Source organism: Erythrobacter sp. WG (assembly GCF_026586795.1).
Classification (GTDB): domain Bacteria; phylum Pseudomonadota; class Alphaproteobacteria; order Sphingomonadales; family Sphingomonadaceae; genus Erythrobacter.
Genome location: NZ_JAPFGY010000006.1, coordinates 51,110 through 105,256, shown reverse-complemented (window position 1 = coordinate 105,256; position 54,147 = coordinate 51,110). Strand labels below are relative to the sequence as shown.

Genomic DNA, 54,147 nt, shown 5'->3' with positions numbered 1-54,147 from the left:
GGGGAACGCGGCGCGCATCTTATGGAGCTGATCTTCTGGCGCCAGCTGCTGACCGTGGTGCTGCTCGGCGCCGGTCTCGCTTTGACCGGACGGCTCGCCCTGCTAAGGACCCGGCGCCTCCCCGCCCACGCGCGGCGCGCGGCGAGCGGCTTGTTCGGCATGGTCTTCACCTACGGCGCGGTCCTGCTGCTGCCGCTCGCCGAGGCGACCACGCTGGGCTTCACCGCGCCGGTCTTCGCGGTGCTGATCGCGCTCGTGCTGTTCGGCGAGAGGATCGGCCCCTACCGCTGGAGCGCGGTGGCGATGGGCTTTGCCGGGGTGCTGGTGGTGATGCAGCCCTTCGCAGGGCTCCACCCGGGCGTGACGCTTGCCGGGATCGCCGTCGGCCTCGTCGCGCCCTTCATGGTGGCGGTGATCAGCTACCAGCTCCAGGACCTCAACACGACCGAGAACCCGTGGAGCATCGTCTTCTGGTTCGCCGCACTCACCACCCCCGTCGCCGCGCTCGCCCTGCCTTTCGTCGGCGCCGCGCACGATCCGCTGACCTGGGGGCTGGTCCTCGGCATGGGCCTCGTCGGCGCGGCGGCGCAGATGCTGCTCACCACCTCGCTGCGCTTCGGGTCGGCGGCGGTGATCCTGCTGATGGACTACACCAGCCTGCTGTGGGCGAGCTTCTATGGCTATGCGATCTTCGACCGTGCCGCGCCTGCCAGCTTGTGGCTCGGCGCCCCGCTGATCATCGGGGCCGGCGTGCTGATCGCCTGGCGCGAGCGGCAACTCGCCCGGTCCCGGGTGCATTCCGCCGAATAGCATGGACCTTGTGCGCATAAGGCCCGGTTGGCCTGTCAGGTTTGCAAAAAGGAGCACCTCACATGACCAAGCCCACCAAGCTCATCGCTGCCATCGCTCTCGGCACCCTCGCGGTGGCGAGCGCTGCCTGCAACACCGTCAGCGGGGCGGGCGAGGACCTCCAGTCGGCCTCGCGCGAGGTGAAGAAAGAGATCTGATGCACCCCGCTACGCTCCGCACCGCCCCGGCGTGGCGGAGCGGCGGTTCACCGCATCGTCAGGAAAGGGCGGGCATCCTTTCGCGTTGATCGCTTCGATCTGACGTGAAAGGACGCCCTTCGATGTTTCGCGACTTGCTTGCCGCCGCCGCTCTCGCCACGCTGGCGCTCGCCGCTGCCGGATGCAACACGGTGAAAGGCGTGGGCGAGGACATCAAGTCCGTCGGCCGCGCCGGAGAGCGCGCGATCAACTGATCCCGCCCGCCCCTGTCGGGCGGAACACCAGTATGATGTTGTTCGCCGGCATCGCATGACGCGCGGTGCGGGCCATGCCGTGCGCGGCGGCGAGCGCATCGAGCGCCTCGGCCTCGCGCAGGCCCCAACGCGGATCGCGCGCCTTGAGGTTTTCGTCGAAGGCGAGGTTCGAAGGCGCGGTCTCCACCCCCTGCTCGATGAACGGCCCGTAGAGGATGAGCGGCCCGCCGCTCGTGCCCAACAATCGGGCAGCACCCCGCAGCAGCCCGAGGGTCGCTTCCCACGGGCTGATGTGAACCATGTTGATGCACAAGATTGCGGCAGCCCCGCCTACCGGCCACGTGTCAGGATCGGCGGCATCGAGCCGCAACGGAGCGGCAAGGTTGGTGCCCATATAGTCCTCCCGGTGGGCCGCGATCGAGGCGAGCGCCTCCTCGGAGGGGTCGCTCGGCTGCCATTGGAGCGCGGGAAAGGCTTCGGCGAAGAACACCGCGTGCTCCCCCGTCCCGCTGGCGATCTCCAGCACCGTTCCCGATGCCGGGAGCTCGCGCGCGAGCACCTCGGCGATCGGCGCGCGGTTCCTGAGGGCGGCGGGGGCGTGCTGCTTCACGTCAGGAGACCTGCCGCTCCTGCCCTTGCCAATAGGGCGCGCGCAGCTCGCGGCGCAGGATCTTGCCGCTGGGGTTCCTCGGCATGACCGAAATCACGTCGACGCTCTTGGGCGCCTTGAAGGCGGCGATCCGCTCGCGCGTCCAGGCGATGACGTCGGCCTCGTCGACTGCGGCGCCGGGCCGCGGGACCACCACCGCCTTGACTTCCTCGCCCCACCTGGCGCTCGGCACGCCGATCACCGCGACCTCGGCGATGGCGGGGTGGCCGTAGATCGCGCTCTCGACCTCGGCCGGATAGACGTTCTCGCCGCCGGTGATGATCATGTCCTTGATGCGGTCCTGGATGTAGACGTAGCCGTCCGCGTCCATCACGCCCGCATCCCCGGTGTGGAGCCAGCCATCAGGGTCGATGGTCTTCGCCGTCGCCTCGGCATTCTTCCAGTAGCCTGCGGTGTTGGAGGGCGAGCGGATGCACACCTCGCCGATTTCTCCGCGCGGCACCTCGCGATTGTCGGGCCCGCGCACCTCGATGGCGACCCCGGGCAGCGCCTTGCCGGCCGAGCGCATCCGGTTGTTGCCCTCGGTCACGTGATCCTCGGGCGGCAGGATCGAGACCGTGCCGGTGGTCTCGGTCATGCCATAGGCCTGAAGGAACTGGGTGTTCGGCATGGTAACGACCGCCTGCTTGAGCAGTTCGAGCGGCATCGGCGCGGCGCCGTAGATGAGATAGCGCAGATTGGAGAAATCCGTCTCCGCCGCCTGCGGGTGCTGGATCACCATCTGCAAGGCGGCCGGCACGAGGAACATATGCGTGGTCCCCGCCTCGATCGCCGCGAGCACGCCGCCGGGGATGAACTCGGCCTCGAAGCGGCACCGGATGCCCGCCTGAAGCGCGAGGTTGAAGGTGCCCGTCCCCCCGATATGCGCGATCGGCATCGCCACCATCATGCAGTCGCCCGCGCGGTAATCGGTGTAGTAGGTGAGCCCCGCCGCGATTCCCGCGATGCGCAGCCGGGTGAGATTGGCGTTGGAGAGGACCACGCCCTTGGGGTGGCCGGTCGTGCCGCTGGTGTAGAGCTGGAGGATCGGATCGTCCTCGCCGCTGGGGGTGAACGGTGCGGGCTCGCAGGTCGCCGCCTCGGCCAGCATCGCCGTATCGTCGAGCAGCGCGGGCGGGCTGGCGAGTTCGGCCATGGCGGCGGCCGCCAGATCCATGAAGTCCGGCGCCGCCACCAGCAGCTTGGCCTCGGTGTCGGCGAGGATGTAGGCGATCTCGCGCGCGGCGAGCCGCCAGCCCACCGGGGCGATCACCACGCCGGCGCGCGCGCAGGCGCAATAGAGGACGCCGTAGGTGGCGGCGTTCTTGCCGAGGAACGCCACCCGGTCGCCAGCGCCGATCCCGCGCGCCGCGAGCAGGGCGACGATCTGCCGCGAAAGCCGGTCGAGCTCGCCGTAGCTGAAGCGAAAGCCCGCGCCCTCGATTGCCGGGGCATCGGGCTGGAGCGCCGCCCAGTGGGTCAGGATGGCATCGACGGTCAGCAAGCTGTGCTGCGCAATCTGGGTCATGACGGTCTCTCCCCAAGGCCTTTTTGCCCCGGAAGATACCCGAGCGGCGAGCGCCGTCCAGCCCCCCGTCGCGCTAGCGGAAGCGCCCCTGCCGGCGCGCGGCGGGCTCGCGGATCAGCAGCCACAGGCCGAGGCCCAGCGGCCCGGCCATGAAGGTCGCCAGCAGGATCGGCGCCTGGATGAGGCGGGAGATGTGCTTCGCGTCCCCGTCGCGCGCGATCCACAGGCCGACGAACAGGTCGAAGGCGAGGTAATGCGTCCAGCCGATCGTCACCCCCGCATCGCTGGCGAAGATCGCGCGCACGCCTTCGATGGTCGTGAAATCCGCCCCGCCCGCGCCGGTCGTCGGGATCAGCCCGCTCAGCACCCCGATCAGTCCGCCGGCATAGACGCAAGCCAGCAGGCCGACGCCGAGGTAGAGCACCGCCGACAGCAGTGCCGGCCAGCGCGGCAGCACAATGAGCGCCGCCCAGCACGCAAGCGCCAAGAGATTGACCGCGCCGAACACCGCCGCCCAGCCCATCAGCCGCCCTCCCCCGTCTCGCGCACCCGCCGCCATTCGCGCGCGGCGCGGCGCATCGCCTCGTTGTCGTGGGTGAAGCGTCCCCCTGCGCGCCGCAGCGCGAGGCCCAGCGCCGCCTCGGCGACCAGCGACGCCTCGATCGACCGATAGCGCTCCCACGAACCCGACAGCAGTGGATCGATCAGCGGCGCGGCGAGGATGCCGAGCCTTTCGGCGAGCCTGAGGTCGCCCGTCCGCTCGCCGCGCAGCAGGCCGGGGCGCAGGATGTCGAGCCGCTTGAACCCGATCCGGGTCAGCGCCTGCTCGGTCTCGCCCTTGACCCGCATGTAGAAGCTCTTCGCCCGGGGATCGGCACCGGCAGCGCTCACCAGCACCATGTTCGGCACGCCCGCGCGCTTGGCCGCCTCGGCGGTGGCGAGGACGAGATCGTGATCGACCGCGCGGAACGCCACCTCGTCGCGGCCGGCCTTCTTCCAGGTCGTGCCCAAGGCGCAGATCAGCGCGCGCGGGCGCACCGCGTCGAGCACCTCGCCCCAGCGTTCGGGCGCGGCGACGAACATCTCCATCCGCGCGCCCGGCGGCAAGGGCGCCTCGCGCCGGGCGATGCCGAGGATGCGCACCTCGTCGCCTGCGCTGGCGATCGCGATCACCCGCTGCCCGACGAGGCCGGTCGCGCCCACCAGTGCGACGCGCACCGGGCCGGTCGTGCGCGGTTCATACATTGACGAGCCCCTGCGGCGCCTCGCCGCAGACGTCGCGCAAGGCCTGCATGGCGAAGCGATCGCTCATCCCGGCGATGAAATCGGCGATCACCCGCGCGCGCTGCGGCTGCCCGGCGGGCAGGCGCGCCTGCCAGTCGGCGGGCATCAGCGACGCATCCTCGGCATAGGCGGCATAGAGCCTGGCGACGACATCGCGCGCCTTTTCGGCGGCGGCGACCTGTTCGGGGTGGTAGTAGAGCCGTTCGTACATGAAGGTCTTGAGGCGCCGCTCCTGCGCGGCCATTGCCGGGGAGAAGCCCGCCAGCTGCCGCCCCGCCGCGCGCACTTCGGCGACCGAGCCGAGATGCGTCACCTGGCGCGCGGTCTCGGCCAGCACGTCGTTCACCATCAATCCGATCTGGTCGCGAACCATCTCGCGCAGCAGACGCTCCCGGGGCGCGCGGGGAAAGCGCTTTTCGACCGTCCGCCACTGGTCTGCGAGGAAATCCAGCGTGAGCAGGTCATCGAGCGCGAGGAACCCGGCGCGCAGGCCATCGTCGATGTCGTGGTTGTCGTAGGCGATGTCGTCCGCCACCGCCGCGACCTGCGCCTCGAGCGAGGGCCAGGTGGCCAGATCGAGCGGGAAGGCGGCGTCGAGTTCGGCGAGCGCCCAGTTCGGCGCGGCGACCGGCCCGTTGTGCTTGGCAAGGCCCTCGAGCAGGTCCCAGGTGAGGTTCAGCCCCTCGTGATCCGGGTAGGGGCTCTCGATCCGCATGACGGTGCGCAGTGCCTGCGCGTTGTGATCGAAGCCGCCATGCGGCGCCATCGCCTCGGCCAGCGCCGCCTCGCCGGCATGGCCGAAGGGCGGATGGCCGAGATCGTGGGCAAGGCACAGCGCCTCGGTCAGGTCCTCGTCGAGCCCCAGCGCGCGGGCGATCACGCGGCCGATCTGCGCGACCTCGAGGCTGTGGGTGAGGCGGGTGCGGTAATGATCGCCGTCGGGGGCGATGAACACCTGCGTCTTCGATTTCAGCCGCCGGAAGCTCATCGAATGGACGATCCGGTCGCGGTCGCGCTGAAAGGCGCTGCGCGGGCCGCGCCGCTCGCCCCCCGCCGGCCCGCCAAACTCGCGCGGGCCGTGGGCGTAGGGATCGGCGGCATAGGGGGCGCGGAACATCACGGGGCAGCGATTACGGGAGGCGTCCGTGCGGCTCAACCGGAACAGGTCGGGAACCTTGCACAAGAGCGCGGATAAACCGCAGCTTGGGGACCAGGGATGTATGGGGCCACCCTCCGGTGATTGGGGGGGAGGAGAGCGGCCCCAAGGGCCCGTCGGTTGCGACCCGAAAGACCCGGATCAGGTCATCGCAATGACGCGATCCGGGTGCGCCCTTAGGCCGCGGTTGCAAAGCCTGCAATCCATTCGCCCGCAGAACCGCGCAGGTGTGCGACGAACCGAGCGCTAGTCCGCAGCCTCCTCGCCAAGGATCCAGTCCGCCGCCGCCTCGCAATGGATGCGGGTGGAATCGAAGATCGGCAGGACATTGGCATCGACATCGACCACCAGCGCAAGTTCGGTGCAGGCCAGCACCACCGCCTGCGCGCCTTCCTGTTCGGTGTTGGTGATGATCGTCTTCATCGTCCGCTCCGCCTCGCGGGTGACCTTCCCGACCATCAGCTCGTCATAGATGATCCGGTCGAGCGCCTCGACATAGTGCATATGCGGCGGCAGCAGGTCGATGCCGTGGGCAACGAGGCGCTTCCTGTAGAAGCTTTCGGTCATCACGTTGCGGGTGCCCAGCAGGGCGGCGCTGGTCTTGCCGGCACGCGTCATCGCCCGGCCGACGAATTCGGCGATGTGGAGGATCGGGATGCCGACCGCGCCCGCCACCTCGTCATAGAGGCGGTGCATCGAATTGGCGCCGATGATCAGCGCACCCGCCCCCGCGCCTTCGAGCCGCCTGGCGCTCTCGATCAGCACGCCCGCCGCACGGTTCCAGTCCTTGTCCTCGACCAGCGCGTAGAGCTGGCAGAAATCGAGGCTCTCGATCAGGAGCGGCGCGCTCGCCATCGGGGCGGCGCGGCGCTGGACGATCCGGTTGATGCGATCGTAATAGGTCGCGGTCGACACCCAGCTCATGCCGCCGATGATCCCGAGTTTGCGCAAGCCGTGGTTGCCCCTTCGATTGTTGTGCAGGTGCGAGAGGCTTTAGGACGACACCGCGCCGCGCGTCCAGTGGGCAGGCGAAGTCAGGGTGCGGCGGCCGGGGACGCGCGCTCCGTCAGCCACGGCGTCAGCACGCCGAGCGTCTGGTCGACCGCCTCCTCCTGCGGCAGATGGCCGATGCCGGGGAAGGTGACGATCCGGTTGACCGGCAGGGTCTTCGCCAGCCACCGCCCCGCCTCGAGCGGGATCAGCCGATCCTCCTCCCCCCACAGGATCAGCGTCGGCACGGTGACGCGCGCGATGTCCGCCTCGGCGAGCGCGTCATAGGGCTGGCTGAAGCGTTGCAGCGTCGCGCGGCGGTTGCCGGGATAGCGCAGCAGTTCCCAGTAGCGATCGACCGCCGCAGGGGTGACGATCGCCTTGTTGGAGACCGATTGCGCGAGGCTCCGCTCGATCAGCGAGCGCGGGGTGATCTGTTCGACCAGCAGGTTGACCCCGGGCATCCGCGCGATCTTGAAGCCGATATTGCCGCTCGATCTGTTCTCCTCGCCGGGCTTCCTGGCGAGCTTCAGCATCGGCCCGCCGCTGCCGTCGACCAGCACGAGGCCGGTGAGCCGCTCGGGGTGGGCGATGGCGAAGGCAAGCGCGTGCTTGCCGCCCATCGAATTGCCGCCGAGGACAAATCGCTCCACCCCCAGCCTGTCCGCCACCGCACGGATATGGGCGACGTAGTTGGCGGTGCTGTAATCGGCCCTGGGATCGGGCCCGGTGAGGCCGTGGCCGACCTGATCGAAGCGGATCACCCGGTAATTGGCCTTCAACGCCTCGGCCCAGGGGTCCCAGGTGTGCAGATCGGCGTTGGAGCCGTGCAGGAGCATGATCGCTGGCGCACCGCGCGGCCCCTCGTCGCGAAGGTGGACCGTGAGGCCGCCGCCCAGGTCGACGAATTGCGATGGGCTCGCGCCATACTTCGCGCGCATCGCCGCCGGGTCCGTATCGGGGGTGCGCAAGATCAGGAAGGCCCCCACCAGCAGCGCGAGGATCACCAGGAACCCGCGAAACACCCACTTGCCGAAGCGCCGCATCCTCACTTCATCTCCGCAATCCAGCGCCGCACCACCGCGACGCCTTCTGTATCCACGCTGCTCTTGCCCAGTTCGGGCATGGCGACGCCGGGCTCCGTGCTGTCCATCCGGTAGAGGAGGATCGACTTATCCGGGTGCCCCGCGACGATCGAGAAATCCCGGTCCCCCGCCCCGCGCCCGGCCGCGACCGGCCGCTTCATGAGGCCATAGGCGTGGGGGTCCGCCTGTTCCCAGCGCAGGTCGAGCCCCGAGTTCGAGGCGCCCCCGCCCGGCTGATGGCAGTGGGCGCAATTGACGTCGAGGTAGGCGCGGGCGAGCGGCGCAGCCGGATCGCCCGCCTTGCGCGCCGACCATACCGGGAGCGTCCCTGCCCCCTGCGGCACCCGGTCGAGCGCGCCCTCGCGGACCATCTCGCCCAGCCACGATGCCGCGAGGTTCCGGGCCTTGGGGCCGATCGGGATGACCTCGCCGTCCTTGGAATGACAGGTCTTGCACTGGTTCTTGTTGGGGATCGCATAGGAGATCGCCTCGCCCGCCGGGGTCGTGAGATCCACCCGGCCGCCCCCCAGCGCGAGCGTCGCGTCGGTCTGCTCGGCATTCCAGCGGTAGGGGAGCGCCACCCAGCCATCGACGCGGTGGAGGAGCACGCGGGTCTCGATCAGCTTGCGGTCCGCCCCCTCGCCGAAAGCGAAGGTCTTGACGATCGCGGCGCCGACCGGGAACTTCAGCAGCCCCTCGCCATCCGCGGCAAGCTGCGTGCCTTGCGGAAGGTAGATGAAGCGCAGCTTGTCCGCCCCGTCCGACCATAGCGGCGTGTTGAGCGTGTAAGGATGCACGCCCCGGTTCGGCATCTGCGGCCGGTATTGGGTGAAGAAGGCGAACTCGGAGAGCTTGGCCGGAAAACCCTCGCCCCGGATCGCTGCATCGCTGACAGGCGGCGGACCGATGACGTCGGCCTGCGCGATACCAGCGCCGAGCGCGACGCAAGCGGTCAGCAGCAGGAGGGCGCCCGTGCGCTTCACTTCACCCGCGCCGCCAGCGCCTTGGGTGCGCCGACCTCGGGGAAGGTCCAGCTCTCGGTCGGCGCGAGCGTCAGCGGCCCGGGGCGCGCCTCCTCGAGGCTCTGGCCGGGCCGCGTCAGCCCCAGCGTCCAGCCGGTCACGCCCCTGGCGACGCGCAGCCCCGTGTCCCCTTGCGCGACGCCGTCCCACAGCACCGGCGGCAGCGCGCCCCCGAAGGCGGCGAGCAGCAGCTCCTTGCCCTCGATCTGCGGATCGTCCCCGCCGCGCCCGAAGGCATTGGCGCCGACGATCACGTTGCGCGCATAGGGGTTGTAGCGCGGGTCCTCGAAAGGCTGGACATAGGCGACGACCATGACGTGCGCGGTCGGGTTGTTGTCGAAGGCGTTGCCCTCGACCAGCACGCCGTCGTTCGCCATCACCAGCACCCCCGTCCCGCGCCTGACGCTCGCGACGATATTGCCCTTGGGCGCGAAGTTGGGGGTGTCGTTGTCCTTCACCGCATTGCCGCGCAGGATCACGCTGCCGCCGTTCATCACCGGCAGGCCGGGGAGGTCGAAGACCAGCAGCCCGCCGGTGTTGCGCCGCGCGACGTTGCCCTCGACCAGCGCGCCCCGGCTGTTCTCGATCTCGATCCCGGCGACGTTGAATTCGACCACGTTGCCCTGCACCGTGATGTCGCGGCTCTGCCCGACATAGATTCCGGCGTCCGACGCGCCCGAGACCTTCGAGTTCTGCACCAGCACCCCGGTGCTTTCGACCGGGTAAATGCCGTAGGCCCCGTTGGTCTCCTTCGGGCCGCCGGTCCATTCCACGCGGATGGCGTGATAGACGATGTTGTCCGCGCCCTTGGACTTGATCCCGTCGCCCTTGGGGTTCTCCACCGCGAAATCGCGCAAGGTCACTTCGTCGGAGGTGACGAGCAGCCCCTCGCCCGCGCCCTGCTGGCCGGTGAAATCGAGCACGGTCTTGTCCATCCCCGCCCCGCGCACCGTGACCCGGTCGACATCGAGGCTGAGCCCGTCGGTGAGGGTGAAGCGGCCTTCGCCCAGTTCGATCACGTCGCCGGGCTTGGCAAGGATCAGCGCCTCCTGAAGCCGCTCCGCCCCGCCCTCGCCGGGCGCGACGCGGTGGGTCTCGGCGGCGAGCGGCGATGCGGCGGCCGAAGCGAGCAGCGCGGCAGCGAATGCCAGTCGGTTCATGATGTTCTCCCTCTCGGGGGACGTTGTGGCGTATCGGGGGGAGGAATTGCAAGCACGGAGCGCACCGGCGCCTCTTGTGCCGACCAACGTGCCGTCCCCGCCACCCGGTTGTCCGTTCGTGTCGAGCGATGTCGAGACACCTTGCGCCCGAGAGAAGCCTCTCGACTTCGCTCGAGGCGAACGGAAGGCGCTCCGGGTCTGCCTATCCCAGCCCGATCGCGCAGAGGCCGGCCGAGGTGGTCAGCACCGCCACCGTCTCGCCGTCCTCGACCCGGCGCAGGCGCTTGATGAGCTCGCCGAGGCCATAGCCCCCCTTGGGCTCGCCGTCGCGCGCGGCCATGCCTTCGCGCAGTTTCCACAGCTGCATGACCGTCAGCCGGTCGACCATCCGCCCGGCCATGCATTCGGCGCGCTTTTCCCCGATGCCGGAATCGACCAGCGCGGCCTTGACCTGCCAGCGCACCAGCGGATCGGCATAGCCGGTGACGAGCGCCAGCCCGCCTATGAGGACGACCAGCAGCAGGCCGAGGATCAGCTTCCGCATCGCGCCCGCGGCCTCAGTCGAGCGACTTGACGATTTCCTCGACCATCTTCTTCGCGTCGGCGAGGAGCATGACGGTCTGGTTCATGTAGAACACGTCGTTGTCGACCCCGGCGTAGCCCACCCCGCCCATCGAGCGCTTGATGAAGAACACCTGCTTGGCCTTGTCGACATCGAACACCGGCATCCCGTAGATGGGCGAGGACTTGTCGGTCTTGGCCGCGGGGTTCACCACGTCGTTCGCGCCGATGATGAAGGCGACGTCGCACTGGGCGAATTCGGAGTTGATGTCCTCGAGCTCGAAGACCTCGTCATAGGGCACGCTGGCTTCGGCCAGCAGCACGTTCATGTGCCCCGGCATACGCCCTGCGACGGGGTGGATGGCGTACTTCACCTCCACGCCCTTCTCCTTCAATTTGTCGCCCATTTCGCGCAGCGCGTGCTGGGCTTGGGCGACCGCCATCCCGTAGCCGGGGATAATGATGACCTTCTCGGCCTGCTCGAGCATGTAGGCGGCGTCCTCCGCGCTGCCCTGCTTGTAGGGGCGTTGTTCCCGCGCGCCCCCGGCCCCGCCCGCCCCCGCATCGGCGCCGAAGCCGCCCGCGATCACGCTGATGAAGCTGCGGTTCATCGCGCGGCACATGATGTAGCTGAGGATCGCCCCCGAGGAGCCGACCAGCGCGCCGGTGATGATCATCGCGGTGTTGCCGAGCGTGAAGCCCATCGCCGCTGCCGCCCAGCCCGAATAGCTGTTCAGCATCGAGACGACCACCGGCATATCCGCCCCCCCGATCGGGATGATCAGCAGGAAGCCGATGATGAAGGCGAGGACCGCGACCGCGATGACCATCCAGCCCTCGCCCGCCGCGCCTTGCGGCGACACGGTGTAGAGCGCGATCAGGCCGAGGATCGCGGCGAGCGTGCCGAGGTTGATGACGTGCCGCGCGGGCAGCAGGATCGGCGACCCGCTCATCCGCCCCGACAGCTTGAGAAAGGCGATGACCGAGCCGGAGAAGGTGATCGCCCCGATGGCGATGCCGAGGCCCAGTTCGACGCGGCTGACGGCGAGGATCTGCCCCGCTGCATCGACGATCCCGAAGGACTGCGGATCGAGCCACGCGCCGAAGCCCACGACGACCGCGGCAAGGCCGACCAGCGAGTGGAACCCCGCGACGAGCTCGGGCATCTGCGTCATGGCGATGCGCCGCGCGACAACCACGCCGATCGCACCGCCGATGGCAAGCGCGATGGCGATCTCGACGATGTTGGCAATGTCGTGGGTGACGAGCGTCGTCACCAGCGCGATTGCCATCCCGATCATGCCGTTGCGGTTGCCGGTCCGCGAGGTCGCGGGGCTCGAGAGCCCGCGCAGCGCAAGGATGAAGAACACGCCCGCAACGAGATAGGCGAGCATCGCCCAGGCGGGCTGCCCGCCGCCGTGGGCCGCAGCGGAAAGGAGAGAGAATTCCATCTCTTACTTCTCCTTCTTCTTGTACATCGCGAGCATCCGCTCGGTCACCGCGAAGCCGCCGAAGATGTTGATGGCGGCGAGCACCACCCCGAACAGGCCGAGATACTTGGCAATGGGGCTGTTCGCCTCGGCCGAAGCGATCAGCGCGCCGACGATGATCACCGAGGAGATCGCATTGGTCACCGCCATCAGCGGGGTGTGCAGCGCCGGGGTCACCGACCAGACCACGTAATAGCCCACGAAGCAGGCCAGCACGAAGATCGAGAGAATCGAGATAAAGTCCATGTCAGCCCCTTGTTGCGGTCCATGGCAGAACGAATTTGCGCCCTTCGGCCCAGGTCTGGCCGACCATTCGGCCGTCCACCAGACAGGCCGAGGTGTGGTAGAGGCCCTGCCCGTCGGTGGTGCGGAAGGCGACGCAGGTGCGGCCCTGCGCGGTCCCGGCCCGCCCGGCGAGGATATCGCTGTTGTAGAAGCTTCCCGTGATGACGCCGTCGGCAGCCACGGTCAGGATCATCGGCTGGGAATAGGGCTCGTCGGCCAGATCGACCCTCAGATCGACCGTCCATGTGCCCGAAAGCGCGGCGGCGCGTTCCTCGGCCGGCGTGGCGGCGACGAGCAGCAGCGCCAGCGGGGCAAGGGACCGGCGCGGCGCGCGAAATGCGGACAGTCTCGCCATGCGCCCCCCTATTTCCCCGGTGCCAGATATTCGGTGAGCAGCGTCACCAGCCCCGGCACGTCGGCGCCGCGGCTGAGGTTGAAGGCGATCGGCGCGCTTCCCGAGACGGTCAGCGTCACCTCGGTATCGAGATCGAAATGCCCCGCGCTCTCCAGCGTGAAGGTGGTGATCGCACGGTAGGGGATGGTGAGGAAGCGCTTCTTCGATCCCGTCAGCCCCTGCACGTCGATCATCAGGATGCGGCGATCGGTGAAGACGATCGAATCCCGCACCAGCTTGAAGGCCATGCGCACCGCCTCGCCGCGCCCCAGCGCATAGGCGAGGTTTTCGGCGGCGTCGGCGACGTCCCAGACGGTGGCGTTGATCAGGCCCATCGCCTCAGCCGAGCAGCCGCTCGTTGACGACCTTGCCGCCCTGCGTCAGGCGGATCGCATTGCCGATCTCCTCGTCGAGCACGGGGCGGCCCTGCTCCTTGTCCCAGAAGGCGCTGAGGAAGTTGTAGTGGTTCCTCGCGAACAGCGCCGAGGCGTCGGCGGGCAGGCGCGCGGGCGTGTTGGCGTAGCCGATGATGGTGACGCCGTGCCTGACCACGACCTCGTCGGCGACCGAACCCTCCACGTTGCCGCCCTGCGCCACCGCGAGATCGAAGATCACGCTGCCGGGCTTCATCGTGGCGATCTGCGCGTCGCTGACGAGCCTGGGGGCAGCGCGCCCCGGGATCAGGGCCGTCGTGATGACGATGTCCTGCTTGGCGATATGGCTGGAGACCAGTTCGGCCTGCGCCTTCTGGTATTCCTCACTCATCTCGGTGGCGTAGCCGCCCGAGCCCTCGCCCTCGATCCCCGCGACGTTCTCGACAAAGATCGCCTTGGCGCCCAGCGACTGGATCTGCTCCTTGGTGGCCGAGCGCACGTCGGTCGCCGAAACCTGCGCACCCAGCCGCCGCGCGGTGGCGATCGCCTGAAGGCCCGCGACGCCCACGCCCATGATGAACACCCGCGCGGCCTGCACCGTGCCGGCCGCGGTCATCATCATCGGGAAGGCGCGGCCATAGGCCTCCGCCGCCGCCAGCACCGCCTTGTAGCCGGCAAGGTTCGACTGCGAGGAGAGCACGTCCATCGACTGCGCGCGGGTGATGCGCGGCATGAACTCCATCGACAGCGCCTCGTAACCGGCGGCGGCATAGGCCTCGACGACGTCGCGCTTGCCGAAGGGATCGAACAGGGCCGCCACCCAGGCACCGGGCTTGGCGCCCTGAAGCAGCGCGAGCTCCGGGGCCTGGATGCCGAGGACGATGTCGGCATCCTTCACGCAAGCCGCGGCATCGCCGACGCTCGCCCCGGCCTCGGCATAGGCGGCATCGGTGATCGAGGAGACCACCCCCGCCCCCGCCTCGACCGCGACCGTGCAGCCCAGCGCGGCGAACTTCTTGACGGTTTCGGGCGTGGCGGCGACGCGCGTCTCGCCAGAGGCGCGCTCCTTCAGGATGGCGATCTTCACGCGCGCGACGTCAGCTGGCGATCATGGCGACGACGCCGAAGGCGATCACAGCGATCACCGGAACGGCCCATTTCAGCGTGGCCATGAAGCCGCTGTAGGTGGCCTCGGCCTTTTCCATGTCGTGAACAGTCATCTTTTGCTCTTCCCCTTGGGCACCCGAACGCACGTCGTCGCGAATGGTTGCCGCGTGGCTTACGAAATATCGGGACTGCGCGCCCCTTGGCCGATCACGTATCGAAGCGGCGCACCTATCTCAAGTCACCTTTGCCACACCGCCCCCGCCGCCGCCCGCGCGCCGGACGATGAGGGGCAGTGTCCCGCCACGGCACAGGCTTAATCTGGTTTTTACCTCCCTCGCCTATTGCCTGGCGGTGACGAACTGTCCGCGGCGGGGGGCTGCGGGCGCGAGAGACAAGCGAGCACCAAAACCGATGGCCGATCCCGTGAGCCTTCCCGACGAGCAGGACAATGCGCGAATCGTCATGCTGATCGACGACGAGCCCGCACAGGGCCGCCTCATCACCGCGATCGCCGCGCGCGACGGGTGGCGCACGATCGTCGCCCCCGATGCCGAAACCGCGATCGCCATGCTCGGCACGCGCGAGGGGATGCAACTGTCCGCAATCCTGCTCGACCAGTGGGTGCCGGGCGACGATGCCTGCGCGCTGATCGCGGAACTGAAGTCGCGCCGCCCCGCCCTGCCGATCCTGATGCTCACCACCAGCGCCTCGCCGCTGCTCGCCGTCGAGGCGATGCGCGCGGGCGCTTCGGACTATCTGGTCAAGCCGATCTCGCCCGGCCGGCTGATGGAAGCGCTGCGCAGCGTCACCACCCGCGAGGCCCCGCGCGACGAGCTTGCCCCGCTCACCGAAAAGATCGCCGCCAACCTCGATTTCGACGCGATGATCGGCACCGCGCCCAGCTTCCGCGCCGCGCTCGCCCAGGCCGCCAAGGCCGCACGCGGGCACGGCCACGTCCTGATCGAGGGCGAGAGCGGAACGGGCAAGGAAATGCTGATGCGCGCGATGCACGCCGCATCCCCGCGCGCCAAGGAACCCTTGCGGATCGTCAACCTCGCCACAATCCCGCCCGGCTCGGTCGATTCCGTCCTGTTCGGCCACGAGCCCGGCAGCTTTCCCGGCGCCTTCGACCGCCAGATCGGTGCCTTCCAGCACGGCGACGGCGGCACGCTGATCCTCGACGAGATCGACCGCCTGACGCCGCCGCTCCAGCAGCGCCTGCGCGATGCGCTGGAGAGCGGCATCATCCGCCCGGTCGGCGCAAGCTACGGCTTCCGCGTCGATGTGCGCCTGCTGGTGACGAGCAATGTCGGCCTCGACCGCCTGCTCGCCGCCGGGCAGTTCGACGCCGAGCTCGCCGGCCGGCTTGCCGGAACCCGCATCGTCCTGCCGCCGCTGCGCGAGCGCACCGGCGACATCCCGGCGCTGACGCGCCACTTCCTCGCCCGGATCGGCGAGCAGCCGGGGCTCAATCACCTGTCGATCTCGGAAAGCGCACTGGCGCTGCTCGCCGCCTATGACTGGCCGGGCAATGTCCGCCAGCTGCAATCGGTGCTGTTCCGCGCGGCGGTCTATTGCGAGGGCAACTCGCTCACCGCCGACAGCTTCCCGCAACTCTCCGAAATGCTCGGCGAACAGGACTTCGGCCCGGCCCCGGGCGGCCACGAGGGCGTGGGCATCACGCTCTACACCCCCGACGGCAACCTGCGCCCGCTGGAAGAGATCGAAGCCGACGTGATCCGCCTCGCCATCGGCCACTACCGCGGCCGCATGACCGAAGTGGCACGGCGGCTGGGGATCGGCCGTTCGACCCTCTACCGCAAGCTCTCCGACCTCGGGATTGACAACGCGGCGTGACGGGCCTTAACCGCGCGGCCCTCGGCAGGAGTGAGGTCAAGTGAACAAGCGTCACCGCTAAGGCGGATACAGCGATAGCGGGTCTGGCCTGAGGCCGGCGCCCCCGTTCCCTTCGACATCCTGCGAGGTTTCTTCATGCCTGAACTTCAAGGCGCGTTCTGCGTCGTCACCGGCGCTGCGCGCGGCATCGGCCGTGCCATCGCCGCCGCCTTTATCGCCGAGGGCGCGCGCGTCCTCCTTACCGACATCGCCGACGCGGAAGGCCGCGCTTCGGCCGCCGCGCTCGGCGGCGAATATCTCCACCTCGACGTCCGGTCCGAAGCCGACTGGGACGCGCTCTTCGCGCTTCACCCCCGGGCCGATGTGGTGGTCAACAACGCCGGGATCACCGGGTTCGAGGACGGCATGGCGCCCCACGATCCGGAACACGCCAGCCTTGCCGACTGGCGCCGCGTCCACGCGGTCAACACCGACGGCACCTTTCTCGGGTGCCGCTATGCGCTGCGGGCCATGCGGGAGGCGCGGCGCGGCTCCATCATCAACATCTCCTCGCGTTCGGGGCTGGTCGGGATACCGGGGGCGGCCGCCTATGCGGCATCGAAGGCGGCGATCCGCAACCACACCAAGTCGGTGGCGCTCTATGCGGCGCAGCAAGGCTGGCAGGTGCGCTGCAATTCGGTCCGCCCCGCGGCGGTGCTGACGCAGATGTGGGAGCCAATGCTGGGCGACGGGCCCGAGCGGGAGGCCAACATGGCCGCGCTGGTCGCCGACACGCCGCTGAAGCGCTTCGGCACGCCGGAGGAGGTGGCGGCGCTGTGCGTCTATCTCACCGGGCCGCGTAGCGGCTACATGACCGGCGCGGAGCTGACGCTCGATGGCGGGCTGCTGGCAGGCAGCGCGGCCTCGCCGGGGTGAGAGGGGGCGGCCGGGGCGGCCGAACCTGTAGGCAGCCGCAGACCCCCTCCAGACCCCCCCTTGCCCGGCCCTAGACCCCGCGCAAACCCCGCCAGACCCAGGTTCGCCGGGGATTAAGGTGGGGCTTGCGGCGATGTTTCACGTGGAACATCGCCATTGTAGGCGTCACTCGGGCGGCAGGGTCGAAAAGTCGGTCAGCGCGGCGTCCCTCAGCCCGCGCCACACATTGCGCGCCTGCACCGTTTCGGCCACGTCATGCACCCGCAGCAGGTGGACGCCCGCCTCCATGCCCCTGAGCGCCAGCGCGAGCGAGCCCGCGAGCCGCCGGTCGGCCGGCTCCTCGCCCGACAGCGCCCCGATCATCCGCTTGCGGCTCGCCCCCAGCATGAGCGGGCTGCCGAGCGCGTGGAACAGGGGCAAGGCATTGATGAGCTGGAGATTTTCGCCAAGCGACTTGCCGAAGCCGATGCCCGGGTCGAGCACGATCCGCGCCTCGGCGATGCCGTTGACGATCGCCCTGGCCTTGGCCGCCTTGAGGAAGTCGAACACCTCGCTGACGACATCCTTGTAGTCGCCGCCCTTGTGCAGGTCCTCGCCGCTGCCGGGGGCGTGCATCAGCACCACCGGGCAGGCCGCCTCGGCGACCACCTCGACCATGCGCGGATCGTAGCGCAGCGCCGACACATCGTTGGCCATGTGCCCGCCCGCCGCGAGCCCCGCCGCCAGCACTCCGGCGCGGCGGGTGTCGAGGCTGATCGCCGCGCCCATTGCCGCGCAATATTCGATGGCCGGGACAATGCGCTGAGTTTCCTCGTCTTCGAAGGTCGCGGCAGCACCCGGCCGGGTGCTTTCGGCGCCGATGTCGATGATCGCCGCGCCTGCCTCGAGCATCGCCGCTGCGTGCGCGCGCCCCGCCTCGGGGGCGGCGTGCTGCCCGCCGTCGGAGAAGCTGTCGGGCGTGACGTTGAGGATGCCGACCACCTGCGGCTGGTCGAGCCGGACCGTCCGCCCCCCCAGCGCGAGCGGTGGGTGGACCCTGGCGAGGTTCTGCCACTGCGCGGCCGCATCCTCGCCAAGCGCCCCCGGCAGCCGCGCCAGCGCCGCCTCGATCTCGCGCGGGGTGCCGACTAGCCGCTCGGTGACGGCGCCGCTCGCGCGGATCACCAGCGCGAACTCGCGCGCATAAACCATTGATCCGCCGAGCCGCACCGCTTCCCCCGCGACCGCCTGCGGACCGCTGACGAGGGTGAGCGGGTGGAGGTAGACCGCGGTACTCATCGCTGGATCAGTCCTCGGCGGCGAGGAGGTAGAGCTGGCGCGCGGCGTCGATCGGCTTCACCTCGCCGCCCTGCTCGAAGTGCCAGAAGGTCCAGCCGTTGCACGAAGGCGCGCCCTGGAGATCCTTGCCGAGCCCGTGGATCGAACCCGCCTGCCCGCCGCACGCCAGCGAGCCATCGGCGCGGACCGTCGCCACCCAGCGGCGCTTGCGGTCGAACACCGTTGAACCCGGCGGGATCAGCCCGGCCTCGACCACCGCACCGAACGCCACCTTGGGCGCGGCGCGCGGGCTCTGCATCGTGGTGATCGCGCTCTCGTCGAGCGGCAATTCGCGCGCGATGCGCTTCTCGGCGACCGCCCGGTAGGCGTCCTCGCGCTCGCAGCCGATCCACTGGCGGCCCAGCCGCTTCGCCACCGCGCCGGTGGTGCCGGTGCCGAAGAAGGGATCGAGCACCACGTCGCCCTTCTCGGTGGTGGCGAGCAGCACGCGGTAGAGCAGCGCCTCGGGCTTCTGGGTGGGATGGGCCTTTTTCCCGTTCTCTTTCAATCGCTCGCCCCCGCCGCAGATCGGCAGCACCCAGTCCGAGCGCATCTGGAGCTCGTCGTTCAGGGTCTTCATAGCGCGGTAGTTGAAGTGGTAGCGCGCCTTCTCGCCCATGCTCGCCCAGATCAGCGTTTCGTGGGCGTTGGTGAAGCGTGTGCCCTTGAAGTTGGGCATGGGGTTGGACTTTCGCCAGACGATGTCGTTGAGGATCCAGAATCCGAGGTCCTGGAGGATGCTGCCGACGCGGAAAATGTTGTGGTAGCTGCCAATCACCCACAGCGCCCCGTCGGGCTTGAGCACCCGGCGCGCCTCGGTCAGCCATGCGCGGGTGAACGCGTCGTAGGCGGCCATGGAATCGAACTGATCCCAGTGGTCGGTGACCGCATCGACATGGCTGCCATCAGGGCGGTTGAGGTCGCCGCCGAGCTGAAGGTTGTAGGGCGGATCGGCGAACACGAGATCGACGCTGGCGGTGGGCAGCGACCGCATCGCCGCGATGCAGTCGCCAGGCAGGATCCGGCCGAGGGGGAGATCGGGCGCGCGCGCGACATCGGCCGCATTTTCAACGCTCTTCGCGCGCACCTTCACTTTTTCTATCACACTCGCCACGGGAGCCCTCGCCAATCATGTCGGGATTTATCCACAGGCATGAGTCTTCGAGGAGTCCGCGTCAAGCACCTAATTTTTCGCCGCTCTTTCTCCACATGGTAGCCGCGGGGCGGAACGAAACGAGGCCGGCACAAGATGTTGAGTCCGACCACGCGCGGCGGACTCCGGATGTTGGGGTGTGGCGGGGAGGACTCACCTCGCGCCCTTCCTCGGAACGCGGAGAAGCTAAATCAGCACCAGCTGCGCCACCGGGGCAAAGCTGCGGCGGTGGAGCGGGCTCGGCCCGTGGAGCCGCAGCGCCTCGAGGTGTTCGGGCGTGCCGTAGCCCTTGTTGCGCTCCCAGCCGTAATGCGGATGCGCGGCGGCGGCCTCGCACATCAGCCGGTCGCGCCATTGCTTGGCGATGATCGAGGCGGCCGAGATGCACGGCTCCAGCGCATCCCCGCCGACGATCGGGCGGGCGGGCCAATGCCAGTCCTCGCAGCGGCCGTGCGGGGTGAGGTTGCCGTCGATCAGCACCTCGCGCGTCTCGCAGCCCAGCGCCGCCGTCAGCTTCGCCACCGCGCGGGTCATCGCCAGCATCGTCGCCATGAAGATGTTGACCCGGTCGATCTCCTCGGGATCGACCACCGCCACCGCCCAGTCGCAGCATTCGCGCAGCGCTTCGTCGAGGCTCGCACGGCGCGCCGGCGAAAGTCGCTTGGAATCGTCGACCCCTGCCGGTATCGCGCGGCCCAGCACCACCGCCGCGGCCACCACCGGCCCGGCCAGCGGACCGCGTCCGGCCTCGTCGACACCGATGACGATGCCTTCGCCCTGAACCGTGAAACCCGGAGTGACCCCTAGCATGACCCGTTCTGCCCGATTGCTCGCCGCTCTTTCGACCCCTGCGCTGATGCTGGCAAGCTGCGCGAATGCCGAAACGGGGGAAACCGCCGCCGAGGCGCAGGCCCCGATCATCGCCTCGACCGGCCCGGTCGCGCCCTTCCGGACGAGCGAGATCGCCACCTTCGAAGAGCCCTGGGCCCTCGCCTTCGCGCCCGGAACGAGCACGCTGTTCGTCACCGAGAAGGCGGGCACCCTCAAGTTCGTCGACACCGCGACCGGCGCGGCGGGCACCGTGAGCGGCGTTCCGGCGGTCGACTACGGCGGACAGGGCGGGCTCGGCGATGTCGCCTTCCTGCCAGGCGAGGCTTCCGCGACGCTCGGCGGGCGGACAATCTACCTGTCGTGGGCCGAAGCGGGCCAAGGCGACACGCGGGGCGCGGCGGTCGGGCGCGGGAAGCTGGTCTGCCCCCAGCCCACCGCCTGTTCGCTGGAGGGCTTCAGGGTGATCTGGCGCCAGGCCCCCAAGGTCACGGGCCGGGGCCACTATTCGCACCGCATCACCTTCTCCCCCGACGGGAAGTATCTGTTCATCGCCAGCGGCGAACGGCAGAAGATGCAGCCCGCGCAGGACACGGCGGCCACCCTCGGCAAGATCGTCCGCCTCAATCTCGACGGGACCCCGGCCGCGGGCAATCCCATGGCCGACAAGGGCGGAGCGACGGCGGAGATCTGGTCGCTGGGCCATCGCAACATCCTCGGCATCGACTGGGACGCGCAAGGGCGGCTGTGGGAGGTTGAACACGGCCCTGCGGGCGGCGACGAGTTGAACCTCGTCAAGCCGGGCGCCAATTACGGCTGGCCCGTGCGCTCCAACGGCGAGCACTACAACGGCGATCCGATCCCCGATCATGAGCCTTCGGACGGGTTTGCCCAGCCTGCGGCAAGCTGGACCCCGGTGATCGCTCCCGGCGATATGCTGATCTATTCGGGCGCGCTGTTTCCGGCGTGGAAAGGCCATGCGCTGATGCCCGGGCTCGGCAGCAAGGCGCTGATCCATGTCGCCCTGGACGGCGAGACGGCCAAGGAGGTTGAACGCTGGGGCTTCGAGAAGCGGTTGCGAGCCATCGCCCAGGGCCCGGACGGCGCGGTCTATGTCGCCGAGGACGGCAAGGGCGCGCGGCTGATCAGGCTGACCCCGCGCTGATGGCCGCGCCCTCGCCGCGGCCCGGCACCGCGACCCTCATCCCGCTCGAGGCGGTCGATCCGGCGATGGTCGAGGAAGTCCTCGACCGCGCCTTCGGGCCGGACCGCTTCGCGCGCACCGCCTACCGGATCCGTGCGGGCATGGACTGGCTGCCGGGGCTGAGCCTTGCCGCATTGGACGAGAACGATCTGCTGGTCGGCACCATCCAGTGCTGGCCGATCGGCTTGCAGACCAAGGAGGGCCAGGTGCCGCTGGTGATGGTCGGCCCCGTCGCGGTCGTCCCCGAACGGCAGGGCGAGGGCTTCGGCGTCGGCCTCATGAGCGCGATGATTGCCGAGGACGCGCGGCTTGCCGCAGCGGGCGGGCGCGCGCTCCCGCAGGTGCTGATCGGCGATGCTGAGTATTACGGCCGCTGGGGCTTTTCCGCGAGCCTGACCGGCGGCTGGCGCTGTCCGGGTCCCTACGAACCGCACCGCCTGCTCGCTCGCGGGCATGGCCTTGCGGTCATGCCGGCGGAAGGGATGCTGGGGCCGTGGACGGGCTGACGGGTCGGCTCGTCGGTCGCGGGTGAAAACGGGGTTCACGCCAGCCGCCGCATCTGCCATCGCTGAGGCCATGCCCTACGATCCACCTCCGCACCTTGCCGGCCTCACCCTGCCGCAGATCGCCGCGCTGGTGGAAGAGCGAGGGCTCCCGCCGCTCGAAAGCTGGACCCCCCAGAAGGTCGCGGACAGCCAGATGCGGATCGCGGCGGACGGGACCTGGTTCCACGAAGGCGCGCCGATCCGCCGCGAGGCGATGGTGCGCGCCTTCGCCGGACTGCTGATGCGCGACGAGGACGGGGAGCATTGGCTGGTCACGCCTTTCGAGAAGCTCGCGATAGCCGTCGAGGACGCGGCCTTCGTGGCGGTCGACTGCGTGCGCGCGGATGACGCCCTCGCTTTCCGGCTCAACACCGATGACCTGGTGATCGCCGGGCCCGATCACCCGCTGCGGGTGGAGGGGTCTGCGGACGATCCCGCAGCCTATCTCGCCGCGCGGCGCGGATGCGATGCGCGGCTCAACCGTTCGACCTGGGCGCAGCTTGCCGAGATCGCCTTGGCCGAAGGGGCCGAGGCAAACGGCTGGAAGGTCACCAGCAGGGGCGCGGAGTTCCGCCTCCTGCCATGACGCCGCCCCGCGAGAGCCTGCACGACCGGCTTTCCCGAGCCTTCGCCAAGGGCCATGCGCGCGACATTCCCGATCTCCTGAGCGACGCGCGGTTCGCCGCCGATGGCCGCGCCACGCCGGCTGCGGTGCTCGTCGCCATCACGGACGTGCCGGATGATCCGCAGGTGATCCTCACCCAGCGCCCCGCCGCGATGCGCGATCACCCCGGCCAGGTCGCCTTCCCCGGCGGCAAGATCGACGCGGGCGAGGATGCGGTCGCCGCCGCCCTGCGCGAGGCCGAGGAGGAGCTCGCCCTCCCGCGCGAGTGCGTCCGGGTGATCGGGACCAGCGACGTCTATCACACCGGCACCGGCTTCCTGGTGACGCCGGTCGTCGGCATCGTTCCCCCCGGCCTGCCGCTGGTCCCCAATCCGCACGAGGTGGACGAATGGTTCGAGGCGCCGCTCGGCCTGCTGCTCGATCCCGCCAGCTGGACCGCCAACGAGGTGTTCTGGCGCGGCGCGACCCGGCGTTATCTGGAGATGGACTGGCAGGGCTTCCGCATCTGGGGCGTGACCGCCGCGATCATCGCCAACCTGTCGCGGCGGATCAGCTTCGATGATCTAAAACCTCAACTCCGTTCAGCCTGAGCTTGTCGAAGGCCCGTCCTTTCTTCTAGCGCTTGGCGGACGTTGAAGGGCAGCCCTTCGACAAGCTCAGGGCGAACGGGGTTTTTGGTGCTTAAGTTCCTCAGGGATGCCGACTGGACCAAGCGCGAGGGCCTCGCGCAGCTCACCCGCGCGCTCGGCCCCGAGAACCTGCGCTGGGTCGGCGGGGCGGTGCGCGACGGGCTGCTCGGCGTGCCCGTCCACGATGTCGACGGCGCGACCACGCTGCTGCCCGCCGCGGTGATCGCCGCCTGCGCGCGCGCCGGGATCCGCACCGCCCCCACCGGCATCGCACACGGCACCGTGACCGCGACCCTCGCCGATGGGCCGGTCGAGATAACCACCCTGCGGCGCGATGTCGCCACCGATGGCCGGCGCGCGACCGTCGCTTTCGCGAGCGACTGGTGCGAGGATGCAGCGCGGCGCGATTTCACCATCAATGCGCTCTATGCCCATCCCGAGACGTTGGAGATCGCCGACTACTTCGGCGGCCTTGCCGATCTCGCCGCAGGGCGCGTGCGTTTCATCGGCGAGGCGCGCGCGCGGATCGCCGAGGACCACCTCAGGATCCTGCGCTACTACCGCTTCCAGACCCGCTTCGGCGCGGATTGCGATGCACAGGCCGAGGACGCCTGCGCCGAACTGGCGCACACCCTGAAGGGCCTCAGCCGCGAGCGGGTTTGCGCGGAATTGCTCGCCTTGCTCGGCCTGCCCGATCCCCATGCGACCATCGCCCGGATGCGGGAACGCGGCGTGTTGCCGGTGATCCTGCCCGAGGCCTGCCCGCCCCACATCGCGGCGCTCGGCCGGCTGATCGCGGCGGAGGCGGCGCAGGGCATCGTGCCCGATGCCGTGCGGCGGCTCGCGGCGCTGCTGCCCCCCTCGCCCGAGGTCGCCGAGGCGGTCGCCGCGCGCCTGCGGCTGTCCAAATCGCAGCGCGCGCGGCTCGTGGCCGCTGCCGAACGCGGCGCCGGAGACGCCGCCGATCCCGCCGGGCTCGCCTACCGCCTCACGCCTGCCGTCGCCATCGACCGCCTGCTGCTCATCGGCGCCGATGCGGCAAGGCTCAAGGGTTGGGAACCGCCGCTCTTCCCCTTGAAGGGCGGCCAGATCGTTGCGCGCGGCATCACCGCCGGGCCGCACGTCGCGCGCATCCTCCAGGCGATTGAATCGCGCTGGATTGCCGAGGGCTTCCCCGGATCGGAGCGCATCGCGCAGATGCTCGAGGAGGAGCTCGCCGGCAGCGGCGATTGATCCTGCGGGCGGGCCGAACGGGGCAAAAAGCGCGGCGGCGTGCCCTTTGCCGGGTGTTGTCGGCGTTTGGCGATGCCTATTCTCCGATCTGGCGGCAGAACGGACGTGCCACTCGCCGAGCGGTCCAAGCAGACCCGGCGCAAAGGTCTTCCCCCGTCGCCGATCAAGCCTTGTTGCCCTTTGGGCGCAGGCTCGGACGTGAAGGAAAGGAAGAAGCCGCCATGCACAGGTTGATGCACGTGCTGTTCGCCGGCGCGGTCCTCGCCAGCCCTGCCGCTGCCTTCGGGCAGGCGATCGGCACGACCATCTATGGAAGCGACGGCCAGCCGGTCGGGACGGTCGCCGCGAACGACGCGCAGGTGGTGGTGATCGACACCGGCACGCATCAGGCCCCGGTGCCCACCAATCTCGTCTTCGACGGCACGCAGGGCAAGGCCGTCAATGCCACCAGGGAGCAGATCGATGCGATGATGGCCGAACGCCTCGCCGAAGCCGCCCTGCGCCGCGACGCCGCCCTGCGGCAGGGTGCGGCAGTCCTTTCGGCCGGCGGTCGCGATGTCGGCACGCTGGCTTCGGTGGACCTTGAAGAGGATGCCATCATTCTCGACAGTCCGCGCGGCCCATTGCGACTGCGCAAGGAGCACTTCGCCGTCAACACGCAGGGCCAGCTTATCGTCCTCTATAGCCGCGACCAGATCGCCAGCGCGGCGGCGGGAGCGCGTGCGCCGGCGCGCGGGGGCGGCGCGCGCTGATGTTCTGCCCTTGCGCGGCCCCCGTGCCGAGGGCCGCGTCCGGGGCCAGACCCCGGGAGGGGGGCCGAGGGTTGCATTCTCCGCCCTCGCCCCCCCTTTTTCCTGGCCCTTCGGCCGGGACGCTCCGTCAGCCGAACTTGCCGGACTTGGGGAAGCCCTGCGGCGGCATCCGCCCGGCTGCGCCGCGCGCGACCTTCCACATCCGGATTTCGGTCTCGGTGCGGGTGCGCTCGCCCGAGCCGCCCATCTGCCAGCTTAGCCCGTCCGCCAGCACGAAGGTGGTCGCGTCAGACAGCCCGCCGTCGCGATAGCGTTGCAGCTGCACCCCCTGCCCGCGCGACATCACCGGTAGCTCTTCGAGGTTGAAGACCACGAGCTTGCGGTTGTCGCCGAATACCGCGACGTGATCGTCAGCCTCGCCGATCGGGCGGATCACGGTCAGCTTCGCGCCGTCCTTCAAGTTCACCACCTGCCGCCCCTTGCGCGTCTCGGCGAGGAGCTCGTCCAATAGCGCCACGAAGCCCTTGCCGTGGCTCGAGGCGAGCAGCAGCTTGCCACCCGGCTTGTGGATCATCATCGCGCAGACGCTCGCCTCGCTCTCGAGGTCGATCATGGTCCGCACCGGCTCGCCGAAGCCGCGCGCGCCGGGGAGCTTGTCGCAGCCCAGCGTGAAGAAGCGCCCGTCGGAGGCGGCGAGCAGCAGCTTGTCGGTGGTCTGCGCGTGGAGGATGAAGGCGAGGCCGTCGCCCTCCTTGTACTTGAATTCCTGATCGAGCGGCACGTGGCCGCTGGCGGCGCGAATCCAGCCCTTCTGGCTGAGGATCACCGTCACCGGCGCCTTCTCGATCATCGCCTCCATGCTGAACGCGATGGTGGGCGCGGCCTCGGCGATCAGCGTGCGGCGGCGGCCGAGCGGGGTGTCCTCCGCGTAGGCCTTGCGCAGGGTGCGAAGGTCCTTCTTGAGCCGGGTGCGCTGGCGGGCCGGGCTTTCCAGGAGCTTCTCGAGCTCGTCCTGCTCGGCGAGGAGCTCGTCCTGCTCCTTCCTGAGCTGCATTTCCTCCAGCTTGCGAAGCGAGCGCAGGCGCATATTGAGGATCGCCTCGGCCTGGCGGTCGGTGAGGTCGAACTCGGCCATCATCACCGGCTTGGGCTCGTCCTCGGTGCGGATGATCTCGATCACTCGGTCGAGGTTCAGGAAGGCGATGATGTAGCCGCGCACCAGCTCCAGCCGGTCGGCGATCTTCTCGAGCCGGTGCTTCGCGCGGCGCTGGAGGATGTCGATCTGCGCGAAGGTCCAGCTTTCGAGCAGCTCCTTCAGCCCCATCACCATCGGCGTGCGCCCGAAACCGGGGCGTGCGTCGAGGACATTCATGTTGAGGCTGAAGCGCGTCTCCAAGTCGGTGAGCTTGAACAGGCTTTCCTTCAAAAGCTCCGGATCGACATTGCGGCTCTTGGGGACGATGACGATGCGGATCGCCTCGTCGCTCTCGTCGCGCACGTCCTCGAGTATGGGGAGCTTCCGGTCGGCGATGGCCTGAGCGATCTGTTCGATCAGCTTGCCCTTGGGGACCTGGTAGGGGATTTCCGAGATCACGAGCTGCCACTGCCCGCCACCCAGCCGCTCGATGCCGACACCCGCGTCGGCCTCATCCTTGCTTTCGGGGGCGAGGAAGCGGCCGCGCAGGCGGAACGCGCCGCGGCCGGTGCGATAGGCCTCGCTGATCGCCGCCGGGCTGTCGATGACATGGCCGCCGGTCGCGAAGTCAGGGCCGTGGAACAGCCCCATCAGCTCCTCGTGCGTGATCGACGGGTTGTCGACCAGCGCCAGCGTCGCGTCGATGATCTCGGCGACATTGTGGCTGGGGATGCTCGTCGCCATGCCGACCGCGATCCCGCTCGCCCCGTTGGCGAGGAGGTTGGGAAAGAGGCCGGGGAAGATCTCGGGCTCGATCTCCTCGCCGTTGTAGGTGGGGAGGAAATCGACCGTGCCCTCATCGAGGCCCGCCATCAGCTCGAGGGCGGTGCGGGTCAGGCGGGCTTCGGTGTAGCGGTAGGCGGCGGCATTGTCCCCGTCGACATTGCCGAAATTCCCCTGCCCCTCGACCAGCGGATACCTGAGCGCGAAGTCCTGCGCGAGGCGCACCATCGCGTCGTAGACCGAGGCATCGCCATGCGGGTGATACTTGCCGATCACGTCGCCGACGACGCGGGCCGACTTCTTGAACGCGTCGGTCGGATTCAATTTCAGCTGCCGCATCGCCCACAAGAGGCGGCGGTGCACCGGCTTCAGCCCGTCCCGCAGGTCAGGGAGCGAGCGCGCGGTGATCGTCGACAGGGCATAGACCAGATAGCGCTCCGACAACGCCGCATCGAAGGGCGCGTCGACGATGGCGTCAAAGCCGTCATCGGCCGCATCAGCTGTGGGGTCCCCGGACATGGGTACCCCTTACCAAGACCCGGGCCGCCGAGGGAGAGGGCTTTCCACAGGGAAAGCGGCCCGCCGCGCGCAGCCGCCGCTTCGTCCCGTGGGCCGGAACCGGCCAAGCGCACGGCTCATAATCGCCTCACACGTCAAGACCAGGAGAATGTCCATGCAGCGCGTCCTCATCATCGCCACCGACGGTTTCGAGCAGTCCGAACTCGTCAAACCCCGCGACCTTCTCGCCGAAGCAGGGGCGCAGGTGACCATCGCCAGCCTCGAGCCCGGCGAAATCCGCGGCTGGGACCAGAAGGACTGGGGCCAGAGCGTGCCGGTCGATTGCACCATCGGCGAGGTTTCGGTCGAGGATTACGACGCCCTACTCCTCCCCGGCGGGCAGATGAACCCCGATATCCTGCGTACCGAGCACAAGGTGATCGAGATCGTGCGCGCGTTCGACGCGGCGGAAAAGCCGATCGCGGCGATCTGTCACGCGCCCTGGCTGCTCGCCGAGGCCGATATCATCGAGGGGCACACCGTCACCGGCTGGCCCTCGATCCGCACCGATCTCGCCAATGCCGGCGCGGCGGTGGTGGACGAGGAGGTGGTGGTCGACCGCAACCTCATCACCAGCCGCAAGCCCGACGACATCCCCGCCTTCACCGAGGCGCTGATGGCCGCGCTCAACATGGAACCGGCGGAACAATCGGCATAATTCCCGCCTACATCCGCCGCAGGTCGTTGCTTTCGGCGGGCACCGTGACGGTCAGCCCGTCAAGGTCCGCCGCAAGCTCGATCTGGCACGACAGGCGCGAGGTGCGGCGCGCGCCGACGGCGAAGTCGAGCATATCCTCCTCCTCCTCGCTCGCCGGGGAGAGGCGCTCGAACCATTCGGGCGCGACGATCACGTGGCAGGTCGAGCACGCCATCTGCCCCTCGCAGGTGCCCTCCAGAGGAAGCCCCGCCGCCTGCCCGACGCGCAGCAGGCTGTCGCCGCTTTCCCCTGCCGTCTCAACGGGTTTGCCGCGCGGGTCGATGAAGATGACGGTCACACTCACAGGCCCTGGCTCCTCGCTCCTTCATTGATCGCAGCGGCGGCGGCCACGATTTCCGCCTCGGTGGTATAGCGCCCGAAACCGAGCCGGATAGAGGACTTCGCCTGCACGTCCGACAGGCCGATAGCGCGCAGCACGTGGCTGGGCCGGCCCGATCCGCTGGCGCAGGCGCTGCCGGCGGAGAACATCACCTGGCGGCAGTCGCTCATCAGCCGGGCGACGTCGAGGCCCTCCTGGCGGATGTTGAGATTGCCGGGCCAGCGATGGTCCGCGCTGCCGTTCAGCTCCCAGCCCGCAAACGCATCCCTCGCGATGTTCCACAAATGTTTCACGTGAAACATTCCGCTTTCGAAGTCGACACCCCGGCAAGCCGCCCCGAAACCGGCGCAAAGCGCGGGCGACAGGGTGCCTGAGCGCAAGGAAGCCTCCTGTCCGCCGCCGTGAACGAGGGGCTGGAGCGGCCCTGCCTCCGGCCCGATCCACAGCGCCCCGATCCCCTTGGGCCCGTGGATCTTGTGCGCCGAGACGGCCACGAAGTCGGGGCTAAGGGGGGTCAAGGAGAGCTTGCCGAGGGCCTGGACCCCGTCGACCAGCACCCTAGCCCCGGCCTGGCGGGCGATGGCGATGGCCTCGGCGAGCGGGTGGATCACCCCGATCTCGTTGTTGACCGCCATGATCGCGACCAGCCCGGTTTCGGGCGTGAGCGCGGCGGCAAGCGCGTCGAGGTCCGCACGGCCATCGCGAAGCACGGGGAGCACGGTGAAACGCCGCCCCTGCGCCTCGACAGCGCGGGCGCAGTCAAGCACCGCGGCGTGCTCGGTCGCGAAGGTGAGGACGTCGCCCCTCGTCCCCAGCAGCACCATATTGAGGGCTTCCGTGGCGCCGCTCGTGAACACCACCCGCCCGCCTGACGGCATCAGCGCGGCGACATCCTCGCGCGCGGCCTCGACGGCGGCAGCGGCCATGCGCCCCATGCGGTGGGGGGAATGGGGATTGCCGAAAGTGTCGCTCTCCGGCCCGCCCAGCCAGCGCAGCATCGCCTCGCGCGCTTGCGGAGCGAGCGGCGTCGTGGCTTGATAGTCGAGGTAGATCATCGCCAGACCGCTTTCCTCGTCATTGCGAGGAGCGAAGCGTCGCGGCAATCCAGAGCATCACGCGGGGCGCGCTGGATTGCTTCGCTGCGCTCGCAATGACGAACTAGCATAGCGACGCCCAAGCCTCGGCGAACCGCGCCAGTTCCTCCGGCGTCGTCGACCAGCCGAGGCTCACCCGGATGGTGCGGGCTGCAACGTCGTCGGGCACCCCGAAGGCGTCGAGCACCCGGCTCTTCTTCAATGTCCCGGACGAACAGGCGCTCCCCGCCGAAACCGCAAAGCCCATCGCGTCGAGGCGGATCAGGAGGGCCTGTGCGCTCATCGCGGGATGAGCCAGGGGGAGGATGTAATCGACCGACTCGCCAAAATCGAGGCACTGCTCGCCGAGCGCCGCTGCGAAGTCCGTCCGCTGCTCTGACGTCGTGGCCCATGGGCCTGCGTCAAGCGCGGCCGCCATGCCAAGCACGCCCGGAAGATTCTCGGTGCCCTGCCGGTAGCCCCGCTCATGCCCTCCCATCGGCTCCAGCAGTGCGAAATCCCGCACCAGCAGCGCGCCAACTCCGATGGGCCCGCCAAACTTGTGTGCCGACACCACCAGCATATCGGCCCGAGGCAGGGGCAACTTGCCCGCACTCTGCGAGCAATCGCACAGCAGCATCCCCCCCTCCTCGCCCACGTCTTGCGCCCAAAGGTCGATCTCGCGGACGATCACGCCGGTTTCGGAGTTGACGTGCTGCGCGGCGACAATCGCCCCGCGCATCTCTTCCGGCCCCAGATCCTCGAACACGATGGCGTCGGGCGCGGCTCTGATCACGGCATCATGCTCAATCGCAGTGCGATAACGCCGCTCCGCCTTCGCGCGATTGAGCGCAATCCACAGCGCCTCGCTCGCGCCGGAGGTGAAGATCAGCTCGCCCTCCCAGCCGAGCGAGCGCTTGATCCGCGCGCGCGCGTCCTCGAGCGCCGCCTTCGCCTTCCTCCCCTCGGCATGGGGGCTCGAGGGGTTGGCCCACAGGCGGAACCCCTCCGCCATCGCCGCGCGCGCCTCGGGGCGCAGCGGGGAGGTGGCGGCATGGTCGAGATAGACCCGTTCGGGAATGGTGCAGCCCCTCACAAGAATTGCGGAATTGTCATGCGGGCCTATATAGGCGCGCATTCGCGAGCGCCACCCGGCGCCGCCTCACCACTACGCGATCGGGTCCAGCCAATGCCCTCAGTGATCTTCCCCGGCCCCGAAGGCCGCCTCGAAGGCCGTTTCTCCCCCCCGCCGCGCCCGCGCGCGCCGGTGGCGATGATCCTCCACCCGCACCCGGAAGGCGGCGGGACGATGAACGACCGGATCGTGCAGCGGCTCTACAAGACCTTCGCCGACCGGGGTTTTGCGACGCTGCGCTTCAACTTCCGGGGCGTGGGCCGCTCGCAGGGCTCGTTCGACAGCGGTGTGGGCGAATTGTCGGACGCCGCGAGCGCATTGGACTGGGTGCAGTCGATCCACCCGGAGGCGCAGAGCACCTGGATCGCGGGCTACTCCTTCGGCGCGCTGATCGGGATGCAGCTGCTGATGCGCCGCCCGGAAGTGCGCGGCTTCATCTCGGTGGCGCCGCCGGCCAATATGTACGATTTCTCCTTCCTCGCCCCCTGCCCGGCCTCGGGCATCTTCCTGCAAGGGGCAGCCGACACGGTGGTGCAGCCGGGTGCTGTGCAGAAGCTCGTCGACAAGCTGCGCACCCAGAAGCACATCACCATCCACCACGAGGAAATCCCGCGCGCCAACCACTTCTTCGAGAACGAGCTCGACGAGCTGATGCGCGCGGTCGACAATTATCTCGATTTCCGCCTCTCGCCGGACTGCCCGATCAAGTGAGGTGAGGAAGCGCCCCGCCTTCGCGCGAAGGCAGGGCAAGGCTTTCCTGGACGACCCCGGCCCGCCATCGGACGGGCCGCGAGCGCACGCGCGCGAGTCGAAGGGATCGAAACGCGGCGAGGACTGCACGCCGGATGGCGTGCAGCCAACAAATGCGTCCCTTTCGGCAACGCAATAGTGCTTCGCGCCTGACGCAAGCCATAGTACCTTCGCGTCCGAGCGAGGCCGGAGTGCCGCGCCGCCCCGCCAAGGCGCTCCGGCCGCCGCTCCCATGACGATGGCGAGAGGAGCCCCCGACAATGACCTATGCTTCCGCGAACCGAAGACCCAATCCCGCCGCGCTCGCCGGGGCGCTGTCCATCCCCGGCGCGCTGGGTGCGCTGATGGTGGTCGGCCTTGCCGTGACGGTGGTGAACGCCCCGCCCGCGCCGCGGCTCACCGGCGAGACGATCGTCGAGACGCCGCTGCCGCCCCCGCCGCCGCCCGCCGATCCCACGCCCCAGCCCGATCCCCGCACCGCCGCCGCGCCGAGCGCCGTGACGCCGATCGCGCCGCCCCGCCCGAGCCTGCCGCCCGCCGATTTCGTGCTGGTGAACCCGGTCCCCGCGCTCCCCGGCACCGGGCCGCTCGCAGGCACCGGCAGCGCGACCGGCGACGGGCTGATCCCAACGCCGACGCCGAGCGCGGCGCTTTTCGATCCGGTCGGCGTGCGGCCTAGGAACAACCCGGCACGCTGGGTGACGAACGCCGATTACCGCAGCCGCTGGATCATGGAGGGGCTGGAGGGCACCGCGCGCTTCACCCTCGCCATCGACGCGGCCGGGCAGGTGACGGGCTGTGCGATCACCCGCTCGACCGGGCACGCGGCGCTCGATGCGGCGACATGCGACCTCGTCGGCCGGCGCGCCCGCTTCGATGCGGCGCGCGACGCGACCGGCAGGCCGGTCGCCGCGAGCTATACCGGCACGATCACCTGGACGATCCCCGAATAGGCCGGAGGCCGCCGGGGCCTGCGCGCTAGCGGTCTCCGGCGGCCCGCACCTGCTCGATCGGTGCGGTGCCCCCGGGCGTCGGCAGGGTCCAGATCAGCACGTTGGCCACGGCGACCGCCGCCAGCAGCACCATCAGCGCGGGGTTCCTGACCTCGCCGGTGCGGCGCCACAGCACGACAGCGCCTGCGATCAGGGCAATCGCGGCAAGCATCACGATCGACAGCACGATCTCGGTCATGATCCGGCAAATCCTCGCACGGGCTGGAACATCCTCGCCGCCCTGCCGGTATAGCCTGCCCGACAACCGCACAAGGGAGGCGATGATGGGTATCTTCTCGAGCATCAAGAACGCGATCTTCCATTCGGGCCGCGACCAGCCCGAGGAAAAGGCCAAGCCCGCCGGCGACGCCTTCCCCGCCGCGCCGGCGCCTGCCCCCACGCCTTCCGCACCCCAACCCGCCCCGGCCGCCGCGCCCGAGCCGATCAGCGAGGCGGCGATGGCCGATCGCATTTCCCGGATGCCCGGCGCCGACAAGCACAATTGGCGCACCTCGATCGTCGATCTGATGAAGATGGTCGGCGTCGACCCGAGCTTCGAAAACCGCAAGGAACTCGCAGACGAGCTCGGCCTCGAGGGCTACACCGGCACTGCCGAGCAGAATATCGCGCTGCATCACGCGGTGCTCAACATGCTCGCCGCCGAGGGCGGGGCGATGCCCGATATGCTGCGCAACTAGCACGGCCCGCGCCGGGGGCGACGATTGACTTGCGAAAGTCGCCCCGGCACACCCCCTTTCATGCACGACACCAGCACCCGGATCACCCGCCGCGAGACGCTTGCCGGCATCGGCGGCGTCTCCGCCCTCGCCCTGCTCCCCGCCTGCACGGCGACCACCCCGCCGCCGGGCATGGCGAGCGGATCGATCAAAGGCCTCGCCCCCGACGCCGCGCTCGATAGGATCGCCTACCGGATGCTCGCCCACGAGCCGGGCCGCGCGACCGGGCTCGGCGTCGATGTCGGCGAACACGCCGCCTGGCGCGCGACCTTCGGCACGCCGGGCGAGGCGGGGCGCAGCGCCTATGAGGCGACCCTCAAGGATATCGTCGCCGAGGTGCGCGCCTATCCGCGCGACGGCCTCACCGGCGACCAGCAGGTCGGCTTCGAGGTGGTCGAGACCGCCTTCACCCGCGCGCTCGAGGGCATGGCCCTGCCCTATGGCGAAGTCGCGGTCGGCAGCTGGCGCAACTCGCCCTATGCGGTGATCCAGAACGTCGGCGGCTATATCGACATGCCGAACTTCTTCGGCGCGACCCAGCCGCTGAAGACCGCCGCCGACATCGGCCCCTATATGGATCGCCTCGCCGAGGTTCCCGCGATCCTCGATGCCGAGACGGCGCGCATCCGCGACGCGCGCGGGCAAGGCGTGGTGCCGCCAGCCTTCCTGCTCGACAAGGCGATCGCCCAGATCGAGGTCGCGATCAAGATGGCGGGCGAAAGCTACGCCGGACCCCTCGCTGCCGCCAAGATCAGCGGCGCCGACGTCGCCGCCGCGCAGGCCGAGCGGCTGGTCGCCAGCGGCATCGTCCCCGCGCTTCAGCGCCAGCGCGAGGAGCTGAAGGCCGAACGCGCGGTCGCCAAGGACCACGCCGGCGTATGGTCGCAGCCGCGCGGCGAGGAATATTACGACTGGGCGATCCGCGCCTCCACCACCACCCGCCTCACCCCCGACGAGATCCACCGCCAGGGGCTGGCCGAGCTGAAGGACCTTCACGCCCGCATGGACGTGATCCTGAAGGAGATCGGCTACACCAAGGGCAGCGTCGGCGAGCGGATGCGCGGGCTTGCCGCCGATCCGCGCTACCAGTTTGCCGAGGGCGATCCGGGCCGGGCCGAGATCCTCGCCTTCATCGACGACCGCCTGAAGTGGATCAAGGCGCAGATGCCGCGCGCCTTCAACACCCTCGTCGATCCCCCGCTCGAAGTGCGCCGCATCGCCATCGCCGAGGAGCCGGGCGCGCCGGGCGCCTATGGCGGAGCGGGGAGCAAGGACGGGAGCATTCCCGGCCGGTTCTGGATCAATCTCCGCACCACCGACCTCCACCGCAAGTACGACCTTGCCGACCTCACCTTCCACGAGAGCATCCCCGGCCATGTCTGGGAGGGCGAGTTCTCCAACCGCCTGCCGCTGATCCGCTCGATCCTTGCCTTCAACGCCTTCTCCGAAGGCTGGGCGCTCTATGCCGAGCAGCTGGCGGACGAATTGGGCGCCTATGACGAATTCAAGGTGGGGCGCCTGGGCTACCTGCAATCCCTCGCCTTCCGCGCCTGCCGGCTGGTGGTCGACACGGGCCTCCATTCCAAGCGCTGGACCCGCGAGCAGGGGCGGCAGTTCTTCGTCGAGGAGAACGGCTCGAAGGTCGAGGAGGTCGCCAGCGAGGTCGACCGCTATTGCAGCTGGCCGGGGCAGGCCTGCGGCTACAAGATCGGCCACACCGAAATCGTCCGCCAGCGCGCCCGCGCGCAAGCAGAGCTGGGCAGCGCCTACGACCTCAAGGCTTTCAACACGGCCGTCGTGCTGGGCGGCAATGCGCCCTTGAGCGTGATGGCGAACACGGTCTCGCGGTATATCGCGGGGGCGAAGGGGTGACACTTGCCCACCCCTAACCCCTCCCGCAAGCGGGAGGGGGACGGGAAGCGCTGAAACTCCCCTCCCGCTTGCGGGAGGGGCGGGGGGTGGGTCTGCACTGACCTCGCCCGAAAGCAGCAATCCGAACACATCGCCCCGCTTCCCAAACCGCTCTCCTGTCCCCATCTTGCAACCTGCGGCACACAGGAGGGGCAGCATGGAAGCACTCGGACAAGACCTCGAAACCATGCGCCGGGTGCCGCTTGCGCCCGAGCATGTCGATGCGATCTGTGCCATCGGGGGCGAGAAGTTCTATCCCGCCGGCTCCATCGTCATGGATATCGGCGAGCCGATGGACCGCTTCGTCTACGTGCTCGAAGGCGAGATCGAGGTGGTCAATCCCTACACGGACGAGCGGCTGCTCCCCTCGGGCCTCGGCCCGACGCAGTTCATGGGCGAGATCGCCTTCCTCAACCGCGGCACCAATTACCTGAGGATGCGCGCCGCGGTCGATACGCGAGTGATCGAGGCGCCGCGCGCGGGCGTGCTCGAGCTGATGAGCCGCGTGCCGGAGCTGTCCGACCACCTCATCACCGTTTTCGCCGCGCGCCGCCGCAAGCAGTTCGAGCTCGGCAATGCCGCAGTCAAGGTGATCGGCGCGGACCGCGACGCGAAGGTGCAGGCGGTCGAGCGGTTCCTGTCGCGCAACCGCATCCCCTTCAAGAGCTACGATCTCGACGCGACCGACGCCCAGACCCTCGAGGTGTGCTCGGTGGTGGGCAAGGCGCCCGCGGTGCTGCTCGGCGCGGGCCAGCGGCTCGAGGACCCGACGCCGCGCAAGGTCGCGCAATATCTCGGGCTCGACCTCGATATCTGCGCGCAGCGGACCTACGATCTCGTGATCGTCGGCGGCGGCCCGGCGGGGGTGGCGGCGGCGGTCTATGCCGGAAGCGAGGGGATCGAGGCGCTGGTGATCGAGGACACCGCCGTGGGCGGGCAGGCCGGCACCTCCTCCCGGATCGAGAATTACATGGGCTTTCCCACCGGCATCAGCGGCACCGACCTCACCTGGCGCGGCCAGGTGCAGGCGATGAAGTTCGGCACCCGCTTCGTCATGCCGCGCCGGGTCGACGCCCTGTCGCGCCGGGAGGACGGGGCCTATTGCCTGACCCTTGATGACGGCGATGAGCTCTGCGCCCGCGCGGTGCTGGTGGCGACCGGGGTGCAATACCGCCGCCTGCCGCTCGAGAACTTGGAGGAACTGGAAGGCGCCGGGATCTTCTACTCGGCGACCGAGATGGAGGCGCGCTTCTGCGCGCGCACCGAGGCGGTGGTGATCGGCGGGGGCAATTCGGCGGGGCAGGCGGCGATGTACCTGTCGCGCGCGGCGGCGCACGTGCATCTCGTCGTGCGTTCGGGGAGCCTTGCGGCGTCGATGTCGAGCTATCTCATGCAGCGGCTCGAGGCCGATCCGCGCATTACCATCCACTACCATTCCGAGGTCACCGCGCTGCACGGCAAAACCTGGCTCGAGGGGCTGACCCTCCGGACCGGCACAAGCGAGCGGCGGATCGATACCCGCGCGCTGTTCATCATGATCGGCGCCGCGCCGAACACGGGCTGGCTCTCAGGCCTCGCCGAGACCGACGCCAAGGGTTTCGTGCTCACCGGCGCAGCCGCCGGGCAGGCCGACGACTACGCCACCACCGCGCCCGGCATCTTCGCCGTCGGCGACGTGCGCAGCGGTTCAGTGAAGCGCGTCGCGAGTGCGGTCGGCGAAGGCTCGGTGGTGGTCAGCCGGATCTGGCAATATCTCGAGGATACCCGGCACCGGGACAGCTGAGGCGCGCACATCCTGCCGCAAGCCTCTGGCGCGGCGGGACAATCGCGATATCATGGCCCCAGGGACGCTGCCCGATCGGGACGGCGGCAGGAACGCACCGCATGATCTCGACGATACTCCGCCTCTTCCTCGCCGCGCTGGCGCTCGCCGCCCTCGCCCAGCCCGCGCGCGCCGAGTGGCACGAGGCTTCGAGCGACCACTTCGTGATCTACGCCAACGACAAGGACAGCGATCTCCGCCTCTTCGCCGAGAACCTCGAGCGCTACCACAGCGCGATGGCGGTGCTCACCAACCGCCAGGTCGAGGTGCCCAGCCCCTCCAACCGGGTGGTGATCTACGTCGCCGGCGGCGAGGGGCAGATGCTCAGCCTCGCCAAGGGTAACCGCAATGTCGGCGGCTTCTACATCCCGCGCGCCGGGGGCAGCCGCGCCTTCGTCCAGACGCTGCGCAACCAGTCGGGCGGCTATCCCGATTTCTCGACCATCATCCTGCTCCACGAATACGCGCACCACTTCCTGATCGGCTCGTCCTCCTACGCCATGCCGCGCTGGATGAGCGAGGGGGCGGCGGAATTCTTCGCCGCGGCGACCTTCAACGCCGACGGCAGCCTGCTGATCGGGCGCGCCGCGCAGCACCGCGCCGGCGACCTCGCCTTCGCCGATCCGGTCCATGTGCGCGAGCTGATCGACCCCGCGCTCTACGAGAAGCAGAAGGTCAAGGGCTATGACGGCTTCTACCTCAAGAGCTGGCTGCTCTATCACTACCTGACCTTCAACGAGGCGCGCGCCGGGCAGCGCGATGCCTATATCCGCAACCTCGTGGAGGGCATGGACCAGCTCAAGGCGGGTGAGGCGGCGTTCGGCGATCTCGACGTGCTCGAGCGCGAATTGAAGGCCTATGTCCGCACCCGGCTCTATTCCTTCTCGCTCAAGCCCGACAAGCTGCGCACGGGAACCATCGCCGTGCGCAAGCTCACCGCGGGCGAGGCGGCGATCATGCCGGTGCAGATCCGCTCGCAGCGCGGGGTCGAGGACAAGGAGGCAGCCAAGCTCGTCGCCGAGGCGCGCGCGATCGCGGCGAAGTTCCCCGACGACCCGGGCGTGCTCGCCGCGCTCGCCGAGGCCGAATACGACGCCGGCAACGACGCCGAGGCCATCGCCGCCGCCGACGCCGCGATCGCCCGCGATCCCAAGCGCACCAACCCCTACGTCCAGAAGGGCTACGCGCTGTTCCGCATGGCGTCGAATGCCGAGGGGGACAAGCGCGCGGCCGCCTATGCCGCGGCGGTGCAGCCGTTCATCGCGCTCAACAAGCTGGAGAACGATCACCCGCTGCCGCTGATCTACTTCTACCGCGCCCAGGCCCAACGCGGGGTGGAGCCCAACGAGAACGCGCGCGCCGCGCTCGAACGCGCGGCACTGCTCGCGCCCTTCGATCACGGCTTGCAGATCGAGGCCGGGGCGATGCTCGCCTGGGAAGGCAAGATCGAGCTGGCCCGCGTGTTCCTCGCACCGGTCGCCGCCAATCCGCACGGCGGCGGCGCGGCGGCGCGGGCAAAGCAGCTGATCGCGGCCATGAGCGATGCGCCCGAAGGCAAGCGCTTCGACGCGCGCCGCCTGCCCCCGCTGATGGAGGCGCCAGAGGTGGCGGTCTCGGGCGGGTAGCCTACCTTGTCCTTGCGAGGAGCGGCAGGCGACGTTGCAATCCATGACCCGGCCGCCGAGCTTGGTCGGGCGTCCGGCGATGGATTGCTTCCCTTCGGCTCGCAATGACGAAGCGGGCAGCCCGTCCCTGCCCTCAGCCCTTGCCGAACAGCCCCTTGGCCATGCCGAGCACGTCGTCCAGCGGATTGCCGTCACCGTCGCGGTCCAGCATCGACGCGAAATGGGTCAGCGAGCCCTCGCCGCCGATCGCGGTGACGATCTGCTGGAGGATGTCCGGGCTGATCCCGGTCCTCTCCGCAGCAAGCTGCACCGTGTCGCCATCGAGCTGGTGGGTGCGCCCGAGCGCCGCGATCGCCTGTTCGGCCATCGCGGGATCGAGCCCGACCTGCCGCGCGAGGTTGACCACATCGTCGGGCGCGCCGCCGATGTTCTTCAGGATACCGTCGAGAATGCTCATGCCCTGCCCTCCTTTGCGCCGAGTCGCGCGTTGGAGTGTGACGCAGCCGTGCGGCATTGCAACGTTAAAGGCCCCGCTCCGGCTTGCGCCGTGCGGGGCCCCCCTCTCCAACTCGTGATGGCGCGCGTCAGGCGGCGATCAGGCCGGGCGCGGCCTGGCGCACGCCTTCGTCGACATGGGCTTCGAACTGCGCGAAGTTGTCGATGAACAGCTGCACCAGCTTCTTGGCGGTCGCGTCATACTCGGCCTTGTCGGCCCAGGTGCTGCGCGGATCGAGGATCGTCTGGTCGATGCCCGCCGCGGCGAGCACCGGCACGTGGACCGGCACGTCGAAGCCGAAGTTCGGATCGCGGCGGAACTCGACATCATCCATCTTGCCGTCGAGCACCGCGTTCAGAAGCGCGCGGGTCGCCTTGATCGGCATCCGCGAGCCCGTGCCGTACTTGCCGCCGGTCCAGCCGGTGTTGACGAGCCAGCATTGCGCCCCGCCCTTGGCAATGCGCTCCTTGAGGAGGTTGCCGTAGACGCTCGGGTGGCGCGGCATGAAGGCGGCGCCGAAGCAGGTGCTGAAGGTGGCTTCGGGCTCGGTCACGCCGATCTCGGTCCCGGCGACCTTGGCGGTGTAGCCGCTGAGGAAGTAGTACATCGCCTGATCCGCGGTCAGGCGCGCGATCGGGGGCAGCACGCCGAACGCGTCCGCCGTCAGCATGATGACGTTCGACGGCGCCGGGCCGAGGTTCTTCTCGGAGGTGTTGGGGATCGACTCGATCGGATAGGCGCCGCGGGTGTTCTCGGTCTTGCTGCCGTCGGTGAAGTCGAGCTCGCGGGTGGCCTCGTCCATCGTCACGTTCTCGAGGATCGTGCCGAACATCTGCGTGGTGGCGAAGATCTCGGGCTCGCCCTCGGCCGAGAGGTTGATCATCTTGGCGTAGCAGCCGCCTTCGAAGTTGAAGACCGCGGTGTCCGACCAGCCGTGCTCGTCATCGCCGATCAGGGTGCGGCTGGCGTCGGCGCTGAGCGTGGTCTTGCCGGTGCCCGACAGGCCGAAGAAGATCGCGCTCTTGCCGTCCTGGCCGATGTTGGCCGAGCAATGCATCGGCATCACGCCCTGCGCGGGGAGCAGGTAGTTGAGCAGGCCGAACACGCCCTTCTTCATCTCGCCCGAATATTCGGTGTTGCCGATCAGGATCAGCTTTTCGGTGAAGCTCACCGCGATCACCGTGTCGCTGCGGCAGCCGTGGCGTTCGGGGTTCGCCTTGAAGCTCGGCAGGTTGATGATGGTGTATTCGGGGACGAAGCTCGCCAGTTCGTCAGCCGTGGGGCGCACCAGCAGGGTGCGAATGAACAGGTTGTGCCAGGCCAGCTGGTTGATGACGCGCACGTTGACGCGGTATTCGGGCTGCGAACCGCCGAACAGGTCGGCGACGTAGAGTTCCTCCTGCCCTTCGAGCTCCTTGAGGAAATCGGCCTTGAGGTTGGCGAAGTGCTCTTCGCTCATCGGCTGATTGATCGTGCCCCAGTTGATCGTGCTCTCGGTCTGGCTATCTCGGACGATGTACTTGTCCTTGACGCTGCGGCCGGTGAAGCGGCCCGTGTCGACCAGCAGCGCGCCATGCTTGGTGAGCTTGCCCTCACCCTTCTTCAGGGCGTGTTCGACCAGCGCGGAAGTGCCGAGATTGGCGTGGATGCGAGCCCGGGTGTCGAGGTTCTGGGCGGCCAGCGGGGTTGCGAGCGAGGTCAACGTAGCGTCTCCTGAGAGAAGGCGGCAGGACAAGGTTCTTGCGAAAAGGCCGACCGGTGCGTCCAGCGAATCCGCGCAGCCCCCGTCACACCCCGTAGCACTTGCGCATACGTATGCAACCTCAGCCGTCCTACCCGCAGGTCTGCCGATCGATCCCTTGCAAGCGCCCATAATGCGCGACTTTCCCTGCGTCAAACCGCTGAAGGCGGTCGCAACGGGCCGCGCCGCCGCGCCGGCGTTGCGGGACCTTCGCGAAGCGGCTACCCACGCGCCATGGACCCGCGCGCCAGAGGAGAGACGATGGCCAGCGACAGCCCCACCGCCGCCGAACCTGCGCCCTCCAGCCCCGAAGGCGCGGGAGGCCAGCCGCGCGCCCTCCAGATCGCGCTGGTCGACGATGATCGCAACATCCTCACCACCGTCTCGATCGCCTTGCAGGCCGAAGGCTTCGCGACGCGCCTCTATTCGGACGGGGAGACGGCGCTGAAGGCGTTGCTCGACAATCCGCCCGACCTTGCCGTCTTCGACATCAAGATGCCCAAGATGGACGGGATGGAGCTGCTGCGCCGCCTGCGCGCGGCCTCGGCGCTCCCCGTCATCTTCCTCACAAGCAAGGACGACGAGAGCGACGAGGAGGCGGGGCTCGAACTGGGCGCGGACGACTACATCGCCAAGCCCTTCTCCCTGCGCCTGCTGATCGCCCGGATCCGCGCCATCCTGCGCCGCGCAGAGGCGCCGCTCGGCGGCGCCGGCACCGGCGCCGCCGCCGCGCCCGAGGAGCCCCAGCCGGCCAGCCTCACCCGCGGGCGCCTGTTCATGGACCCGGCGCGCCACCAGGTCACCTGGGGCGGCCAGCCGGTCAGCCTCACCGTCACCGAGTTCCTGATTCTCGAAGCGCTGGCGATCCGGCCGGGCGTCATCAAGAACCGCAACCAGCTGATGGATGCCGCCTACCCCGACGACGTCTTCGTCGACGACCGGACGGTCGACAGCCATATCAAGCGCATGCGCCGCAAGTTCCGGCTGGTCGACCCCGCTTTCGATGCGATCGATACGCTCTACGGCGCGGGCTACAGCTTCACCGATGGCTGATGCGCCGGGCGCGGTGAGGCGCGCCGCAGGGAGCGGCGAGCAGCTGAGCGGGGGCGGCCGCTTCGCGCTGACCGCCCGGATCCTTGCGGTCAACATCCTTCCGCTCCTGTTCCTCGGCGGCGGGCTGTTCTACCTCGACAGCTACCGCACGCAGCTCGTCAACGAGCGCTTCAAGCTGGCCCGGATCGAGGCGCAGATCACCGCCGAGGCGCTCGCCGGGGCGAGCCGGGCGCGGCAGGAGGCGCTGCTCGTCCAGATCGGCAAAGAGCAGCGGATGCGCCTCAGGCTGTTCGACACCCGCGGGCGCCTCACCGCCGACAGCTTCGCTCTCGCCGAGCCCGCGTTCCGCTTCAACGATATCACCGACGACGACTGGGAGCAGCGCTTCGCCCGCTGGCTCGACCGCACGGTGGACACGATCGTCGCCGCCGAGCCGGTCAAGGATTACCGGGAGCCCGAAAGCGAGGATGCCGACGCCTGGCCCGAGCTCGCCCGCGCGCGCGAGCTCGGCCTCAGCCAAGTGCGCCTTTACGACTGGGTCGACGGCACGCCGGTGATCACCGCCGCGGTGCCTGTCGGCCTCCAGGGCGCGACCCTGCTGACGGTGCGCAATGCGGTCGACATCACCGAAAGCGTGCGCGCCGCGCGCTCGACGCTGGGCGTCGCGGTGCTGCTGGTGATGGCGGCTTCCGCGCTGCTCTCGCTGTTTCTCGCACGCACCATCGTCACGCCGCTGCGCCTGCTCGCCCGCGCGGCGGTGCGGGTGAAGCAGGGCCGCGAACGCGAGGTCGAGGTGCCGCGCCTGCCGCAGCGCCGCGACGAGATCGGCCTGCTCGCCCGCGCGGTCTCGGACATGACGACCGCGCTGCGCGGGCGGATCGACGCGGTCGACAGCTTCGCCGCCGATGTCGCGCACGAGATCAAGAACCCCCTCGCCAGCTTGCGCAGCGCGATCGACACCCTGCCGCGCGTCGAGGACCCGGCCCTGCGCGCCCAGCTGATCGCCATCGCCACCCACGACTTGCGCCGCATCGACCGGCTGGTGACCGAGATCAGCGCCGCCAGCCGCGTCGATGCCGAGATCAGCCGCGCCAAGCTCGAGACGGTCGACATGGCCGAGCTCTTCGCCAACCTCATCCGCAGCCGCGAGGACCGGGGCCTCAACGCCGGACGCCGGCTGGTGCTCGATGCCGCGCCGGGCGCGCGACTCAAGGTGATGGGCGTGCCGACCCAGCTCGAACGGGTCGCCGAGAACCTGATCGACAACGCGGTGTCCTTCTCCCCGCCCGAAGGCACGGTCACCATCGCGATCCGCACCGGCAGTCGGCAGGTCGTCACCGAGGTCACCGACGAAGGCCCCGGCATCGCCGCCGATGCCCGCGAGGCGGTGTTCCGCCGCTTCCATTCCGACCGGCCCGAGGGCGAGAGCTTCGGCAACCACTCGGGCCTCGGCCTCGCGATCGGCCGCGCCATTGCCGAGGCGCATGACGGTGCGCTCGTCGCCGATGCGCGGCCCGACGGCGCGCCCGGCGCGTGCCTGCGCCTGACCCTCCCGGCGGCGCCGTGACGGAGGGACTGGTGATCCAGGCCGGCGCGCTCGCCATCGAAGGCCGCGCGCTGCTCGTCGAAGGCCCCCCCGGATGCGGCAAGTCGAGCCTCGCGCTCGCGCTGATCGCGCGCGGTGCGGGGCTGATCGGCGACGATGCGGTGACCCTCACGGTCGAAGGCGCGCGCGGTCACGAACGCCTGATAGCCTCGCCGCCACCCCATATCGCGGGGCTCTGCGAGGTCGACGGCGTGGGCATAGCGCAGATGCCTACCGCGCCGCCCGCCCCGGTCGCGCTGATCCTCAGCCTCGGCGGGCCGCCGGGCGAACGCCTCCCGCAGGTGCCGATCCCGACGCGCACCATCAGCGGGATCGCGGTGCCCGTGCTGGCCTTCGACCCCGGCACCATCGCCCCGGCCGAGCGCGCCCTGTGGGCCTTGCACATGCATGGGCTCTTTTCATCAAACCCCTGAAGCGCCACAATCAGCGGCGATGAGTCCCGCGCCCGCCCCTGCCCCCGACCAGCCGCGCCAGGTGCTGCTCGTCACCGGCCTTGCGGGTGCGGGCAAGTCGACCGTGCTCGCCGCGCTCGAGGACCTGGGCTGGGAGACCATCGACAACTTTCCGGTGCGGCTGCTCAAGCGCCTCGTCACCATGCCCGACGAGGCGCGCGCGCCGCTCGCGATCGGCTTTGATTCGCGCACCCGGGGCTTCGTGCCCTCCGATGTGATCGCGCTGGTCAAGGACCTGAGCCAGCGATCCGATATCGCGCTCGGCTTCCTGTTCCTCGATTGCAGCGGCGGCGAGCTCGAACGGCGATTCAACGAAACCCGGCGCCGCCACCCGATGGCCGATGGCCGCCCGGTGCTCGAGGGGATCGCCGCCGAACGCGAGCTGCTCGAGCCGTTGCGCCGCTGGGCCGAGGTGATGATCGACACCACCGCGCTGACCGGCAACGACCTGCAAGCGCGGGTGCGCGAGCTGTTCGCCCCGGCGGATAGCGCCGCGGCGCTGACCCTCACCCTGTCGAGCTTCGGCTTCGCACGCGGGATGCCGCCGCTTGCCGACCTCGTCTTCGATATGCGCTTTCTCGACAACCCGCACTGGGTGCCCGCCTTGCGCAAACAGACCGGGCAGGACCCGGCAGTCGGCGAACATATCGCCCGGGACCCGGCCTTCGCCGAGGCCTTCGCGCGGATTCGCGATCTCCTGCTGCTGCTGCTCCCGCGCTATGCCGCGCAGGGCAAGCCCTACGTCCATGTCGCCTTCGGCTGCACCGGCGGGCGGCACCGCTCGGTCTACACCGCCGAGTGCATGGCCGAGGCCTTGCGCGAGGCGGGTTTTTCGCCCACGGTGCGCCACCGCAACCTGGGCTCGCGGGCGACCGATGCCGTCGAACGGGACCGCCGCTAGATCGGCCCGGCACGGCACGATGAACGCGGATCGCAGCAAAGGCACATTGCCGGTTCAGGTCAAAACGCCTAAGGCACCTTCCGGCGGGCAGTTAACGGACGCTTTTTCACGCATGATCGGCTTGATCCTGGTAACCCATGGCCGCCTCGCGGACCAGTTTGTCGAGGCCATGGAGCACGTGGTCGGCCCGCAGGACGGGATCGTCACCGTGTGCATCGGCCCGCATGACGACATGGAGCAGCGCCGCACCGATATCGCCGAGGCGATCGGCGCGGTCGATCGCGGCGCGGGCGTCATCATCCTCACCGACCTGTTCGGCGGCACCCCGTCGAACCTCGCGATCTCGCTCCTCGATGCGGGCCGCGTCGAGGTGATCGCCGGGATCAACCTGCCGATGCTCATCCGCCTCGCCGGCGCGCGCAAGGCGATGGACGTGACCGCCGCCGTCCACGCCGCGCAGGCCGCCGGGCGCAACTACATCACCATCGCCAGCGAACTCCTCGCCCAGGAGACCGCGCCGGCCCGGGCCAAGGCCTGAGGGGCAGCACGGCGTGGGGGAAGCACGGCAGAGCGTCACCATCGTCAACCGCCGCGGGCTCCACGCCCGGGCGAGCGCGAAGTTCGTCGGCGCGGTCGCGGCCCTGCCGGACGGGTTTAAGGTGACCGTGACCAAGGCGCCCAACAGCGCGGCGGGCGGCTCGATCCTCGGGCTGATGATGCTCGGCGCGGCAAAAGGCGATTGCGTAGAGGTGGCGGTGGAGGGCGACGGGGCCGAGGCCGTGCTCGGCGAGCTTGTCGCGCTGATCGCCGACGGCTTCGGCGAGGACTAGGGCTCGCAAGCCGTTCGCCTCGAGCGCAGTCGAGAGGCGCTGGCACGCAGGTGTCTCGACTGCGCTCGACACGAACGGCATAGGCTCCTTCCGATGCGCAAGCACATCACCGGCTTCTCCAATCCGACGGTCAAGTACCTGCGATCCTTGCGGGACAAGAAGCACCGCAGGCGCGCGGGCCAGTTCCTGGTCGAGGGCCTGCGCCTGCTCGAGGACGCGCGCGCCTCGGGCCACGTGCCGCGCACTCTGGTGATGGCCGAAGGCCGCGAGCCCCACGATCTGCTGGCGCGGCTCGAAGCCGAGGTGCTGGCGCGCGGGGGCGAGGTAATCGCCACCTCGCCCGACATCCTCTCCAAGATCACCGGCAAGGACAACGCGCAAAGCGTCGCCGGCGTGTTCGACGAGTGGGACACCGCGCTCGCCCGGCTCGACCGCTCCGCCGCCCCGATCTGGCTCGCCGCGCAGGCGCTGCGCGATCCCGGCAATCTCGGCACGATGCTGCGCACCTGCGACGCGGTGGGCGCGGGCGGGCTGATCCTGATCGACGATTGCGCCGATCCGTTCAGCGCCGAGGCCGTGCGCGCCAGCATGGGCGCGGTGTTCACCGTCGGCCTGGCCCAGGCGCGCTGGGAGGAGTTCCTCGGCTGGCTGCGCGGCGGAGAGGGCCAGCTCGTGGCGGCCTCGCTGCGCGATGCCGTGCCCTATCGGGCCGCGCCCTACGCAGCGCCGTGCTTCATCCTCGTCGGCAACGAATCGCAAGGGCTCCCCGAGGCTTACGAGGCAGCCTGCGACCTGCGCGTCACCATGCCGATGCGGGGCCGCGCGGATTCCCTCAACGCCGCGGTCGCCGGCGCGGTGCTGGCCTACGAGGTGCTGGCGAGCCTCGCGCCGTAGTGGGCGGGCTGCGCCCCGATCCGGCTCACGCCGTGCCGATGCACCATGGGTCGGGTTTCATGTCCACGGGCGGCGCACCTTCGCCCGGCTGGCCGAAGCGCGCCTTGAATGTGAAGCTCTGCGGCGTCGGCCCGTAGCGGTCGAGCATCCACAGGCGCGACAGTCCCTCGTCGATGCTCGGACGGTGCCCCGCGGGCACCCACCACAGCGCCTGATAGGCGCCCTCGAACCGGTGGAAATACTCGCGCCGCCGCACCATTTCGGGGGTGTGGGCGGAGCGATAGACGAAATCGAACAGCGTCTCGGCGCTCTCCCACACTGACATGTTGAGCAGCAGCAGCGGATCGGAGGCGACGTCGAAGTCGGTGGCGTTGCCGCTTTCCGACTGGAGCCGCCAGACGAAGCCGGGCGAGGCATCGGCGATGGCGTTGATTCGGGCGAGCGCGTCGAAGAAGGGCTGCACCCGCGCATCGCCCTCGGGCGCCAACAGCTTGCCGATATTGATCTGCGCGAGCTGCCAACCGGCCGCTCCGCCCTGCCCCCCGGCCCCCTGTACGCTCATGCCTACTCCGCTGCGTCGTTGTCCACCGCGAGCGCCGGGTAGTCGGCGGATACCGCCGCGCCATCCGCCGCATTATACCGCGGCGCGGCTTCCACCAGAGGGACGTCCTCGATCGCCTGCTTCCCGATCTCGACGCCTTTCTCCGCGAGACGGCGTCCGGAGGTCAGCACATTGCGCTCAAAGGAGCCGACGAACTTGTTGTAATTGTTGACCGCCGTCTCGAGCCCGCCGCCGACGCGCTTCAGGTGCTCGCTGGCGACGCGCAGGCGGTCATAGAGCTCGGCGCCCATGCGGCCGATCGCCTGTGCCTCCTTGGCGAGCCCGTCCTGCCGCCACACCTGCGCCACGGTGCGCGCGATCGCGACGAGATTGGTCGGCGTCGCCAGCAGCACGCGGCGCTCGAAGGCGAAGTCCCAAAGCTCGGGATCGGCCTCCAGTGCTGCCGTCACGAAATGCTCGCCGGGCACGAACATGATGACGTAGTCGGGCGCTTCCTCGAACTGGCTCTGGTAGCTCTTGGCCCCCAATGTCTGCACATGGCCGCGCATCGACTTGGCGTGCAGATCGAGATGCCGCTTGCGCTCCGCCTCGTCGTCGGCCTCGAAAGCGGCCTGGTAGGCATTCAATGACACCTTGGAGTCGACCACCAGCTTCTTCTGGCCGGGGACATTGATGATCGCATCGGGCCGCAGCCGCCCGTCCGCAGTCTCGACCGAATGCTCCATGACGAAGTCGGTGTGCTGGGCGAGGCCGCATTGCTCGAGCAGGTTCTGCAAGGCCCGCTCACCCCAGCGGCCGCGCGCCTTGGGCGCATTGGTGAGCGAATTGCCGAGCCGCTGCGCCTCGCGCCGCACCTCCTCCTGGCCCTCGCGCATCGACTGGATCAGCCCGGCCAGCTGCCCGAAGGCATCGGTGCGCTTGGCTTCCAGCTCGGCAACCTGCTTCTCGTAGCTCGCCAGCTTCTCGCCGACCGGCGAAAGCAGCGCCTTGATCTTCGCCTCGCCCGCCTCCTCCGACTGGCGGAAGCGCGCCTCGGCGCGTTCGAGGAAGGCCTTCTGCGCCTGTTCGAGCACGCGGCTTCCGGCGTTCTCGAATTCCTTGCGCAGCGATTCCTGCGCGGCGAGGAGCGCGGCCTTCTGCTCGGCGAAGGCCTTCTCACGCTCGGCCGAGGCGCTCTCCAGCGCGGCGAGGCGTTCGGCAAGTGCGGCCCGCTCGGCCTGCACCGCATCGAGCCGCGCGAGCAGGCCATCGGCCTGCGAAGCGCGCTCTTTCAGCCCGGCGACCTCGATCCGCGCCTCGCCCAACTCGGCGATGGCGCGGGCGAATTTCGCCTCGCCCTCGGCCCCCGCAGCCTCGGCCGCCGCCAGCCGCGCCCGCAGGTCAGCGAGCGGGCGCGAGGCGAGGAACCAGCCAAGCGCGGCACCGGCAAGCAGGGCAATGATCGAGAGAATCGCAGGATCCATGTGCCAAGCTTACATGGAACGAATGGGGAACGCTAGGCCGAGAACTCGCTTTCCAACAAGAAAGCTGGGCCCCGGCCTTCGCCAGGGTGACGAAGAGGGGCGGGGCTAACCAAGAGGGGTATGCCTGACGCAATGACCGGCCCAAGGGGCCGCGAGCGCACGCGCGCGAGTCGCAACGGGTCCGGAGCGGAGGACGTCTAGCGAGGACGTGCCCGCGGAGGCGGGCACGCAATAAATTACGCCGCGCGGCGCAGCTTCTCGAGCTTCTTCAGCACCATCGCGCGCTTGAGGCGGCTGAGGTGGTCGATGAACAGGATGCCCTCCAGGTGGTCCATCTCGTGCTGGAGGCAGGTCGCCATCAGCCCTTCGAGCGCCTCCTCGCGGGTGTTGCCCTTAAGGTCCTGGTAGCGCACCCGGCAGGTCGCCGGGCGATCGACGTCGGCATAGATCTCGGGGACCGAGAGGCAGCCTTCCTGATAGGTCGAAAGCTCCTCGGCCGGATCGAGGATCACGGGGTTGATGAACACCCGCGGTTCCTTCTTGGTCGCCGGGTGCGTGTGCTTGTGGCCGTCATGGCTGCACTCGACCGGCGGCGCGTCGGGATCGTCGGGCTGGAGGTCGATCACCAGCACCCGCTTGGGCACGCCGACCTGGATCGCGGCGAGGCCGATGCCGGGGGCATCGTACATCGTCTCGAACATATCCTCGACGAGTTGCTCGAGCTCGGGGCCGAACTCGTGGGGTTCGACCGGGGTCGAGACGATCTTGAGCCGGGGGTCCGGCACTTCGAGGATTTCGCGGATAGCCATAACGCGCCGCAAGATAGGGGCCACGCCGCTTTCCGGCAAGCGCGATGCTCCGATCAGGGTGATCGGCGCAGCCAGCGCTTGCCGACATGGCCGCAGGCGGGGCAGCGGCCGCGATAGGACTTCTCGCCGCTCGCCTTGTAGCGGATGCCGCCTATGTCCCAGACGCTCTCGCGATGACCGCAATGCGCACATCCATAGGCCCATTCACGCGATTCGCGTTCGACCCCTGGGCCGAACAGCCAGGTGAAGACGCGCTGGATGCGGTTCATCCGACCGGCCTTCGTGCCCGCAAAGCCTGCGCCAGCGTGCCCTCGTCGAGATAGTCGAGCTCGCCGCCCACCGGCAGGCCGTGGGCGAGCTGGGTGACGCGCAGGGGGAAGGCCTCGAGCCGCTCGGCGAGGTAGTGCGCGGTGGTCTGGCCTTCGAGCGTCGCGTTCATGGCGAGCACCACCTCGTCGATCCCCCCCGCCTCGACCCGCGCGAGGAGGCTGGCGATACCGAGATCCTCGGGGCCGATCCCGTCGAGCGCCGAGAGCCTGCCGCCGAGCACGTGATAGCGCCCAGGGAAGAGCCGCGCGCGGTCCAATGCCCAGACGTCGGAGACTTCCTCCACCACGCAAAGGGATCGCGCGTCGCGGCGCGGGTCGGCGCAGATGGCGCAGGGGTCGCGGGTGTCGACATTGCCGCAGATGTGGCACTCGACCAGCGTCTCGGCGACGCCCGCCAGCGCTTCGAGCAACGCGGGCAGAGCGCTCTCGCGGTGCTTCACCAGCCACAGCACGGCGCGGCGCGCGCTGCGCGGGCCGAGCCCCGGCAGGCGGGCGAGCGCGGAGGAGAGGGCTTCGATTTCCTGTGAGGCCATGCCTTCCCGTTACCTGTTCGGGATGAGCTTGTCGAAGCCCTGCCCTTTTCTTTGCGGCGGATAGAAGTAAGGACGGCCCTTCGACAAGCACGTCCTGAGCTTGTCGAAGGACTCTGGGCGAATGGGACTGGTGAGGTGCGTGTAATCTTCATGGGAACGCCCGATTTCGCGGTCCCGGCCCTGCGTGCGCTGGTGGCGGCGGGGCACGAGATGGCCTGCGTCTACACCCAGCCGCCGCGTCCGGCGGGTCGGGGCAAGAAGCTGATGCCTTCCCCCGTGCAGATCGAGGCCGAGCGGCTGGGGCTGGAAGTGCGCTCGCCCATATCGCTGCGGGGGGCGGAAGCACAGGCGGAGTTTGCCGCGCTCGGGGCCGATGTGGCGGTGGTCGCGGCATACGGCCTGATCCTGCCTCAAACGGTGCTCGATGCGCCGGTTCGCGGCTGCCTCAACATCCACGCCTCCCTGCTCCCGCGCTGGCGCGGGGCCGCGCCGATCCACCGGGCGGTGATGGCGGGCGATGCCGAGACGGGCGTCACGATCATGCAGATGGAAGCCGGGCTCGACACCGGGCCGATGCTCCACAAGGTGCGCGTGCCGGTGGGGCGCAAGACGACCAGCGAGCTGTTCGGCGAGCTGGGCGCGGTGGGCGCGGCGGCGATGGTCGAGGTGCTGGCGGACCTCGCCGCCTTCCCGCCCGAGACGCAGGACGACAGCGCGGCTATCTATGCCCCCAAGATCGACAAGGCGGAAGGCAAGATCGACTGGACTGCGGACGCCGCCGCGATCGAGCGGCTGGTGCGCGGCCTTGCCCCCTTCCCCGGCGCATGGTTCGATCTGGGGGGCGAACGGGTCAAGCTGCTGCTCGCCGAGGTGGCCGAGGGCACAGGCGCTCCGGGCACGGTGCTCGATGACGATTTCACCATAGCCTGCGCTTCGGGCGCGATCCGTCCGCTGCGGCTCCAGCGCGCGGGCAAGCCGGTGCTGGGGCGCGCGGAATTCCTGCGCGGGCGGGCGGTGGCGGCGGGGACGGTGCTTGCCTGATCCGTTCGCCCGAAGCGCAGTCGAGAGGCTCTGCGCAGGTGTCTCGACTGCGCTCGACACGAACGGCTAGGGGGAGCCATGACCCGCTTCGCCCTCACCCTCGAATTCGACGGCACGCCGTTCTTCGGGCTGCAACGCCAGAGCCACGGGCCGAGCGTGCAGCAATCTGTCGAGGACGCGATCCGGCGGATCACGGGCGAGACGGTGGTGATGCATTCGGCCGGCCGCACCGATGCGGGCGTCCATGCTCTGGCGATGCGCAGCCATGTCGATATCGCCAAGCCCTTCGACCCGTTCCGGCTGATGGAGGCGATCAATGCCCGGCTGCGCCCCGAACCCGTCGCCGTCACCCATTGCGACGAGGTGCCGGACGACTGGCACGCGCGTTTTTCCTGCACCGGGCGGCGCTATCTCTATCGCATCGCCAATCGCCGTGCGCCGCTCACCTTGCTGCGCGGGCACGCGTGGCATGTCGCCCAGCCGCTCGACGCCGAGGCCATGCACCGCGCCGCACAGGCACTGGTGGGGCGACATGACTTTACGACGTTCCGCAGCGTCCATTGTCAGGCCGCCGATCCGGTGAAGTCGCTGGACCGGCTCGACGTTGAACGGGTCGGCGACGAGATCCACATCCACGCCGCCGCGCGCAGCTTCCTGCACCATCAGGTGCGCAGCATGGTGGGTTGTCTCAAGCTGGTGGGCGCGGGCACATGGCCAGAAGAGCGCATCGCCGAGGCGCTGGCTGCGCGCGATCGCGGCGCGCTGGGGCTGAATGCCCCGCCGCACGGGCTCTATTTCGTCGAAGCCACCTATCCCTGACGTGCCCACCCCTAACTCCTCCCGCAAGTGGGAGGGGGACTGGCTGGGACTGATCCTCCCCTCCCGCCTGCGGGAGGGGCCGGGGGTGGGCCTACGCCAACGGTTGCGAAGCGCAACCAGAATGCCTAGGCCCGCCAGCAACAAAGGGAGACGATCGCCATGACCACCGGAAAGCAGCTCTTCACCACCCTTACCGCCGACGGCAAGCTGACGCTGGAGGTGGCCGAAAGCACCTTCCCCGAGCCCAAGGGCAACCAGGTGCTGGTCAAGATGGAAGCCGCACCGATCAACCCGTCGGACCTCGCGATCCTCACCAGCGCCGCCGATTTCGAGACGGCGGAATACACGCCCGGCAAGGTTGTCGCGACCATGCCCGAGCCGTTCCTGACCGGAAACAAGGCCCGCCACGGCCAGCGCCTGCCCGCGGGCAACGAGGGCGCGGGCACCGTCGTCGCCACCGGCGATTCCGACATGGCCAAGGCCCTGATGGGCCAGCGCGTCGCCTGCGTGCCGGGCACCGCCTTCTCGCAATACGCCCTTGCCGATGCGATGATGTGCCTGCCCTTGGGCGAGCATTCGTCCGAGGTCGGCGCATCCAGCTTCGTCAACCCGATGACCGCGCTGGGCTTCGTCGAGACCGCGCGGATGGAGGGCCACTCGGCGATCGTCCACCTCGCCGCCGCCTCGAACCTCGGCCAGATGCTCAACCGCATCTGCATCGAGGACGGGATGAACCTCGTGAACATCGTCCGCAAGCCGGAACACGTCGCGATGCTCAAGGAACAGGGCGCGGTCCATGTGGTCGACAGCTCCGCCCCCACCTACATGGCCGACCTGCGCGCCGCGATCGCCGAGACCGGCGCCTTCCTCGGCTTCGACCCGATCGGCGGCGGGCAGGCGAGCGACGGCGTGCTGAAGGCGATGGAGCAGGTCGCGGTCAGCCAGATGAGCGAATTCTCGCGCTATGGTTCGAACCAGCAGAAGAAGATGTACATCTACGGCCGCCTCGACCTGTCGCCGACCGTGCTGACGCCCTCCTACGGCCTCCAGTGGAGCGTCGCCGGCTGGCTACTGACGCCCTTCCTCCAGCGTGCGGGCTTCGAGACCGCAGGCCGGATGCGCAAGCGGGTGCAGGACAACCTCACCACCACCTTCGCCTCGCATTACAAGGCGAAGGTGAACCTCGAGCAGATGCTCGCAAGGGACGCGATTCTCGACTACCGCCAGATGAAGACCGGAGAGAAGTACCTCGTCACGCCGTGGGGATGATCGGCGGGTGATCTACATCCTGCTCAACATCGTGCCCATCGCGGCGGCAACGGTGCTGGGGCTCGCGATCGGCGCAGGGTGGCTCGCTGCCTTGCGCCTGCCGCGCCCCGCCCTGAGGACGCTTGCCGGTTTCACGCTCGCCGAATTTTGGCTCGCCGCGATCCTTGCAGGCGCGCTGATCCTCGCCCCGCGCGAGGCGGGGGCGTGGGTGATGGCGGTGGGGAGTGCGGTGGTGATCTGGATCGGCTTCGTGGTGCCGGTGCTGTGGGTCACCCTCAAGGCCAGCGGAACCGGCGCGCGCCGGATCGGCGCGGCGATGCTCCACTGGCTTGCGGTGATGGTAGCGCAGGCGATCGCGATGCAGGCAATCGGCCTCGTACCGCCGCC

At 69.3% G+C, this 54,147-nt stretch carries 60 protein-coding genes (2 of these 60 only partly in view); 29 read left to right on the top strand and 31 right to left on the bottom strand.

Annotated elements, in window-relative coordinates:
* The 3 genes from OPU67_RS05050 to OPU67_RS05040 form a co-directional block, all read left to right on the top strand.
* Positions 1 to 810 carry the 3' portion of a DMT family transporter gene (locus OPU67_RS05050; RefSeq protein WP_267618034.1) on the top strand. Its footprint begins 102 nt before the window's first position, so only the last 810 of its 912 coding nucleotides appear in the window; its start codon lies beyond the left edge, outside the window; the stop codon is at positions 808 to 810.
* Positions 811 to 872: 62 nt separating this feature from the next.
* Positions 873 to 1,007, top strand: a complete 135-nt coding sequence (locus tag OPU67_RS05045; protein WP_267618032.1) for a hypothetical protein — start codon at positions 873 to 875, stop codon at positions 1,005 to 1,007.
* 122 nt (positions 1,008 to 1,129) lie between these two features.
* Positions 1,130 to 1,261: an entericidin A/B family lipoprotein gene (locus tag OPU67_RS05040; protein ID WP_267618031.1), complete on the top strand. Its 132-nt coding sequence runs from the start codon at positions 1,130 to 1,132 to the stop codon at positions 1,259 to 1,261.
* Here the strand turns inward: OPU67_RS05040 and OPU67_RS05035 are convergent.
* From OPU67_RS05035 to OPU67_RS04960, 16 genes are all read right to left on the bottom strand, one after another.
* Positions 1,254 to 1,871 carry a DUF938 domain-containing protein gene (locus tag OPU67_RS05035; protein WP_267618029.1) on the bottom strand — a complete coding sequence of 206 codons (618 nt, stop codon included), beginning with the start codon at positions 1,869 to 1,871 and terminating at the stop codon, positions 1,254 to 1,256. The genes OPU67_RS05040 and OPU67_RS05035 overlap by 8 nt on opposite strands.
* A gap of 1 nt (position 1,872) precedes the next feature.
* Positions 1,873 to 3,438 carry a long-chain-fatty-acid--CoA ligase gene (locus OPU67_RS05030; RefSeq protein WP_267618027.1) on the bottom strand — a complete coding sequence of 522 codons (1,566 nt, stop codon included), beginning with the start codon at positions 3,436 to 3,438 and terminating at the stop codon, positions 1,873 to 1,875.
* Positions 3,439 to 3,511: 73 nt separating this feature from the next.
* Complete coding sequence (locus OPU67_RS05025) at positions 3,512 to 3,961, bottom strand: abscisic acid-deficient protein Aba4 family protein (protein ID WP_267618026.1); 450 nt, start codon at positions 3,959 to 3,961, stop codon at positions 3,512 to 3,514.
* Positions 3,961 to 4,683, bottom strand: a complete 723-nt coding sequence (locus tag OPU67_RS05020; RefSeq protein ID WP_267618024.1) for an NAD(P)H-binding protein — start codon at positions 4,681 to 4,683, stop codon at positions 3,961 to 3,963. The genes OPU67_RS05025 and OPU67_RS05020 overlap by 1 nt, the downstream gene beginning before the upstream one ends.
* Positions 4,676 to 5,839: a deoxyguanosinetriphosphate triphosphohydrolase gene (locus tag OPU67_RS05015; RefSeq protein ID WP_267618078.1), complete on the bottom strand. Its 1,164-nt coding sequence runs from the start codon at positions 5,837 to 5,839 to the stop codon at positions 4,676 to 4,678. Before OPU67_RS05015 ends, OPU67_RS05020 begins: the two co-directional genes overlap by 8 nt.
* Before the next feature lie 285 nt (positions 5,840 to 6,124).
* Positions 6,125 to 6,829, bottom strand: coding sequence for an aspartate/glutamate racemase family protein (locus tag OPU67_RS05010; protein ID WP_267618023.1), 705 nt, complete (start codon positions 6,827 to 6,829; stop codon positions 6,125 to 6,127).
* 83 nt (positions 6,830 to 6,912) lie between these two features.
* Positions 6,913 to 7,914, bottom strand: coding sequence for an alpha/beta fold hydrolase (locus OPU67_RS05005; RefSeq protein ID WP_267618077.1), 1,002 nt, complete (start codon positions 7,912 to 7,914; stop codon positions 6,913 to 6,915).
* Positions 7,915 to 7,916: 2 nt separating this feature from the next.
* Positions 7,917 to 8,936 (bottom strand): SO2930 family diheme c-type cytochrome, encoded by a 1,020-nt coding sequence (locus OPU67_RS05000; RefSeq protein WP_267618021.1) that lies wholly within the window; start codon positions 8,934 to 8,936, stop codon positions 7,917 to 7,919.
* On the bottom strand, positions 8,933 to 10,135 hold the full coding sequence (locus OPU67_RS04995) for a parallel beta-helix domain-containing protein (RefSeq protein ID WP_267618020.1): 1,203 nt from the start codon (positions 10,133 to 10,135) through the stop codon (positions 8,933 to 8,935). Before OPU67_RS04995 ends, OPU67_RS05000 begins: the two co-directional genes overlap by 4 nt.
* Before the next feature lie 202 nt (positions 10,136 to 10,337).
* Positions 10,338 to 10,679 carry a hypothetical protein gene (locus OPU67_RS04990; RefSeq protein ID WP_267618019.1) on the bottom strand — a complete coding sequence of 114 codons (342 nt, stop codon included), beginning with the start codon at positions 10,677 to 10,679 and terminating at the stop codon, positions 10,338 to 10,340.
* 13 nt (positions 10,680 to 10,692) lie between these two features.
* Entirely contained in the window at positions 10,693 to 12,147 is a 1,455-nt protein-coding gene (locus OPU67_RS04985; protein ID WP_267618017.1) for an NAD(P)(+) transhydrogenase (Re/Si-specific) subunit beta, read from the bottom strand.
* A gap of 3 nt (positions 12,148 to 12,150) precedes the next feature.
* The gene (locus OPU67_RS04980; protein WP_086734294.1) at positions 12,151 to 12,432 is read right to left on the bottom strand and encodes an NAD(P) transhydrogenase subunit alpha; all 282 of its coding nucleotides are present in this window, start codon (positions 12,430 to 12,432) and stop codon (positions 12,151 to 12,153) included.
* A gap of 1 nt (position 12,433) precedes the next feature.
* Entirely contained in the window at positions 12,434 to 12,826 is a 393-nt protein-coding gene (locus tag OPU67_RS04975) for a hypothetical protein (protein ID WP_267618014.1), read from the bottom strand.
* Positions 12,827 to 12,834: 8 nt separating this feature from the next.
* Entirely contained in the window at positions 12,835 to 13,200 is a 366-nt protein-coding gene (locus OPU67_RS04970; RefSeq protein WP_267618012.1) for a PH domain-containing protein, read from the bottom strand.
* A gap of 4 nt (positions 13,201 to 13,204) precedes the next feature.
* Positions 13,205 to 14,326 (bottom strand): NAD(P) transhydrogenase subunit alpha, encoded by a 1,122-nt coding sequence (locus tag OPU67_RS04965; protein WP_267618010.1) that lies wholly within the window; start codon positions 14,324 to 14,326, stop codon positions 13,205 to 13,207.
* A 10-nt stretch (positions 14,327 to 14,336) separates the two neighbouring features.
* On the bottom strand, positions 14,337 to 14,459 hold the full coding sequence (locus tag OPU67_RS04960) for a hypothetical protein (protein WP_267618008.1): 123 nt from the start codon (positions 14,457 to 14,459) through the stop codon (positions 14,337 to 14,339).
* 298 nt (positions 14,460 to 14,757) lie between these two features.
* Between OPU67_RS04960 and OPU67_RS04955 the strand changes: the two genes are divergently transcribed.
* Together OPU67_RS04955 and OPU67_RS04950 are read left to right on the top strand one after the other, a co-directional pair.
* The gene (locus OPU67_RS04955) at positions 14,758 to 16,203 is read left to right on the top strand and encodes a sigma-54-dependent transcriptional regulator (RefSeq protein ID WP_267618006.1); all 1,446 of its coding nucleotides are present in this window, start codon (positions 14,758 to 14,760) and stop codon (positions 16,201 to 16,203) included.
* A gap of 135 nt (positions 16,204 to 16,338) precedes the next feature.
* The gene (locus OPU67_RS04950) at positions 16,339 to 17,118 is read left to right on the top strand and encodes an SDR family oxidoreductase (protein ID WP_267618004.1); all 780 of its coding nucleotides are present in this window, start codon (positions 16,339 to 16,341) and stop codon (positions 17,116 to 17,118) included.
* Positions 17,119 to 17,283: 165 nt separating this feature from the next.
* On the opposite strand, the gene folP is transcribed toward OPU67_RS04950, so the two are convergent.
* The 3 genes from folP to OPU67_RS04935 all read right to left on the bottom strand — a co-directional run bounded on the left by folP (position 17,284) and on the right by OPU67_RS04935 (position 20,398).
* Positions 17,284 to 18,396, bottom strand: a complete 1,113-nt coding sequence (gene folP / locus OPU67_RS04945) for a dihydropteroate synthase (RefSeq protein ID WP_267618002.1) — start codon at positions 18,394 to 18,396, stop codon at positions 17,284 to 17,286.
* Between the two features lie 7 nt (positions 18,397 to 18,403).
* Entirely contained in the window at positions 18,404 to 19,549 is a 1,146-nt protein-coding gene (locus tag OPU67_RS04940; RefSeq protein WP_420708952.1) for a site-specific DNA-methyltransferase, read from the bottom strand.
* Positions 19,550 to 19,774: 225 nt separating this feature from the next.
* Positions 19,775 to 20,398: a ribonuclease HII gene (locus OPU67_RS04935; protein WP_267618001.1), complete on the bottom strand. Its 624-nt coding sequence runs from the start codon at positions 20,396 to 20,398 to the stop codon at positions 19,775 to 19,777.
* On the opposite strand from OPU67_RS04935, the gene OPU67_RS04930 reads away from it, so the two are divergent.
* From OPU67_RS04930 to OPU67_RS04905, 6 genes are all read left to right on the top strand, one after another.
* Positions 20,397 to 21,581, top strand: coding sequence for a PQQ-dependent sugar dehydrogenase (locus tag OPU67_RS04930; protein WP_267617999.1), 1,185 nt, complete (start codon positions 20,397 to 20,399; stop codon positions 21,579 to 21,581). The two genes, OPU67_RS04935 and OPU67_RS04930, sit on opposite strands and share 2 nt — an antisense overlap.
* On the top strand, positions 21,581 to 22,126 hold the full coding sequence (locus tag OPU67_RS04925) for a GNAT family N-acetyltransferase (protein ID WP_267617998.1): 546 nt from the start codon (positions 21,581 to 21,583) through the stop codon (positions 22,124 to 22,126). Before OPU67_RS04930 ends, OPU67_RS04925 begins: the two co-directional genes overlap by 1 nt.
* Positions 22,127 to 22,196: 70 nt before the next feature.
* Positions 22,197 to 22,751, top strand: a complete 555-nt coding sequence (locus OPU67_RS04920) for a DUF1285 domain-containing protein (RefSeq protein ID WP_267617996.1) — start codon at positions 22,197 to 22,199, stop codon at positions 22,749 to 22,751.
* A complete protein-coding gene (locus OPU67_RS04915; protein WP_267617994.1) occupies positions 22,748 to 23,380 on the top strand; it encodes a CoA pyrophosphatase in 633 nt (210 codons plus the stop codon). Before OPU67_RS04920 ends, OPU67_RS04915 begins: the two co-directional genes overlap by 4 nt.
* Positions 23,381 to 23,467: 87 nt before the next feature.
* A complete protein-coding gene (locus tag OPU67_RS04910; protein WP_267617992.1) occupies positions 23,468 to 24,652 on the top strand; it encodes a CCA tRNA nucleotidyltransferase in 1,185 nt (394 codons plus the stop codon).
* A 221-nt stretch (positions 24,653 to 24,873) separates the two neighbouring features.
* Positions 24,874 to 25,404 carry a hypothetical protein gene (locus OPU67_RS04905; RefSeq protein WP_267617990.1) on the top strand — a complete coding sequence of 177 codons (531 nt, stop codon included), beginning with the start codon at positions 24,874 to 24,876 and terminating at the stop codon, positions 25,402 to 25,404.
* Positions 25,405 to 25,531: 127 nt separating this feature from the next.
* Here OPU67_RS04905 and parC read toward each other — a convergent pair whose 3' ends face one another.
* Entirely contained in the window at positions 25,532 to 27,841 is a 2,310-nt protein-coding gene (gene parC / locus OPU67_RS04900; RefSeq protein ID WP_267617988.1) for a DNA topoisomerase IV subunit A, read from the bottom strand.
* A gap of 154 nt (positions 27,842 to 27,995) precedes the next feature.
* Here parC and OPU67_RS04895 point away from each other — a divergent pair, with 154 nt between their 5' ends.
* On the top strand, positions 27,996 to 28,538 hold the full coding sequence (locus tag OPU67_RS04895; protein ID WP_267617987.1) for a type 1 glutamine amidotransferase domain-containing protein: 543 nt from the start codon (positions 27,996 to 27,998) through the stop codon (positions 28,536 to 28,538).
* 7 nt (positions 28,539 to 28,545) lie between these two features.
* On the opposite strand, the gene OPU67_RS04890 is transcribed toward OPU67_RS04895, so the two are convergent.
* From OPU67_RS04890 to OPU67_RS04880, 3 genes are all read right to left on the bottom strand, one after another.
* Entirely contained in the window at positions 28,546 to 28,881 is a 336-nt protein-coding gene (locus OPU67_RS04890) for a 2Fe-2S iron-sulfur cluster-binding protein (RefSeq protein WP_267617986.1), read from the bottom strand.
* Entirely contained in the window at positions 28,878 to 29,972 is a 1,095-nt protein-coding gene (locus OPU67_RS04885; RefSeq protein ID WP_267617985.1) for a cysteine desulfurase family protein, read from the bottom strand. The genes OPU67_RS04890 and OPU67_RS04885 overlap by 4 nt, the downstream gene beginning before the upstream one ends.
* A gap of 103 nt (positions 29,973 to 30,075) precedes the next feature.
* Complete coding sequence (locus OPU67_RS04880; RefSeq protein ID WP_420708955.1) at positions 30,076 to 31,005, bottom strand: cysteine desulfurase family protein; 930 nt, start codon at positions 31,003 to 31,005, stop codon at positions 30,076 to 30,078.
* A 174-nt stretch (positions 31,006 to 31,179) separates the two neighbouring features.
* On the opposite strand from OPU67_RS04880, the gene OPU67_RS04875 reads away from it, so the two are divergent.
* Together OPU67_RS04875 and OPU67_RS04870 are read left to right on the top strand one after the other, a co-directional pair.
* Positions 31,180 to 31,836, top strand: coding sequence for an alpha/beta hydrolase (locus tag OPU67_RS04875; RefSeq protein WP_267617982.1), 657 nt, complete (start codon positions 31,180 to 31,182; stop codon positions 31,834 to 31,836).
* Positions 31,837 to 32,135: 299 nt separating this feature from the next.
* The gene (locus OPU67_RS04870; protein WP_267617981.1) at positions 32,136 to 32,828 is read left to right on the top strand and encodes a TonB family protein; all 693 of its coding nucleotides are present in this window, start codon (positions 32,136 to 32,138) and stop codon (positions 32,826 to 32,828) included.
* 25 nt (positions 32,829 to 32,853) lie between these two features.
* On the opposite strand, the gene OPU67_RS04865 is transcribed toward OPU67_RS04870, so the two are convergent.
* Positions 32,854 to 33,066: a hypothetical protein gene (locus OPU67_RS04865; protein ID WP_267617980.1), complete on the bottom strand. Its 213-nt coding sequence runs from the start codon at positions 33,064 to 33,066 to the stop codon at positions 32,854 to 32,856.
* A gap of 82 nt (positions 33,067 to 33,148) precedes the next feature.
* On the opposite strand from OPU67_RS04865, the gene OPU67_RS04860 reads away from it, so the two are divergent.
* The 4 genes from OPU67_RS04860 to OPU67_RS04845 all read left to right on the top strand — a co-directional run bounded on the left by OPU67_RS04860 (position 33,149) and on the right by OPU67_RS04845 (position 38,962).
* Positions 33,149 to 33,565 (top strand): DUF3597 family protein, encoded by a 417-nt coding sequence (locus OPU67_RS04860; RefSeq protein WP_324255339.1) that lies wholly within the window; start codon positions 33,149 to 33,151, stop codon positions 33,563 to 33,565.
* Between the two features lie 60 nt (positions 33,566 to 33,625).
* A complete protein-coding gene (locus OPU67_RS04855) occupies positions 33,626 to 35,476 on the top strand; it encodes a DUF885 domain-containing protein (RefSeq protein WP_267617978.1) in 1,851 nt (616 codons plus the stop codon).
* A 196-nt stretch (positions 35,477 to 35,672) separates the two neighbouring features.
* Complete coding sequence (locus OPU67_RS04850; RefSeq protein WP_267617977.1) at positions 35,673 to 37,298, top strand: FAD-dependent oxidoreductase; 1,626 nt, start codon at positions 35,673 to 35,675, stop codon at positions 37,296 to 37,298.
* A 101-nt stretch (positions 37,299 to 37,399) separates the two neighbouring features.
* Positions 37,400 to 38,962: a hypothetical protein gene (locus OPU67_RS04845; protein WP_267617976.1), complete on the top strand. Its 1,563-nt coding sequence runs from the start codon at positions 37,400 to 37,402 to the stop codon at positions 38,960 to 38,962.
* A gap of 133 nt (positions 38,963 to 39,095) precedes the next feature.
* Here OPU67_RS04845 and OPU67_RS04840 read toward each other — a convergent pair whose 3' ends face one another.
* Complete coding sequence (locus OPU67_RS04840; RefSeq protein ID WP_267617974.1) at positions 39,096 to 39,419, bottom strand: hypothetical protein; 324 nt, start codon at positions 39,417 to 39,419, stop codon at positions 39,096 to 39,098.
* A gap of 127 nt (positions 39,420 to 39,546) precedes the next feature.
* Complete coding sequence (locus OPU67_RS04835) at positions 39,547 to 41,160, bottom strand: phosphoenolpyruvate carboxykinase (protein WP_267617972.1); 1,614 nt, start codon at positions 41,158 to 41,160, stop codon at positions 39,547 to 39,549.
* Positions 41,161 to 41,460: 300 nt separating this feature from the next.
* Here OPU67_RS04835 and OPU67_RS04830 point away from each other — a divergent pair, with 300 nt between their 5' ends.
* From OPU67_RS04830 to OPU67_RS04800, 7 genes are all read left to right on the top strand, one after another.
* The gene (locus tag OPU67_RS04830) at positions 41,461 to 42,252 is read left to right on the top strand and encodes a response regulator transcription factor (protein WP_267617971.1); all 792 of its coding nucleotides are present in this window, start codon (positions 41,461 to 41,463) and stop codon (positions 42,250 to 42,252) included.
* On the top strand, positions 42,245 to 43,819 hold the full coding sequence (locus OPU67_RS04825; RefSeq protein WP_267617970.1) for a sensor histidine kinase: 1,575 nt from the start codon (positions 42,245 to 42,247) through the stop codon (positions 43,817 to 43,819). The genes OPU67_RS04830 and OPU67_RS04825 overlap by 8 nt, the downstream gene beginning before the upstream one ends.
* Before the next feature lie 11 nt (positions 43,820 to 43,830).
* Positions 43,831 to 44,271 (top strand): HPr kinase/phosphorylase, encoded by a 441-nt coding sequence (locus OPU67_RS04820; RefSeq protein ID WP_267617968.1) that lies wholly within the window; start codon positions 43,831 to 43,833, stop codon positions 44,269 to 44,271.
* Between the two features lie 19 nt (positions 44,272 to 44,290).
* On the top strand, positions 44,291 to 45,211 hold the full coding sequence (rapZ, locus tag OPU67_RS04815; protein ID WP_267617966.1) for an RNase adapter RapZ: 921 nt from the start codon (positions 44,291 to 44,293) through the stop codon (positions 45,209 to 45,211).
* Between the two features lie 112 nt (positions 45,212 to 45,323).
* The gene (locus OPU67_RS04810; protein ID WP_267617965.1) at positions 45,324 to 45,749 is read left to right on the top strand and encodes a PTS sugar transporter subunit IIA; all 426 of its coding nucleotides are present in this window, start codon (positions 45,324 to 45,326) and stop codon (positions 45,747 to 45,749) included.
* Between the two features lie 13 nt (positions 45,750 to 45,762).
* Positions 45,763 to 46,041: an HPr family phosphocarrier protein gene (locus OPU67_RS04805; RefSeq protein WP_267617964.1), complete on the top strand. Its 279-nt coding sequence runs from the start codon at positions 45,763 to 45,765 to the stop codon at positions 46,039 to 46,041.
* A 93-nt stretch (positions 46,042 to 46,134) separates the two neighbouring features.
* Entirely contained in the window at positions 46,135 to 46,935 is an 801-nt protein-coding gene (locus OPU67_RS04800) for a TrmH family RNA methyltransferase (protein WP_267617962.1), read from the top strand.
* Between the two features lie 25 nt (positions 46,936 to 46,960).
* On the opposite strand, the gene OPU67_RS04795 is transcribed toward OPU67_RS04800, so the two are convergent.
* From OPU67_RS04795 to recR, 5 genes are all read right to left on the bottom strand, one after another.
* A complete protein-coding gene (locus OPU67_RS04795; RefSeq protein WP_267617960.1) occupies positions 46,961 to 47,497 on the bottom strand; it encodes a DUF3291 domain-containing protein in 537 nt (178 codons plus the stop codon).
* A gap of 2 nt (positions 47,498 to 47,499) precedes the next feature.
* Positions 47,500 to 48,960, bottom strand: a complete 1,461-nt coding sequence (locus tag OPU67_RS04790) for a DNA recombination protein RmuC (RefSeq protein WP_267617958.1) — start codon at positions 48,958 to 48,960, stop codon at positions 47,500 to 47,502.
* 236 nt (positions 48,961 to 49,196) lie between these two features.
* Entirely contained in the window at positions 49,197 to 49,769 is a 573-nt protein-coding gene (locus OPU67_RS04785) for a peptide deformylase (RefSeq protein ID WP_267617957.1), read from the bottom strand.
* A gap of 53 nt (positions 49,770 to 49,822) precedes the next feature.
* Positions 49,823 to 50,038, bottom strand: coding sequence for a hypothetical protein (locus OPU67_RS04780; RefSeq protein WP_267617955.1), 216 nt, complete (start codon positions 50,036 to 50,038; stop codon positions 49,823 to 49,825).
* Positions 50,035 to 50,631, bottom strand: coding sequence for a recombination mediator RecR (gene recR / locus OPU67_RS04775; RefSeq protein ID WP_267617953.1), 597 nt, complete (start codon positions 50,629 to 50,631; stop codon positions 50,035 to 50,037). The genes OPU67_RS04780 and recR overlap by 4 nt, the downstream gene beginning before the upstream one ends.
* A 135-nt stretch (positions 50,632 to 50,766) precedes the next feature.
* On the opposite strand from recR, the gene fmt reads away from it, so the two are divergent.
* From fmt to OPU67_RS04755, 4 genes are all read left to right on the top strand, one after another.
* Positions 50,767 to 51,672 carry a methionyl-tRNA formyltransferase gene (fmt, locus tag OPU67_RS04770; RefSeq protein WP_267617951.1) on the top strand — a complete coding sequence of 302 codons (906 nt, stop codon included), beginning with the start codon at positions 50,767 to 50,769 and terminating at the stop codon, positions 51,670 to 51,672.
* A gap of 78 nt (positions 51,673 to 51,750) precedes the next feature.
* The gene (truA, locus tag OPU67_RS04765; RefSeq protein ID WP_267617949.1) at positions 51,751 to 52,491 is read left to right on the top strand and encodes a tRNA pseudouridine(38-40) synthase TruA; all 741 of its coding nucleotides are present in this window, start codon (positions 51,751 to 51,753) and stop codon (positions 52,489 to 52,491) included.
* A gap of 159 nt (positions 52,492 to 52,650) precedes the next feature.
* The gene (locus tag OPU67_RS04760; protein WP_267617947.1) at positions 52,651 to 53,760 is read left to right on the top strand and encodes a zinc-binding dehydrogenase; all 1,110 of its coding nucleotides are present in this window, start codon (positions 52,651 to 52,653) and stop codon (positions 53,758 to 53,760) included.
* A 7-nt stretch (positions 53,761 to 53,767) separates the two neighbouring features.
* Positions 53,768 to 54,147: the 5' portion of a hypothetical protein gene (locus OPU67_RS04755; protein WP_267617945.1), read on the top strand. The gene runs 10 nt beyond the window's last position; the window shows 380 of its 390 coding nt (coding positions 1-380); its start codon is at positions 53,768 to 53,770; the stop codon falls past the right edge of the window.

Excerpts from the sequence above, each read along its gene's own strand:
- OPU67_RS04845 (WP_267617976.1), top strand. The coding sequence starts at position 37,400 with ATGATCTCGACGATACTCCGCCTCTTCCTCGCCGCGCTGGCGCTCGCC.
- OPU67_RS04935 (WP_267618001.1), bottom strand. The coding sequence starts at position 20,398 with ATGCTAGGGGTCACTCCGGGTTTCACGGTTCAGGGCGAAGGCATCGTC.
- OPU67_RS04980 (WP_086734294.1), bottom strand. The coding sequence starts at position 12,432 with ATGGACTTTATCTCGATTCTCTCGATCTTCGTGCTGGCCTGCTTCGTG.
- OPU67_RS04785 (WP_267617957.1), bottom strand. The coding sequence starts at position 49,769 with ATGGCTATCCGCGAAATCCTCGAAGTGCCGGACCCCCGGCTCAAGATC.
- OPU67_RS04960 (WP_267618008.1), bottom strand. The coding sequence starts at position 14,459 with ATGACTGTTCACGACATGGAAAAGGCCGAGGCCACCTACAGCGGCTTC.
- OPU67_RS05045 (WP_267618032.1), top strand. The coding sequence starts at position 873 with ATGACCAAGCCCACCAAGCTCATCGCTGCCATCGCTCTCGGCACCCTC.
- OPU67_RS04970 (WP_267618012.1), bottom strand. The coding sequence starts at position 13,200 with ATGGGCCTGATCAACGCCACCGTCTGGGACGTCGCCGACGCCGCCGAA.
- OPU67_RS04905 (WP_267617990.1), top strand. The coding sequence starts at position 24,874 with ATGCACAGGTTGATGCACGTGCTGTTCGCCGGCGCGGTCCTCGCCAGC.
- OPU67_RS04875 (WP_267617982.1), top strand. The coding sequence starts at position 31,180 with ATGCCCTCAGTGATCTTCCCCGGCCCCGAAGGCCGCCTCGAAGGCCGT.
- OPU67_RS04795 (WP_267617960.1), bottom strand. The coding sequence starts at position 47,497 with ATGAGCGTACAGGGGGCCGGGGGGCAGGGCGGAGCGGCCGGTTGGCAG.
- OPU67_RS04880 (WP_420708955.1), bottom strand. The coding sequence starts at position 31,005 with ATGGCGGAGGGGTTCCGCCTGTGGGCCAACCCCTCGAGCCCCCATGCC.
- OPU67_RS04920 (WP_267617996.1), top strand. The coding sequence starts at position 22,197 with ATGCCCTACGATCCACCTCCGCACCTTGCCGGCCTCACCCTGCCGCAG.
- OPU67_RS04840 (WP_267617974.1), bottom strand. The coding sequence starts at position 39,419 with ATGAGCATTCTCGACGGTATCCTGAAGAACATCGGCGGCGCGCCCGAC.
- OPU67_RS04895 (WP_267617987.1), top strand. The coding sequence starts at position 27,996 with ATGCAGCGCGTCCTCATCATCGCCACCGACGGTTTCGAGCAGTCCGAA.
- parC (WP_267617988.1), bottom strand. The coding sequence starts at position 27,841 with ATGTCCGGGGACCCCACAGCTGATGCGGCCGATGACGGCTTTGACGCC.
- OPU67_RS05030 (WP_267618027.1), bottom strand. The coding sequence starts at position 3,438 with ATGACCCAGATTGCGCAGCACAGCTTGCTGACCGTCGATGCCATCCTG.
- recR (WP_267617953.1), bottom strand. The coding sequence starts at position 50,631 with ATGGCCTCACAGGAAATCGAAGCCCTCTCCTCCGCGCTCGCCCGCCTG.
- OPU67_RS04830 (WP_267617971.1), top strand. The coding sequence starts at position 41,461 with ATGGCCAGCGACAGCCCCACCGCCGCCGAACCTGCGCCCTCCAGCCCC.
- OPU67_RS04990 (WP_267618019.1), bottom strand. The coding sequence starts at position 10,679 with ATGCGGAAGCTGATCCTCGGCCTGCTGCTGGTCGTCCTCATAGGCGGG.
- OPU67_RS05020 (WP_267618024.1), bottom strand. The coding sequence starts at position 4,683 with ATGTATGAACCGCGCACGACCGGCCCGGTGCGCGTCGCACTGGTGGGC.
- OPU67_RS05040 (WP_267618031.1), top strand. The coding sequence starts at position 1,130 with ATGTTTCGCGACTTGCTTGCCGCCGCCGCTCTCGCCACGCTGGCGCTC.
- OPU67_RS04865 (WP_267617980.1), bottom strand. The coding sequence starts at position 33,066 with ATGACCGAGATCGTGCTGTCGATCGTGATGCTTGCCGCGATTGCCCTG.
- OPU67_RS04855 (WP_267617978.1), top strand. The coding sequence starts at position 33,626 with ATGCACGACACCAGCACCCGGATCACCCGCCGCGAGACGCTTGCCGGC.
- OPU67_RS04825 (WP_267617970.1), top strand. The coding sequence starts at position 42,245 with ATGGCTGATGCGCCGGGCGCGGTGAGGCGCGCCGCAGGGAGCGGCGAG.
- OPU67_RS04915 (WP_267617994.1), top strand. The coding sequence starts at position 22,748 with ATGACGCCGCCCCGCGAGAGCCTGCACGACCGGCTTTCCCGAGCCTTC.
- OPU67_RS05015 (WP_267618078.1), bottom strand. The coding sequence starts at position 5,839 with ATGTTCCGCGCCCCCTATGCCGCCGATCCCTACGCCCACGGCCCGCGC.
- OPU67_RS04790 (WP_267617958.1), bottom strand. The coding sequence starts at position 48,960 with ATGGATCCTGCGATTCTCTCGATCATTGCCCTGCTTGCCGGTGCCGCG.
- OPU67_RS05005 (WP_267618077.1), bottom strand. The coding sequence starts at position 7,914 with ATGCGGCGCTTCGGCAAGTGGGTGTTTCGCGGGTTCCTGGTGATCCTC.
- OPU67_RS04975 (WP_267618014.1), bottom strand. The coding sequence starts at position 12,826 with ATGGCGAGACTGTCCGCATTTCGCGCGCCGCGCCGGTCCCTTGCCCCG.
- OPU67_RS04800 (WP_267617962.1), top strand. The coding sequence starts at position 46,135 with ATGCGCAAGCACATCACCGGCTTCTCCAATCCGACGGTCAAGTACCTG.
- OPU67_RS04810 (WP_267617965.1), top strand. The coding sequence starts at position 45,324 with ATGATCGGCTTGATCCTGGTAACCCATGGCCGCCTCGCGGACCAGTTT.
- OPU67_RS04870 (WP_267617981.1), top strand. The coding sequence starts at position 32,136 with ATGACCTATGCTTCCGCGAACCGAAGACCCAATCCCGCCGCGCTCGCC.
- OPU67_RS04925 (WP_267617998.1), top strand. The coding sequence starts at position 21,581 with ATGGCCGCGCCCTCGCCGCGGCCCGGCACCGCGACCCTCATCCCGCTC.
- OPU67_RS04985 (WP_267618017.1), bottom strand. The coding sequence starts at position 12,147 with ATGGAATTCTCTCTCCTTTCCGCTGCGGCCCACGGCGGCGGGCAGCCC.
- folP (WP_267618002.1), bottom strand. The coding sequence starts at position 18,396 with ATGAGTACCGCGGTCTACCTCCACCCGCTCACCCTCGTCAGCGGTCCG.
- OPU67_RS04850 (WP_267617977.1), top strand. The coding sequence starts at position 35,673 with ATGGAAGCACTCGGACAAGACCTCGAAACCATGCGCCGGGTGCCGCTT.
- OPU67_RS05025 (WP_267618026.1), bottom strand. The coding sequence starts at position 3,961 with ATGGGCTGGGCGGCGGTGTTCGGCGCGGTCAATCTCTTGGCGCTTGCG.
- OPU67_RS04780 (WP_267617955.1), bottom strand. The coding sequence starts at position 50,038 with ATGAACCGCATCCAGCGCGTCTTCACCTGGCTGTTCGGCCCAGGGGTC.
- truA (WP_267617949.1), top strand. The coding sequence starts at position 51,751 with ATGACCCGCTTCGCCCTCACCCTCGAATTCGACGGCACGCCGTTCTTC.
- OPU67_RS04860 (WP_324255339.1), top strand. The coding sequence starts at position 33,149 with ATGATGGGTATCTTCTCGAGCATCAAGAACGCGATCTTCCATTCGGGC.
- OPU67_RS04955 (WP_267618006.1), top strand. The coding sequence starts at position 14,758 with ATGGCCGATCCCGTGAGCCTTCCCGACGAGCAGGACAATGCGCGAATC.
- OPU67_RS04760 (WP_267617947.1), top strand. The coding sequence starts at position 52,651 with ATGACCACCGGAAAGCAGCTCTTCACCACCCTTACCGCCGACGGCAAG.
- OPU67_RS04885 (WP_267617985.1), bottom strand. The coding sequence starts at position 29,972 with ATGATCTACCTCGACTATCAAGCCACGACGCCGCTCGCTCCGCAAGCG.
- OPU67_RS04995 (WP_267618020.1), bottom strand. The coding sequence starts at position 10,135 with ATGAACCGACTGGCATTCGCTGCCGCGCTGCTCGCTTCGGCCGCCGCA.
- OPU67_RS04950 (WP_267618004.1), top strand. The coding sequence starts at position 16,339 with ATGCCTGAACTTCAAGGCGCGTTCTGCGTCGTCACCGGCGCTGCGCGC.
- rapZ (WP_267617966.1), top strand. The coding sequence starts at position 44,291 with ATGAGTCCCGCGCCCGCCCCTGCCCCCGACCAGCCGCGCCAGGTGCTG.
- OPU67_RS04930 (WP_267617999.1), top strand. The coding sequence starts at position 20,397 with ATGACCCGTTCTGCCCGATTGCTCGCCGCTCTTTCGACCCCTGCGCTG.